At 52.2% G+C, this 57,671-nt stretch carries 45 protein-coding genes (1 of these 45 cut by a window edge); 13 read left to right on the top strand and 32 right to left on the bottom strand.

The window, feature by feature from the left end:
* The first annotated feature begins 257 nt into the window (after positions 1 to 257).
* On the top strand, positions 258 to 2,000 hold the full coding sequence (locus EGT51_RS03170) for a hypothetical protein (RefSeq protein ID WP_135367357.1): 1,743 nt from the start codon (positions 258 to 260) through the stop codon (positions 1,998 to 2,000).
* Positions 2,001 to 2,081: 81 nt separating this feature from the next.
* Here the strand turns inward: EGT51_RS03170 and EGT51_RS03165 are convergent, their stop codons facing one another.
* From EGT51_RS03165 to EGT51_RS03150, 4 genes are all read right to left on the bottom strand, one after another.
* Positions 2,082 to 2,486 (bottom strand): iron-sulfur cluster biosynthesis family protein, encoded by a 405-nt coding sequence (locus EGT51_RS03165; RefSeq protein ID WP_135367356.1) that lies wholly within the window; start codon positions 2,484 to 2,486, stop codon positions 2,082 to 2,084.
* A 332-nt stretch (positions 2,487 to 2,818) separates the two neighbouring features.
* The gene (locus EGT51_RS03160; protein WP_135367355.1) at positions 2,819 to 3,190 is read right to left on the bottom strand and encodes a GntR family transcriptional regulator; all 372 of its coding nucleotides are present in this window, start codon (positions 3,188 to 3,190) and stop codon (positions 2,819 to 2,821) included.
* A 36-nt stretch (positions 3,191 to 3,226) separates the two neighbouring features.
* On the bottom strand, positions 3,227 to 5,035 hold the full coding sequence (locus tag EGT51_RS03155) for an FtsX-like permease family protein (RefSeq protein WP_135367354.1): 1,809 nt from the start codon (positions 5,033 to 5,035) through the stop codon (positions 3,227 to 3,229).
* A gap of 11 nt (positions 5,036 to 5,046) precedes the next feature.
* Positions 5,047 to 5,805: an ABC transporter ATP-binding protein gene (locus tag EGT51_RS03150; protein ID WP_135367353.1), complete on the bottom strand. Its 759-nt coding sequence runs from the start codon at positions 5,803 to 5,805 to the stop codon at positions 5,047 to 5,049.
* Between the two features lie 288 nt (positions 5,806 to 6,093).
* On the opposite strand from EGT51_RS03150, the gene EGT51_RS03145 reads away from it, so the two are divergent.
* The 3 genes from EGT51_RS03145 to EGT51_RS03135 all read left to right on the top strand — a co-directional run bounded on the left by EGT51_RS03145 (position 6,094) and on the right by EGT51_RS03135 (position 8,789).
* A complete protein-coding gene (locus EGT51_RS03145; protein WP_135367352.1) occupies positions 6,094 to 7,044 on the top strand; it encodes an aldo/keto reductase in 951 nt (316 codons plus the stop codon).
* A gap of 553 nt (positions 7,045 to 7,597) precedes the next feature.
* The gene (locus EGT51_RS03140; RefSeq protein ID WP_135367351.1) at positions 7,598 to 7,867 is read left to right on the top strand and encodes a hypothetical protein; all 270 of its coding nucleotides are present in this window, start codon (positions 7,598 to 7,600) and stop codon (positions 7,865 to 7,867) included.
* A 271-nt stretch (positions 7,868 to 8,138) separates the two neighbouring features.
* Positions 8,139 to 8,789, top strand: a complete 651-nt coding sequence (locus EGT51_RS03135) for a TetR/AcrR family transcriptional regulator (protein WP_135367350.1) — start codon at positions 8,139 to 8,141, stop codon at positions 8,787 to 8,789.
* A 10-nt stretch (positions 8,790 to 8,799) separates the two neighbouring features.
* Here EGT51_RS03135 and EGT51_RS03130 read toward each other — a convergent pair whose 3' ends face one another.
* Entirely contained in the window at positions 8,800 to 10,956 is a 2,157-nt protein-coding gene (locus EGT51_RS03130; RefSeq protein ID WP_135367349.1) for a lectin-like domain-containing protein, read from the bottom strand.
* A gap of 338 nt (positions 10,957 to 11,294) precedes the next feature.
* Positions 11,295 to 12,650, bottom strand: a complete 1,356-nt coding sequence (locus EGT51_RS03125) for an MFS transporter (protein WP_225428674.1) — start codon at positions 12,648 to 12,650, stop codon at positions 11,295 to 11,297.
* Here EGT51_RS03125 and EGT51_RS03120 point away from each other — a divergent pair.
* Together EGT51_RS03120 and EGT51_RS03115 are read left to right on the top strand one after the other, a co-directional pair.
* On the top strand, positions 12,630 to 12,992 hold the full coding sequence (locus EGT51_RS03120) for a winged helix-turn-helix transcriptional regulator (RefSeq protein ID WP_135367348.1): 363 nt from the start codon (positions 12,630 to 12,632) through the stop codon (positions 12,990 to 12,992). The two genes, EGT51_RS03125 and EGT51_RS03120, sit on opposite strands and share 21 nt — an antisense overlap.
* Positions 12,993 to 13,650: 658 nt before the next feature.
* Positions 13,651 to 13,941, top strand: a complete 291-nt coding sequence (locus tag EGT51_RS03115; protein ID WP_135367347.1) for a hypothetical protein — start codon at positions 13,651 to 13,653, stop codon at positions 13,939 to 13,941.
* Between the two features lie 238 nt (positions 13,942 to 14,179).
* Here the strand turns inward: EGT51_RS03115 and EGT51_RS03110 are convergent, their stop codons facing one another.
* The 3 genes from EGT51_RS03110 to EGT51_RS03100 form a co-directional block, all read right to left on the bottom strand.
* Positions 14,180 to 14,995, bottom strand: coding sequence for a CAP domain-containing protein (locus EGT51_RS03110; RefSeq protein WP_135367346.1), 816 nt, complete (start codon positions 14,993 to 14,995; stop codon positions 14,180 to 14,182).
* Between the two features lie 168 nt (positions 14,996 to 15,163).
* Positions 15,164 to 15,610, bottom strand: a complete 447-nt coding sequence (locus EGT51_RS03105; protein WP_135367345.1) for an Rrf2 family transcriptional regulator — start codon at positions 15,608 to 15,610, stop codon at positions 15,164 to 15,166.
* A gap of 44 nt (positions 15,611 to 15,654) precedes the next feature.
* Entirely contained in the window at positions 15,655 to 16,518 is an 864-nt protein-coding gene (locus EGT51_RS03100) for an SDR family oxidoreductase (RefSeq protein ID WP_135367344.1), read from the bottom strand.
* A 171-nt stretch (positions 16,519 to 16,689) separates the two neighbouring features.
* On the opposite strand from EGT51_RS03100, the gene EGT51_RS03095 reads away from it, so the two are divergent.
* Positions 16,690 to 17,454, top strand: coding sequence for a glucose 1-dehydrogenase (locus EGT51_RS03095; RefSeq protein ID WP_135367343.1), 765 nt, complete (start codon positions 16,690 to 16,692; stop codon positions 17,452 to 17,454).
* A 256-nt stretch (positions 17,455 to 17,710) separates the two neighbouring features.
* Here EGT51_RS03095 and EGT51_RS03090 read toward each other — a convergent pair whose 3' ends face one another.
* Complete coding sequence (locus EGT51_RS03090; RefSeq protein ID WP_135367342.1) at positions 17,711 to 18,439, bottom strand: SDR family oxidoreductase; 729 nt, start codon at positions 18,437 to 18,439, stop codon at positions 17,711 to 17,713.
* A gap of 127 nt (positions 18,440 to 18,566) precedes the next feature.
* On the opposite strand from EGT51_RS03090, the gene EGT51_RS03085 reads away from it, so the two are divergent.
* Positions 18,567 to 19,307, top strand: coding sequence for a sulfite exporter TauE/SafE family protein (locus EGT51_RS03085; RefSeq protein WP_167850130.1), 741 nt, complete (start codon positions 18,567 to 18,569; stop codon positions 19,305 to 19,307).
* 159 nt (positions 19,308 to 19,466) lie between these two features.
* On the opposite strand, the gene EGT51_RS03080 is transcribed toward EGT51_RS03085, so the two are convergent.
* The 9 genes from EGT51_RS03080 to EGT51_RS03040 all read right to left on the bottom strand — a co-directional run bounded on the left by EGT51_RS03080 (position 19,467) and on the right by EGT51_RS03040 (position 41,803).
* Complete coding sequence (locus tag EGT51_RS03080; protein ID WP_135367340.1) at positions 19,467 to 21,569, bottom strand: collagen-binding domain-containing protein; 2,103 nt, start codon at positions 21,567 to 21,569, stop codon at positions 19,467 to 19,469.
* A gap of 215 nt (positions 21,570 to 21,784) precedes the next feature.
* Positions 21,785 to 23,998, bottom strand: coding sequence for a KxYKxGKxW signal peptide domain-containing protein (locus tag EGT51_RS03075; RefSeq protein WP_135367339.1), 2,214 nt, complete (start codon positions 23,996 to 23,998; stop codon positions 21,785 to 21,787).
* Positions 23,999 to 24,415: 417 nt separating this feature from the next.
* Entirely contained in the window at positions 24,416 to 26,473 is a 2,058-nt protein-coding gene (locus EGT51_RS03070) for a MucBP domain-containing protein (RefSeq protein ID WP_135367338.1), read from the bottom strand.
* 187 nt (positions 26,474 to 26,660) lie between these two features.
* Complete coding sequence (locus tag EGT51_RS03065; RefSeq protein ID WP_135367337.1) at positions 26,661 to 28,838, bottom strand: MucBP domain-containing protein; 2,178 nt, start codon at positions 28,836 to 28,838, stop codon at positions 26,661 to 26,663.
* A 186-nt stretch (positions 28,839 to 29,024) separates the two neighbouring features.
* The gene (locus EGT51_RS03060; RefSeq protein WP_167850129.1) at positions 29,025 to 31,214 is read right to left on the bottom strand and encodes a MucBP domain-containing protein; all 2,190 of its coding nucleotides are present in this window, start codon (positions 31,212 to 31,214) and stop codon (positions 29,025 to 29,027) included.
* A gap of 206 nt (positions 31,215 to 31,420) precedes the next feature.
* Positions 31,421 to 33,772: a MucBP domain-containing protein gene (locus EGT51_RS03055; RefSeq protein WP_167850128.1), complete on the bottom strand. Its 2,352-nt coding sequence runs from the start codon at positions 33,770 to 33,772 to the stop codon at positions 31,421 to 31,423.
* 305 nt (positions 33,773 to 34,077) lie between these two features.
* Positions 34,078 to 36,597, bottom strand: a complete 2,520-nt coding sequence (locus EGT51_RS03050) for a MucBP domain-containing protein (RefSeq protein WP_135367334.1) — start codon at positions 36,595 to 36,597, stop codon at positions 34,078 to 34,080.
* Positions 36,598 to 36,740: 143 nt separating this feature from the next.
* Positions 36,741 to 39,233 (bottom strand): MucBP domain-containing protein, encoded by a 2,493-nt coding sequence (locus EGT51_RS13115; protein ID WP_135367333.1) that lies wholly within the window; start codon positions 39,231 to 39,233, stop codon positions 36,741 to 36,743.
* A 362-nt stretch (positions 39,234 to 39,595) separates the two neighbouring features.
* Positions 39,596 to 41,803, bottom strand: coding sequence for a MucBP domain-containing protein (locus EGT51_RS03040; RefSeq protein ID WP_135367332.1), 2,208 nt, complete (start codon positions 41,801 to 41,803; stop codon positions 39,596 to 39,598).
* A 388-nt stretch (positions 41,804 to 42,191) separates the two neighbouring features.
* Between EGT51_RS03040 and EGT51_RS03035 the strand changes: the two genes are divergently transcribed.
* Positions 42,192 to 42,902, top strand: coding sequence for a TatD family hydrolase (locus EGT51_RS03035; RefSeq protein WP_135367331.1), 711 nt, complete (start codon positions 42,192 to 42,194; stop codon positions 42,900 to 42,902).
* Between the two features lie 795 nt (positions 42,903 to 43,697).
* On the opposite strand, the gene EGT51_RS03030 is transcribed toward EGT51_RS03035, so the two are convergent.
* Positions 43,698 to 44,408 (bottom strand): MIP/aquaporin family protein, encoded by a 711-nt coding sequence (locus EGT51_RS03030; protein WP_125576384.1) that lies wholly within the window; start codon positions 44,406 to 44,408, stop codon positions 43,698 to 43,700.
* Positions 44,409 to 44,934: 526 nt separating this feature from the next.
* On the opposite strand from EGT51_RS03030, the gene EGT51_RS03025 reads away from it, so the two are divergent.
* Positions 44,935 to 45,705 (top strand): C40 family peptidase, encoded by a 771-nt coding sequence (locus EGT51_RS03025; protein ID WP_135367330.1) that lies wholly within the window; start codon positions 44,935 to 44,937, stop codon positions 45,703 to 45,705.
* A 339-nt stretch (positions 45,706 to 46,044) separates the two neighbouring features.
* Here the strand turns inward: EGT51_RS03025 and EGT51_RS03020 are convergent, their stop codons facing one another.
* The 10 genes from EGT51_RS03020 to EGT51_RS02975 form a co-directional block, all read right to left on the bottom strand.
* Positions 46,045 to 46,464, bottom strand: coding sequence for a Spx/MgsR family RNA polymerase-binding regulatory protein (locus tag EGT51_RS03020; protein WP_135367329.1), 420 nt, complete (start codon positions 46,462 to 46,464; stop codon positions 46,045 to 46,047).
* 392 nt (positions 46,465 to 46,856) lie between these two features.
* Positions 46,857 to 48,017, bottom strand: coding sequence for a hypothetical protein (locus EGT51_RS03015; protein ID WP_135367328.1), 1,161 nt, complete (start codon positions 48,015 to 48,017; stop codon positions 46,857 to 46,859).
* An 82-nt stretch (positions 48,018 to 48,099) separates the two neighbouring features.
* Entirely contained in the window at positions 48,100 to 48,564 is a 465-nt protein-coding gene (locus EGT51_RS03010) for a hypothetical protein (protein WP_135367327.1), read from the bottom strand.
* A gap of 15 nt (positions 48,565 to 48,579) precedes the next feature.
* A complete protein-coding gene (locus tag EGT51_RS03005) occupies positions 48,580 to 49,014 on the bottom strand; it encodes a hypothetical protein (protein WP_135367326.1) in 435 nt (144 codons plus the stop codon).
* A gap of 66 nt (positions 49,015 to 49,080) precedes the next feature.
* The gene (locus EGT51_RS03000; RefSeq protein WP_135367325.1) at positions 49,081 to 49,557 is read right to left on the bottom strand and encodes a hypothetical protein; all 477 of its coding nucleotides are present in this window, start codon (positions 49,555 to 49,557) and stop codon (positions 49,081 to 49,083) included.
* Positions 49,558 to 49,616: 59 nt separating this feature from the next.
* Positions 49,617 to 50,120 (bottom strand): hypothetical protein, encoded by a 504-nt coding sequence (locus EGT51_RS02995; RefSeq protein WP_135367324.1) that lies wholly within the window; start codon positions 50,118 to 50,120, stop codon positions 49,617 to 49,619.
* A 14-nt stretch (positions 50,121 to 50,134) separates the two neighbouring features.
* Entirely contained in the window at positions 50,135 to 50,680 is a 546-nt protein-coding gene (locus EGT51_RS02990) for a hypothetical protein (RefSeq protein WP_135367323.1), read from the bottom strand.
* A gap of 27 nt (positions 50,681 to 50,707) precedes the next feature.
* Positions 50,708 to 51,223 carry a hypothetical protein gene (locus tag EGT51_RS02985; RefSeq protein WP_135367322.1) on the bottom strand — a complete coding sequence of 172 codons (516 nt, stop codon included), beginning with the start codon at positions 51,221 to 51,223 and terminating at the stop codon, positions 50,708 to 50,710.
* A 243-nt stretch (positions 51,224 to 51,466) separates the two neighbouring features.
* Positions 51,467 to 53,323 (bottom strand): glycoside hydrolase family protein, encoded by a 1,857-nt coding sequence (locus tag EGT51_RS02980; protein ID WP_135367321.1) that lies wholly within the window; start codon positions 53,321 to 53,323, stop codon positions 51,467 to 51,469.
* A gap of 150 nt (positions 53,324 to 53,473) precedes the next feature.
* Positions 53,474 to 53,857, bottom strand: a complete 384-nt coding sequence (locus EGT51_RS02975) for a MarR family winged helix-turn-helix transcriptional regulator (protein ID WP_135367320.1) — start codon at positions 53,855 to 53,857, stop codon at positions 53,474 to 53,476.
* Between the two features lie 248 nt (positions 53,858 to 54,105).
* On the opposite strand from EGT51_RS02975, the gene EGT51_RS02970 reads away from it, so the two are divergent.
* Positions 54,106 to 54,927, top strand: coding sequence for a Cof-type HAD-IIB family hydrolase (locus EGT51_RS02970; RefSeq protein ID WP_135367319.1), 822 nt, complete (start codon positions 54,106 to 54,108; stop codon positions 54,925 to 54,927).
* A gap of 27 nt (positions 54,928 to 54,954) precedes the next feature.
* On the opposite strand, the gene EGT51_RS13040 is transcribed toward EGT51_RS02970, so the two are convergent.
* Together EGT51_RS13040 and EGT51_RS02965 are read right to left on the bottom strand one after the other, a co-directional pair.
* The gene (locus tag EGT51_RS13040; protein WP_225428673.1) at positions 54,955 to 55,140 is read right to left on the bottom strand and encodes a hypothetical protein; all 186 of its coding nucleotides are present in this window, start codon (positions 55,138 to 55,140) and stop codon (positions 54,955 to 54,957) included.
* Complete coding sequence (locus EGT51_RS02965; protein WP_225428672.1) at positions 55,137 to 55,787, bottom strand: alpha/beta fold hydrolase; 651 nt, start codon at positions 55,785 to 55,787, stop codon at positions 55,137 to 55,139. The genes EGT51_RS13040 and EGT51_RS02965 overlap by 4 nt, the downstream gene beginning before the upstream one ends.
* A 270-nt stretch (positions 55,788 to 56,057) precedes the next feature.
* Between EGT51_RS02965 and EGT51_RS02960 the strand changes: the two genes are divergently transcribed.
* On the top strand, positions 56,058 to 57,089 hold the full coding sequence (locus tag EGT51_RS02960; protein WP_135367318.1) for an aldose epimerase family protein: 1,032 nt from the start codon (positions 56,058 to 56,060) through the stop codon (positions 57,087 to 57,089).
* Positions 57,090 to 57,589: 500 nt separating this feature from the next.
* Positions 57,590 to 57,671: the 5' end (the start) of a 30S ribosomal protein S14 gene (gene rpsN, locus EGT51_RS02955; protein ID WP_135367317.1), read on the top strand. The gene runs 188 nt beyond the window's last position; only the first 82 of its 270 coding nucleotides appear in the window; its start codon is at positions 57,590 to 57,592; its stop codon lies beyond the right edge, outside the window.

Genomic DNA, 57,671 nt, shown 5'->3' with positions numbered 1-57,671 from the left:
TTGATACCAACACTTGATTACTACAGTGTTGGTATTTTTAGCTTGGTATCAACAACAATCCTCAAATCAATTAGTCACTGACTTTAATTTCATCAGAGGTTAGACAAAACAAACCGATTCTTTTACGATCGATCGATTAAATTGTTTAGGGGTTCCCTTGTTTCTTCTAACCGTTGGGGTATCAAGCTGAACGTATCTGTCACTTACCTCAATTCTCTTTGAGGTTAAATCAATTATACATAATTAGGGGTGAGAAAATGTTCGATGACAAACGAGAACGTTCAAAATCATTTGACGTCACTCAAGATTCGACTGGACTTCCTAGAGGTTCAGAATCACAAGCACCACGACAAAATCATCAACTCAAGTCTAAGTTAAAGACCCTGAGTCGTTTAGGCCTGGGGGTATCAATTACAGCTCTAGCAGCTGTGTCTTTTCTAGGTATGGCACCATCAAAAACAGCCCATGCTGGTGATTTTGGTAGTAAGGGCTCTTATAAGGGCGTACCTTATACTGATTTCGTAACTTATTTTTCTGAATTAGGGCATAGTGGTTTTTCAACCCAAAGGCAAAAAGATGGCTGGGGTAAGGTTAAGTTCAGCAGTAAGGTAACAGCTCAATTTTATCCAAAGTTCAACAAGAAAACGACGGTTGCCTTTAGCAAGGGTGCTAAGACTGGCAAACCAGCTGGAGTTAGTAGCGGAACTCCTGTAACTGCTGTGCATAACAAAGCAGGTAGTACAATTTACTACCGTAATGTTGGAAAATTTGATGGTAAAGTCGTTGATATGTCTTTGAAAGTAACTAAGAAAGCCGTTGGTCAGAACGGGTTTAATTCAATTTACTTCATGACTAAGAAGCTTGGATTAGCCATTCCTAAACATCCGACCGTTGGCTGGTCCTATATCAACAGTAAGGGTATTCAAGGGACTGATACAACAGCAAAACCTAAAGCTAAGAATATTTATGTAGATAGCAATATTTCCCGTCAGCAAACCGGTGGTAACTTTGAACTTCACCTGTTCTTCCACAAGTCAAAAAAGTCTTTACCATTGAATAACGAAAATCAAGTCGGGTTAGACTTTATGGAAATGGAGCCACCTTGGTTTCACGTCAATGGCGACAAAAAATTACACTTTAGCTATGGTCAACGTGTGTTGGCTTACATGAAACCGACAATGATTGGTAATTATGGTGCTAGTGGGTCGACTTCAGCTGACCCAGCTCTTGGAAGATTAGGGATTATCGGAATCAAGAAGAGTACTTCTTTTAATAACAATTACATTAATGCCGGTAAGGACTTTGTTGGCGGCGAACGCAAGCAATCTGTAATGGGACGCTGGGCTACATCGACGATTGGTTTTAGTTTCCGTGGTCACGCTCCTAATTCAGATATTCTTGAATTAGATGGTGGGACGTATAAAGTTAAAAAACCTAAGACACCAAAGCAACCCGCCCCCAAGAAATACGTCGGTCCGCAATCGGGCAAGCCGTCAACCTACTCGGCAACGAAGTCAGCCTTAGCGGATTACACGAAGACGTTCACCTGGAAGATTCAGCAGAAGACGAAGAAGGCGTCCTACTCAGGTAAGGGGTATACCATTACGGATACCTTACCAGGCGGCACAACCATTGCGTCAATCACGGCACCTAAGGGGTGGACTTATACAAAATCAGGTAATAAGGTCACCTTTAAAGCCACGGCCAACGTTTACAAAGCGGCCAAGACTTACAATTTCTATGTTGCCTCCCAAACCACGAAGGCACAAGCCATGAAGCACACCAGCTTCAACAACCATGTGACCTCCAAGCGAAAGGTTTCCTCAAGTAAGTGGCAAACCAAGAATTCCAACACGGCGAAATGGACGTTGAAGAATGAACAGATTAAGGGGTATTGCATTGATTTCGATCACCACGACCATGCCGTGGCACAGGTGTTGACTGAACACGTTAAAAAAGTTTTTCGCCGCGGAGCATTAGGGGTATTGCCCCTCCCCTAGCCAGTAGAATCGTTTGTGGCACAACCCTCTAAAAACAAAAAGGACGCCCCCGGGTCATCCCCGGAAGCGCCCAGCAGCACACTAGCAGATCCGCGTGCCTAACGTTTGCATTTCCTTCTTTAAATCCAGCTTGGACTTTTCTTCGGCGGTGTATTCAATCATCCCCACCGCACTGTCCAAGATACCCGTGTCATCGCGCAAGGATAACTGGTTGAAGACACGGTCCAAAATCAGGCCGTTGTTCAAGTACAGCTCGGTGTCTGCGTTGGTCCACAGGTTCAAGCCGGCGTTGTTGGTGACGGGAATATTGTACTTCGGGTCTTGTTGCGTCAGGGCCACAAACTGGAATTTGTCGCCGATGGCACAGCTCCCACCCAACGTGGAGTACTGATTCGAGCCATCATCCAGCGTCAGCAAAAGCACCGTGTCTGGGCGAACGTTCTGGTCTAAATAAGCCTTCGCTGCATCTTTAATTGTGATTTCCATAATCAAGTCCCTCTTTCTACGCCGTTCGTAACTACTTAATTGTACACAACTATTTATAACGCATTCCGGCTGAAATGTAAACTGATTGGCTTACTAAAAGAAAGTGTGAAAGCCAAACGCGATGCAAAAAGAGCTTGAGGTGGTGTCCCCCAAGCTCTAGTGCACGAAATTCAAATGGCTAACATGCGGCGCAACAGGCGTTGCCAGGCTGCCCAGCGAACCGGAAGCCCGCTTCCCAGGCTGGAGGTGTCCCCCATAGCAGGCGGAATCCCTAGCTGACGTAGGCCTTTGGTCTCATCAGTTAGTGGCCAGAACTTGCCCGTTGCCCCCGCTTACTCGGCCTCGTAACTCTGCTTAACCAGCGCAATCAGCTCGTCTTCGGACAAGTTGAGCTTCTTGGCCTCACTGGTAAAGCCCGCAACGTAGCGCTGGGAAAATTCCGCGCGGCGTTTCTCGCGGATCATTTTCTCGGCGTCGGCGGTGACAAACATCCCCAGTCCGCGCCGCTTCTCCAGCATGCCAGCTGCGACTAGCCGGTTCATCCCTTTGAGCACCGTGGCTGGATTAATATGAAATTCTTTGGACATCTCTGTCGTCGACGGCACCTGCTCGCCCGCCCGGTAAATGCCGGTGAAGATGGCCTCTTCCACTTGCTCGGCCACCTGCAGGTAGATGGGTTCCGGACTATCAAAATTAAAATTCATATTTTTCCCACATTCTTTGTAAACTTGCCTTGTCGGTTATGCGTCCGTGGATTTGGGCAGCACGATTCGCCAGTACAGGCCCAAGGTGATCAGGTAGTAAATGGCGTACAGCCCGATAAAGATCAGGAAGGTCCAGCCAATTCCTTGGTAGGGACTCATCGGGGCTGCCATCAGCGGCTTAAACATTTGTAGACCGAACAAAACATCGATTATCCCCATGATACCAGGAATTAGGAATAAAATCCCGATTTCTTTTGCAATTCCGTGGCGCATCAGGCCGTGACGCACGCCGACCTTGTACAGCATCCGGTAACGTCGTTGGTCGCCGGGCGCGCCGGACAAGATCTTAAACATCAGGCAAGACGCCAACATAGCCAGAAAGGCGATTCCCAAGAAGTAGCCGATGAATTCCAGGCCACCGAAGATGCCCAGGACCAGGACAAAGTTTTGGTAGTTGCCGACCGTCATCTGGGCTGGTTGACTGAAGCGCGCCGTTTCCAAGCGGTTCAACCGCTTAAGCGTAGGCAGATCCGCGGCCAGGTGCTTGACGCGCACCGTGGTGACCGTGACCGTTTGACCGGCCTGGCGCTTGAACTGCGCGGCTGACAAGATTTTCGGCGTGTAAGGTCCAACCTTGCCCAAGGCCAGGCTGAGGAAGTCGAGGTCCTTGATGCCGGATTTCTTGAATTCGCTAAACGACTGGCGGGACACGTGCTTGGCCATCCCCGTCTTGGTGTAGGCGCGTTGTTCGACCGGTTGGCGTTTCAGCTCGGCGGCGTTGTAGTAGACCGTCTTGCCCTGCCGCTTTTGCGTGTAGGTCGCCGTATAGGCGCTGTCCAGCTGGTCGATCAGCTTTTGTTCGTGGGCGTTCGCATCGTGCACGGCAATCGTGTAGGTCCCCGTCTTCTCCGCCATCAGTGGCAATTGGCGGTGGTAGCCGGAGCCGACCGTGATGGCCCCCAGCGCCATGGCAAACAGCAAGGACACGATCGTCAGCATGCGCGTATAGTTGTGCACCCGGAAATTCAATTGGCCTAACAAGAAGCCGTTCAACCGTTTCTTGGCCCAACTGGTGCGTCGTAACGCCCGGATGATGGTCAAAATCGTCGCCCGGAACAACAAGTACGTCCCCAACGTAATCGTGACCAACGCCAACGGAATCGCCGTCAGCTCCAGGTCGGTGATGGCGGCCATCGCCCAGTAGCCAATGGCCAAGAAAACGATGCCCAGCACGCCTTGAATCAGCTGCCGAACCGGATTGACCTTGGGCTGGTTGGCCAGCTCATCGCTGTGTAGCAATTTCAAAACGGTCGTCCGCGTCAGCCGCACCAAGTTGAATAGCGACGCCAAGATGAATAAGCCGACGTACAGCAGCGCCGTAGCCACGATGGCCGGCAGGTAAACGGCCGTCAAATGGCTCAAGTGTAGCCCTAAGGCGTTTAACAAGAAGCCGACTAGAAACTTGCTCATCAGTAACCCCAGGGCAATCCCAATCGCCGTGGCGACGGTCCCCAAAATCAGCGTTTCCAGAAAGACCAATTCGCCGACGCGCTTGCGAGTGGCGCCCAGCATCATGAACAATCCGTAGTCGTGTTGCCGCATGCTGAGCAGAAAACTGTTGGCGTACATGATGTAGACCACCGTGATCAAGATCAACAACACGGCCCCGAAGCCAAAGACGGCGCTGGCCGACGAAATGGCCCCGTTGGCCTTAATGAAGGCCTGGTTGGTCGCCAGGTTGGCAAACATATAGAAGATGGCGGCCGACATGGTCAGTCCCGCCAGCAAGACCAAGTAGTCTCGCCGCCGGTTCTTGATCCCGGCCAAAGCTAATTTTCCTAACATCTCGGTTCCCCCTACTCGTTAAACGTGCCCAGTTCATTGAGGACTTGTTGGTAAAATTCGCGCCGATCCTGGTCGCCGCGCCGCAGTTCGGACCCAATCTGCCCGTCCTTGATGAATAGGATGCGTTGACAGAAGCTGGCCGAAAACGGATCGTGGGTGACCAGCAAGACGGACATCTGTTGGCGCTCATTGATGGTCGTCAGCAGGTCCAGCAATTCCCGCGCGCTGGTCGAATCCAACGCCCCGGTCGGTTCATCCCCCATCAGGATGGCCGGATGATGGACGATAGCCCGCGCCGCTGCGACCCGTTGCTTTTGCCCCCCGGACAATTCCGCCGGGTACTTCTGCAAGAGGTCGGCAATCGACAAGGTTTCCGCCACTTCGTGAATTGCCTGGTCCATTACCTTGGACGGCGTGCCCTTCAAGGCCAGCGGCAGGCCGATGTTTTCCTCGGCCGTCAGGCTTTCCAGCAGGTTGAAGTCTTGGAAAATGAAGCCGACTTCCTGTGCCCGAAAATCTGCCAGCTGGTTGCCGCGCATCTGCGTGACGTCGTGGCCATTGACCACCACGTTGCCCTTGGTCGGTGTATCCAGCGTTGATAACATATTTAATAACGTGGTTTTCCCCGAACCGGACGCCCCCATGATGCCGACGAATTCGCCCGCCGCGACCGTAAAGTTCAGGCCCTTCAAGGCCGTGTATTGCCGCTCATTGGGCTTGCCATACGTTTTTTCCAGGTCACTGACACTGACCACTGTATTGGTTGTCATATTAAAATCCCCCGCTCGTTAGTGTGTTGGTTAGTTACTTGTGTAATTAACTATAACGGTTCTTGGAAAATTGTCAATCTTTTTTTAATCGAACGTGTTTGAACATTTCTGTACCCAACTGGTGGAAAGCTTTCGGCCCCCCTGTTCAGCCCATTTTCTCCCAGCAAGTCCGCCCACCCCCGTGACGGTTTCGCCCCGGTGAAGGCTGAGACGTGAATTCTCAACCTGTTTTGTGTACACTTAAAGGGTACAGTTGTTTGACATTTTGTAAGCAAAGGAGTTTTTTCAATGAAACAGTTACGCTTAGGCGGCACTGACTGGGAAGCCTCTGCCGTTGCATTGGGCATCATGCGCATGGCCACGTTGTCGGTCGATGACGCCGCCAAGGCCTTACAAGCCGCCCATGAAGCTGGGATTACCTACATCGACTCCGCCGACATTTACGGCGACGGGCAATCCGAAAAAGTCTTCAAGGAAGCGCTGGCCAAGTCTGGCTTGTCGCGCAACGACTTTTACATTCAATCCAAGGGTGGCATCATCTTGGATCAAAGCCGCAGCCACGATGGTCTGGTCTTCGGGAAACGCTACGACTTCTCCAAGCAACACCTGTTGGACGCCGTCGATGGAATCTTGGAACGGACCGGGTTGGACTACCTGGACGCCTTCTTACTGCACCGGCCGGACCCACTGATGGAACCCGCAGAAGTCGCCGACGCCTTCAACACCCTGCAACGGTCAGGGAAGGTGCGCCACTTTGGGGTTTCCAACTTCAACGTGCAACAATACGAAATGGTGCAAGAAGCTGTGGATCAAAAGTTAATGTTCAACCAATTACAATTTAGCGTGGCCCACGCCCAAATGATTACTGAAGGCCTGCGCGTCAACATGGACGATTCCCCAGCCGTCACGGACGGTGGCATGCTAGAATTCGCCCGGCGCAAGCACGTGACCATCCAAGCCTGGTCGCCATTCCAATACGGGTTGTTCGCAGGCATGTTCATCAACGATCCGAAGTTCCCTGAATTAAACGACAAGCTGCAAGCCCTAGCCGACAAGTACGGCGTTTCCAAGAATGGGATTGCGACTGCCTGGATTCTGCGGCACCCAGCCAACGTTCAAGTCCTGCTGGGCACTATGAACCCTGAACACATCAAGGATAGCGCGGCCGGAGCCGACGTTAACCTGACGAAGCAGGAGTGGTACGACATCTACTTCGCTGCCGGCAACTACCTACCTTAACAGCCGATTTAAATCTTAATTTCAACGCACGGCGCTGACTCACTGGTTTCTCCAGTTGGTCGGCGCCGTTTTTTTAACTTTAAATGGCTTAAACCCGTGCCTGCGGCTGCCAGGGGTTCCGCCTGCTATGGGGGACACCTCCAGCCCAAGAGCGGGCTTCCGGTTCGCTTGAAAGCCTCGCAAAACCGCGAGTCTCCCAAGTCGCCCCACGCTGTAGGCTGAGAAAAGACCTCAGCCAACACCGTCGACACAGCTGGCTCCACCCCTGGCCTCCTCCGGCAGAGCGGCGCATTCCCGTTAAAACAGGCGTACCGCCGCTATGACAATCATATCAACGCTAATTTACTGATAAGATTTCCCGCTAACCTGCTCTGTCGGAAAATAAAAATCTGCGGTCTTGGATTGGTCATTAATCCCATCACACCAAGGCCGCAACACCTTGGAAAAAAATTTTACAAAAAGGGGTTGCCATTTTCTATTTTGGTGGTAAACTGAAGTTGTTCTTGAGGGCGAGTAAGTACTCGCTCGAAGATATGGAAAGGGGATTTTAATCATGTTTACCACTATTTTTTGGATTCTTGCCGCTTGGTTAGTTGTTAACGGTGTTTGGACTTGTTTCGCGACTGGCAACCAAGAGTTGATGAAATGGTTTGGTTGGATCAACGTGGTTGCGATCATCTTGGGCTTCTGGGTCTTCTACGGCGCGGCTAGCGTGGCCGTTTTGGCTGGCTGGTTCACCGCAGTCAACTGGATCAATGTCGTCCTAGCCATCATCCAGTTCTACCTGGCTTACCGCAAAGCCGGGACTACCCACACTGCCTAAAGTTTTCGCTTCACCCCCTAATCAACGCCAAAAGCCGGACTGTCCTGGACACAGGCAGACCGGCTTTTTGGGTATCGTGGGTTGGTGTTGGGCCTAGTAATCCCCTCTCACACTGGTAAGATAGTAGGTGTCAGCTGACATTGCACTTACTGGACGCCTACCGTTCCCCCACAGCATCAGCGCCCTTCGATTAACGTAACCCCTGATTTAACAATTTCAATCCAAACAAGTAAATTTCATATTCGTCACATTCAGAAAAGGTGGTAGTTTCATGCCCAATAAAAAAATCTTAGACGAGTTCCCCGAGGTCATTCAGGCCAACCCGGACCTCACGCAAAAACAAAAAGACGTCTTGATCACCAGCATTCGGCTCTTCGCGGAACAAGGCTACGCCAATACCAGCACCCGGCAGATTGCCGCGGCGGCACACCAATCCGAAGGCACGATGTTCAAGCATTTCAAATCCAAGGCCAACATCTTACGGGCGGCCTTGGAGCCGATCATTCACGAGATCATCCCCGATGTCGAAGCGGAGTTCAAGCGCGAAACGCTCAACCACCCCGCCGCCAACCTGCATGACTTTCTCGACTTCTTCGTCCGCAACCGCATGGCCTTTGCCGCCAACAACCAAGACGCCATCAAGGTCTTCTTTAGCGAACTGCTCTACAACGAAACGTTGCGGACCCAATTTATCGAAACGGCGCGCAACGAACTGATTGCCGCCTTCAAGGACACAATTTTGACGCTGCAGAAAAATCACATCATCATCGACTGGCCGTTCAACGAGATTTTTCGCTACATGATCGCCGTCGTCGTGGGCTACGTGCTCGACCGCTACGTGCTCTTTCCCGACCGCGATTGGGATGATGACGTTGAGGCTACCTATTTGGTCGCCGAACTGGAAAAAGTTTTACAGCCCTAGTCAATGAAACTTACGGGGTATCCTGTAACCGCCATTCTAGCGTGCCATGATACTGGCCGGCTAGCGTGTCGCTGTTGATGGTCAACAGTGGGCCCGTGTCGGCTTGCCAGTGGCCGCTCACGTCGACCAGGTCCGCATCACTTTGCGTGGTGTGCGTCGCAATCAACGTGTCACTGGCGCTAATGGGCTGGCTCTGGTCGTCCCACGCAAACCACAGTTGTCCGCTTAACGGTTGGCCGGTGGTCGTTTGAAACGCTTCTCGTTGGCGCACCAGCAATTTCCAATGTTGTTGGGGTCCCCGCTCATCCGCAACACTGAGCCGCCAGTCGGGTTGGCGGTGGATGCGTTGCGCGCTCCCGGTCAATTGGGTCGTCACAAAGTCCGCCTGATTAGAGACCTCGGCAAAGCCCAGGGTGCCGGGCCCCCGCTTCAAGGTGAGGGTCACGGGATTGGACGTGGTGGCTGCGTCGTGGCGATCGACGGCTTGGAGGACCAATTGGTTATCGCCAACCCGTAACTGCTCAGCCGGCAACGTGAGGGCCAGCGTCCCCACCGGTTGCCCCGCTGGCCACGTCGCCTGCAACGCATCGACCGGTAACGCCTGGCCGTTAAGTCGCCCGCGCACCTGGTAATTGGCCAGCTCATCGACGGCAAAGGGCTGGCCCTGATTGGTCAATTGAAGCCGCAGCCGGGCATCCTCATGATGGCCCAGCTGTTGGGTCGCGGGCCCCAGATTGGTCAACTTGAGTCCCACGGCGGCCTGAATCTGTACGCGGGGCAGTGGCAGTTGCGTTTGGTAGTTTGGCCCATAGAACCGCGCGTTGACAGCGGCGATGGGCACATTGTGGCTGACGGACGGCACGGTCCCCGTGACTGTCACCGTGGCCTGATGATGGGTGGCGTCTAGCTTTTGACGCCAGGTCTTGTGAAGCGTGACGGCTTGCATTTCTGCTGCGCTGAAGGGTTCACTGATGGGACCGCCGTTGTAGCTAACGCCCCCGCCAGTCACCTGTAGCGGTTGCGGCAACGGGATGTCCATGGTCAACGGTTGGATGTCTTGCTGACTGGTCGCGGCATCGTAGTCAAACGTGTAGCGATACGTCAAGCGGTCGCCCGGTGCCACGCGACTGTCGGCCGTGAGCTGTTGGTGGGTCGTGGTATTAATCAACGTGGCCGTGGCGTTCACCTGGCCCAGCGTGTCAGAGCTGTCGATTAGGACCAGGCCATTTTCGCTTCGTTGCGCGTCGGTCGATCCGGTGACACCCCAGTAGACATTCGGTTTAGCCGCCGTCGCCCCGAGCTTGCTGGGGTCAACGGCCACGGTGTCTTGGACGACATCCATGCCAAAGCGAGCCGCATTCGTTCGCGCATCGCGGTCATTGTAGCGGTAGGTCATCTGCTTTTCAGCAGCGTTCCACGAAAGCGAGAGGTGGTGCCACTGGCCGTCAGCGAAGTTGGCAACGGGCTTGGGTTGGGTGTGGTTGAGTCTCGAATAGTAGTTCCCATTCCCCAGCTGTTGATAAGTTGCCGCCAGACCGGGGTAACCACTCCCGATGTGCATGCCGTCACGAACGATTTCACCGCTATCAAACGCATCGGCCGCCCCAAACTGGGGATTGCGATTGACGTGGGTATCAAATTCCAGCGCCCAACTGTTTTCAATAGCGGTCATAGCCACAATGTCGCTCCCATGGCCCCCGCGGTCATTGCCCCACACGCCTAGGGCCTCACCGCCGCCAGCAATGGCCCAGGCTTTATCGGCAGAATTCTGTAAGACAAAGGCCATTCCCTCGGCCGCGGCCGCCCCCTTATTTCCAAAGTACAGCCACATCGAAATATTAGTATCCTGGCTGGTATCAAACTGATTATTCATCCGCGTTAGCCCCGTTTTCGACCAAATCGCCCCGGCCTGCACATCCTTAGTGGTCGGATTGTCCCGCGTAATCTGGGCAATGGACTGGTCGACCAACGGCGAGTCAATCAGCTTGGTGAAGTTATCCTCACCACTGATTGAAAATAAATTATCTAATGGAATCCCCTGGGGCGCCGTCGCCACAGCGTGTTGTAGGTCTGCGTCGCCAACGGCTTTAGTCGCCGCCTGACCAGTCACCGTCCCGGTCAGTAGGCCAGCACCAACGATTAGCCCCATTAACCATTGCTTTCGCATCGTGGTCCCTCCTCATCTTAAGTTGGCATTCATGATTCGGAGTATACCCAAGCCCAGTCATTATCACAATTTAAATTTATCGTTATAATTATTTAAATATTATATTCTTTATAAATGGCCGCATTCCCGCTACACCGCGGATAGTTGCACCCCGACAACTGCTGGGGACCTTTACCAACGTTATCCCGTGGTGGTATCAGGTTTCTGGTCACCGTCGTCCCGAACAGGCACCCCCAAGCGTCCCTAAAAAGTCCCCCCACACCCAAAACCACCGACAATCACTTTTCGAAGGATTGCCGGTGGTTTTTGACCAGTCGTTGCACTGGTAAGCATTTAGCTTAGTATTGGTTAAACTTGTGAATCAAGCGTTTGACCGGCCGCGCCAACCGAATCAGCCACAGCGTCAGGCCAATGCTCAAGGCGACCATGCCGGCCCCGAAGAGTGGCGTCCAGCCAAGGCCGAGGTGACTGGTCACCTGACCGCCGATACCGGAGCCCAGCGCAATGCCGACGTTGAAGGCCGCGATATTTAGCGCCGAGGCCATGGTGATGTCTTGCGGCGTGTATTTTTCTGCCAGCTGAACGATGTACAGTTGGAGACCAGGCACGTTCATGAAGGCAAAGAACCCCATGGCCAGGACCGTCAAGAGACCCAGCCACTGACTATTGGCGGTCACGGACAAGACCAGCAGCGTGACGAAGAGGCCGGTGAACATTTTCAACAAGGCTGCGAGTGGCTTGGCGTTGGCCCAGCGGCCGCCCATGGTGTTGCCCAAGGCGACCATCAGCCCGTAAACGACCAGAATCACCACGACGGCACTGGCGGACCAGCCCATCTTTTGTTCCAGCAGTGGAGATAGGTAGGTGTAGGCCACAAAGGTGCCGCCATAGCCCAACGCGGTCACTAACAAGGCGACCAACAGTTGAGGATTGCCCAAGACCCGCAGAATACCACGGGCCGTCGCCTTGCTAGGCAGCGGCAGGTTGCGGGGCACCAGCAGGAAGTCCGCCAATAACCCCAACACTCCGATGAGGCTGATGAAGATAAATGACCACCGCCAGCCCCCCAGCTGACCGATCATGGTCCCCAGCGGCACGCCGGTCACGGTGGCGACCGTCAGTCCCGTAAACATCACCGCGATGGCCGAGGCCCGCTTGGACGGCGCCACAACATCGGCCGCAATCACGGACGCCACGGTCATGAAGATGCCGTGGGCCAGCGCCGCAATCACCCGCCCCGCCAGTAAGATACTAAAGACTGGGGCGAAGGCGGCGACTAAATTGCCGAGAATAAACAGTAACATGATGATAACCATTAAGGTGTGCCGGTTGATCTGTCCAGTCAGGAGCGTCATGACCGGCGCGCCGACCATGATGCCCAAGGCGTAGACGGATACCGTTAACCCCGCCTGCGCTAAACTAACGTGAAAACTCTGAACTAATAAGGGCATGAGCCCCACACTGATGAACTCCGTGGAGCCGATGGCAAAGGCACTGATGGCCAACGCCAAGAGCGTCATCGCCGGTGAAATTTTTTTAGTCATAATGACCTCCCTGGTTTTTGGTTGCTTACGTGATAGATAATGATTATACTGGTTAGCAACCCAGGCACAAGAACCGACTTTAAAGTGCCCTACCCACCAAAAGGTAATAATTGAACAGGAGGCCGTTTCATGCCCACAAAAACTTATCACATTGGCGTCGAAGCCACGATGGAAATCATTGGCGGCAAGTGGAAATCCATTATTTTATGTCATCTGCGCCACCACACCATGCGCACCGGAGAATTGGCCCGAGCCATCCCGCAAATTTCGCAAAAAATGTTGACACAACAGCTCCGCGAACTGGAAGCGGCGAACATCGTCGCCCGGCGCGTGTATAAGCAAGTGCCGCCCAAGGTCGAATATTCGTTGACAGACTATGGCCAGTCGCTATCCGGCATTCTGCACGAGTTGTGCGTCTGGGGCGAGGACAACATCGACCGCCGCGAGGCCGCTGGCGAGTCCATCACCCTCCTCAACCGCGACGACGTTTAGCTGGCTACCGACCTGCCGCCTACCGTGGCGCTAAATATGAGCCGGAACGCGGTGGCGGACGGACGAGCCAAAGGGCGGTCTCGTCCCTCGCTTTGAGCCGCAGCCCCCGTCTCAAAGACGCCGTTCCCTAACCAGCCAAAAACGCTGCTAAGGGAAGCGCACGGCTGAGCTCATATTTAGCGCCACTCTCGGCTACGTTGGTGATTAGCCGCCACACCGTCGTTGGTGACCGGAGGAGAATTTCCGCAAACCTGTCATCAGTGACGCCCCCCAGCCGGAGGAGGCCAGGGGTGGAGCCAGCTGTGTCGACGGTGTTGGTCGAGGTTTGTCTCGGCCTACAGCGTGGGGCGACTTGAGAGACTGGCGCACTTTGCCAGGCTTTCAAGCGAGGTGGAAGCCCGCTTCTCAGGCTGGAGGCGTCCCCCATAGCAGGCGGAACCCCTGGCAGCCGCAGGCACTGGTTTCCGCAATTTTAGCGCCACGGTAGGCAGAACGCGGTGGCCATTATCGCCGTCCTAGCGGCATTCTCAACGTTTCCTAAGTCAAACATAAGAAATTCACAGGCAACCTTTAGCGTGCGTTCAAGCTCTTCGCGCTAGCAGATGGTATAACTAATATATCGAAAGCAAAACGCCAAACAATTTGAGGAGTGGTGACCATGACTAATTTAAAAACGATGATGACGAAAGTAATGCTGGGTGCGATGACGGTGACGACCTTACTGGCAACGTCCGCTGGGGCTTCGGCCGCGACGACCACGACGCCGGCACCAGCCGTAGCGCAACCAACCGTGACCTTAAAGAAACAAGCGCAACCGGAAATTCGGCCTACAACCATTAAACTCCACAAGCACGTCACGACGACGCAAATCTCCAGTCAGGTGCAAACGGCGGTCGATGCCAGTGCCCTGAATCTCGACCAGCAGCATCATGACGGCCAACTCAAATAAGTAACCGCTTAGTCCGCTGAGCGCCTAACCCCTGCGCTGCATGACTACCCCTTCATCCCTTGTCTATTTTTTAACGGCCACCCCTCCCCTCAAAATGACTGGCCGTTTGCGAAATTCCTCTCAACCTAAAGACGCCAAAGCCCCTGACCAGTAGATTGCGCCGGTCAGGGGCTTTGGTTTGTATTAAAATCCTAATAAGTACTTCCTGTGATCCCAATCAGTCGCGTCGATTGCCGACTTAGTTGGTCTGATCAATCGCATTGTAGACCGTCTTGGTGGCTGTTTTAACGTACCAGCCAATGCCAATTTGGGTGGCATCTGGATCAATCAAATTCTTCCGGTGTCCCCAATCAGAATCGGCATCATGATACAAGTACTGGTCCGCCGCGTCTTTGCCAAAGTCAAAGTCCAAGTCCGTATAGCCACTAAGATACAAGCACTCGGACCACATGGATTCTCCGGTCACACCAAAGCTGGGCGCTTCCTTTTCAAAAAATAATTGGCCCTGGGCATCCGTGTGTGACAGACCGTTGATTGCCCCATCATCCTTGGCGCGTTGGTTGGCCAAGTTGGTCAGCTGATCATTTAGCGTTAACGGGGCCGTGCCCAATTTAGCCCGTTCCTGATTAACGACCGCCAAGAAGCTTTGCGACTGCTTCTCTGCCACAAATTTAGCCGCCTTTTTACTGGTTGTTGTCGTTGACTTCTTCGCCGCTTTACCAGCAGTCAAATACCCGTGCCAGATCCAGCCTTTCGCCTTTCCGCGACCGATGTAGTAGTAAACGGCCTTTTTGTGATTGGCCTTGCGAATCGTTGCATGCTTGGTCACCATAAACGTCGTGTGCGGATAGTTTTTAGCATTATGTACAACCTTGGTCAATTTAGCGTTCCGGTAAATCTTTCCCTTCTTCGCATGATAAGCCTTGGCATGAACTTTGGTCGTTTTTAGAACCTTGACCGTCGTCTTCGCCGATGCTGGCACAGCACCTGTCGTCATCCCGCCTACCGCCAAAGCTACAACCAACAAGCCCATAAAGCGCTTCTTCAAACTCATCAACTGAATACCTCCTTCTTTACTTGCTTAATTATATACCGTCCGTACAAAAAAGCCACTCTCCATGAGTGGCTTTTGCAAAACAACCTCACCGGATACGTCAGCGTCCGGTAACTTTTAATTTAACTTGCTGCAAGCCATTTGGCGACCCTCACAAACACGACTCACTCAGTCTGCGGCTGGTCCCCGTTTCGCGCGTTCCCGCGTCAAAATGTCGCCGATCAACCGGGCCAGCGTGATGGTTTTCATTTGCGCTTCGGCCGCCGTTTGGACCTCGGCGTAGGCCGCCCGTAAGGTATCCTGAATGTTGCCACCCACGATGCAGTGCGGATTGGTCTTGTCGTCGACGTGCAACAGGTTGCCGGTGCCTTCGACCGCTTGGTAAATGTCAAAGAGGGAGATGGCTGCCGGCTGCCGCGCTAACTTGGGCGTTGCCGACCCTTGCTGCGTCGCCAACAGGCCCGCCCGCCGCAACGCGCCCATCAGGCGTCGCACCAGCGCGGGATTGGATTCCACGCTGGCCGCAATCGCCGTGCTCGACAGATCACCATCATGACAAATGGCAATGTACGCCAAAATATGAACCGCATCACTTAATTTATGCGAGTAACGCACAAACAGACCCCCTTCACCAGTATTCATCGAACCATTATACCCGCTTAACTTTTGGCTGCAAGGGCTGCCGTCAAAAAGTCCGGCAGCGATTGGGCGGGGTGGCCCATGATTTGCCGATAATCGTCCGTGACCGTGGCCAGTAGGCCCTTGGCCCCGCCGGCGTACATCGACGCCAGCATGTGGCCCTCGTGCCCCTGGTCATACATCGTGGCAAATTGGGCCAACGTGACCGGCGCGTAACCGATGGCTTCTCCGGAGACTTGGCTGAGCACCTGGGCCAGCGCTGGCATGGTGTAGGAACGTTCCTGCGTCAGCGTATAAACGGGACGGGTCCACAGCCGCGGCGTGACGGCGACCTGCGCAAAGGCGGCCGCGCTGTCGGCCAGGCTGATGAAGCTCAACGACGCGTCTCCCACCGGATAGATGACGTTGTGGCGGTCGACCAACTCGGGCAGATACGGCACCAGCGGATCGGCGTACAGAGCGTTGCGCAAAATGGTGTACGACAACCCCGATGCCGCCAAGCGCCGCGGCACATAGCCGTAGAACGCCGACAGGTCAAACGGATTATTGGCCTGGTCAGCGATGAAGCCCATGACGATCAAGTGGTGGACTTGCGCCGTTTGCGCGGCCGCAATCACATTTTCAAACTCCGTGACCCGGCTGAAGCTGTCATGACTCTTGCTGGGCACGTAAATGACCACGTCGGCATCTCGCAGGCTAGCCACCAGGCTATCGGCCTCGCGATAATCCAGCGGCAAAACGGCCATCCCCCGCTGGGCAAACGCCTGGGCCTTGGCTGGAGTGTGGACCCCGAGGGTGATTTCAGTTGCGGACACGCGCTGCGCCAGTTGGTCGACGATTTGGCTACCCAAATGACCGGTCGCACCGGTAATCACGTATTTCATTTGGCAAAACTCCTTTACTTTTTGATGTTACTTTTATCGTTACATGAATGACGACCACTTACAAACATTTTGACTCATTCCCCAGCATATTAAGCGCTTTCTGTTAAGTAAAAGAATATAATAAGGATTAGGTAATTAAGCCTAAAACATTTTCACTAAGGAGTGAGTGACGTGGGTCAACAATTAGCAGGAAAAGTGGCCATTATCACGGGTGCCGGCTCCGGCATGGGGAAATCCATGGCGGAATTATTTGCCAAGGAAGGCGCCAAAATCGTGGCCGCCGATATCAACGAAGACCGTCTCAACGAAGTGGTTAAGGCCATCACCGACGCTGGCAATGATGCCGTCGCCGCGGTCACCAACGTTACCAAGGAGGCCGATGTGGTCGCCATGGTTCAAAAGGCCGTCGATAGCTTTGGTCACCTGGATATCTTAGTCAACAACGCCGGTATCATGGATAACATGGCGCCGGTCGGCACGCTGACCAACGAGTTGTGGGACCGCGTGATGACGGTCAACACGACCAGCGTGATGCTGGCAACGCGGGAGGCCTTGAAGCTCTTTACCAAACAAAAATCTGGCGTCATCTTAAATATCGCCTCCGTGGGCGGTATCGGTGGTGGCCGCGCCGGTGCGGCTTACACGGCTTCCAAGCACGCGGTGGTCGGCTTGACCAAGAACACGGCGTACATGTATGAAAACATGGGCATCCGGACCAACGCCATCGCACCGGGTGGCATCAAGACCAACATTGCCGAATCTATGAAAGGGATCGACAAGGAAGGCATGGAACGTCAAAGCGTCGGCATGCCACTGTCCCCAGAACCAGGAACCGGCGACGAAATCGCCCAAACGGCCCTATTCCTCTGCTCGGACGCAGCCAGTTACGTAAACGGAACGGTTGTGCCGGTTGATGGCGGGTGGACTAGTTATTAAGATAAGAGTGCAAAAACGGGCGCTTAGGTCCTGAGCATTAGTGAGAATAAGACCTTCTGTTCGGCATCGCCGGGCAGGAGGTCTTATTTTTACTAAGCGCAGGGACCTGCCCGTTTTTGCACGTTTCGGAAGCCGCCAGGACCAGGATAAAATGGCGAAAATATCTCGAACGCACCGAACCAACAGAATCCCACAAAAAAGCTCCCCAACTGCGCCAAACAAAAAAGCCTGAGACCACATCTCAGACTCTTCCCCACTACCGCACGCCCAGGTCCACGCCGCCATCCACGTGGAGCACCTGCCCGGTGACGAAATCATTTTCCATCAGGTACAGATAGGCCGAAGCGACTTCCGCTTTAGTTGCCACGCGTTTCAACGGCACGCCCTGCGCAAAATCCTGTGCCTGCTGGGCCACTTGCTCGGCGCTTAACTGGCGCCACAAGCCTGTTGGCGTCCAGGTTGGTGCGACCGCGTTGACCCGGAAGTCTGGCGCCAATTCGACCGCTAAGCCCGCCACCATGGTATTGATGGCCTGATTGCCGATGATGGCCCCGGATGCGTCATCCGGATGGCCGCCCGCGCCGGAAGTGAAAATCAGCGAACCGTGTTCGTTTAAATGCCCGACCGCCGCCTTGGCCAGTTGGAGGTTGGCGAAGAATTTATCCTCGATGGCCTGGCGAATGGTAGCCACATCGTTGTCCAAAAAGCCACCGCCCATGGCCCCGCCTAAAAAGGACAAGACGTGGTCAAATTTGGGCTGGCACGCAAAGAAGACCGCCAGCTGGTGCGGGTCCTGCGCATCGAGCGCGGTGCCCGTTGCGTCCGTTCCTGACAACTGGAGTCGCGTCAACGCGGCATCCACGTGGGCCTGGCTGTGGCCAATCACGTGCACACTCGCCCCCGCCTGTAAGGCCTGGCCGGCGACCGTTTCGCCAAATCCCGATGTGCCTCCGACAATTAAAATTCGCTGTTGTGTCAACTTCATTTTACGCACCTACCATTCTTTGGTCTTTACCAGCCATCATACAACAATGGTCACAAATTGACGACCCATTCCGTTATCGTTACACTAGTTAACAGGATAAGTCGATAAGGAGACGATTGGGTAAATGATGTGGGCAGTTTTTCTGATAATTGGATTTCTAGTGGGACTGTTAGTCCTCTCAACTGGTGGCGGCGGTGCGGCCATTTACCTGGGCCTGTTGACCAGCGTCTTCGGGTTGGCGCCCGCGGTCGCCGCGTCCACGTCGCTGTTCACGGCGTTTCCGTCGTTGGTGGTGGGTGCCTACGGCCATTACCGCACCGGCCAGATTCACTTTAAGGTCGGCAACCAAATGCTGCTGACGGCTATCCCCGCCACGGTGGTGGGTGCGCTGTTGGCGCCGTACATCCCCAACGACATCTACACCTGGATCGTCGCCCTCATTTTGGCGGGACTCGGCGTGCAGGTGCTGATCAAACGCTTCATCATGACCAAAGCCAAGGCACCCCGCCATCAAAGTGCTCAGGCTGCCATCTACGGCATGTTGAGCGGAATCATGGTCGGCGTCGCGGGCCTGAGTGGCGGCGGTCCCATCATCGCGGGGCTGTTGGTCTTGGGGCTGGACATGTTGCCTGCCGCGGCGACCTCCTCTTACGTGCTGGTCGGAACGTCGCTGGTGGGCCTGCTCTTTCACCTGTCGGCCAACAATATCGATTGGCAAGTCGGCATCTGGCTGATGATCGGTGCTGTCCTGGGCGCGTTGTGTGCGCCAAGACTGTTGATGCACGTGGATCCGGCCAAACTCAACTATTACCTCAAGCCGTTCATGGGCGTCCTGCTGATTTTCATGGGCGTGCGCATGCTCTTTTAATCCCAAAATGACCTTGACCCACCGCGTGAACGTGATGAGTCAAGGTCATTTTTTATAGTTAAAACGTTGCTAAACCAACGTTTGACAGCAATCGTTCAGTTTTTCCACCAATTAGGGGGTTACAAATCGCGATTGGATTTCGTTAGTACTAGTAGAGGATTAATACCGCCGCTTCCGGTCAACCGCCACGCCGGTCGCCAGCAAGGTGCCGGCCAAGACGAAGCCGACCGCGCTCAGCCAGTTTTCATTGGCCTCACCGGTTTGTGGCAGGCCGTCGCTCAGACCTAAGGCGCGCAAGATGTTGTTGCGGACGGATTCGAGTTGGGCAACCAATTCGGTATCCCCCTTGGCCCGGGCCGCAGCGATGGCGGCGTCGACCTTGTTCAACAAGGCCTCTTCGCCAGCAACATCACCGTTTTCTTCAAAGTTGATCAAATCGTCTTCAAAGTCTTCGGCTTCTGCCTCGGAGTAGTCGGGGTGCTCGTGTTCGTAGGTCAAGTCCTCTTCGCCACCGTTATCCTCTTCGGTGTCGGGATCAACGACATTCGGTTCCTCGGTCCCTGGCGTTTCCGTGTCCGGATTTTCAGTGTCAGGTTCTTCTGGATACGTGGGGATGCCAGGAACTTCGATGCCGGGGTGGACGGGAATTTCAAAATCATTCTCTTCATCGTCGACGTCTTCTTCATTGTCCTTGTTGTCTTGCAGGTCCCAACGGTGAGTTTCCGCGTTGACCACCACTCTGTCGGCAATGATGTTGCCGTCGATGTTGGCATCGGCAATCACGTCAGCGGATGGCGCCAAGATACTGCCTTGGAAGGCCTTCTTAAAGTCCAGCGTCCCGGTGTATTGCTTGTCACTGGCCTGGCTGTTGTAGAAGTTCCACAGCAAATGGTTGTCCCCAAAGTCTTCCGTTTCGTGGTTGTTCCGTTCGGTCCCATCGCTGTAGAAGACCTTGATCTGGGAGTTCACGTTGTAGTCGTCGTTGCCACCGGTATCCACGTTGATGATGACCGTGGTCCCGTCAGCGTCTGGTGACAGGCCGTAGATGGTCAGCGGCGTATCGCTGTTCAATACGTCCGGCGTCAGGTTGATGACGATCTGGTTGTTTTCGTTAGGCGTCATGTTCGTGATGTCGATGACCCGGTTGTTCTGGTCGTCAAAATCACTGTTACTAAACGTCGCATTGCTGGACTGGTTGGCCAACGATTCATTTAGGGCCTTCAGTTTCGCAAATTCGGCGTCGAAATCAATGTAGGTTTGGCCATTTTGGTCTTGGTAAACTTCACTGGCCAGCAGGTGGTCAATGTATTCGCCGTTGATCATCGGCCGGTTGGGATTGCTGATGTCGATCGTAATGCCTTCCCCGAAGACGACCTTGTTGCTCCGCGTGTCCCCACCGGAAACGAAGGAACTGTTGGCAATATTGGTGACATTTTGGATGTACGAAATATCCTTGTCCAACAATTCTTCAATGATATTGGTCCCAAAGTTGACGTTCCCAATCAGGTTTTGCACGGCAATGTTCCCGTTGGTGTGGGCGTTCAATTCGGCCTCCCGCGCAAAAATGTGGAAGACGGAGGAGACACCTAAGATGTTGTCCAGGTCTGGGTAATCATCGTAAACGCTACCGCCGGCTTGAATCCCGGTGTCAGCATAAGGCGTCACCGCGGCAGCCGTCGCGTTGGTGCCGGCGAGCTTATGTAGTAAGTTGCTGATGGATTGGACTTTCGACGAATTGGCTGCGGCCTTAGCGATTTGGCTTAAGCTGGCGTGGTCATACCGTTTTGGTGCGGTCGCCTGTTTCACCGTTTGCTTGATGGACTGCTTCAAACTGTGGTCGACCTTCAAGGACTTCGGTGTCGTCAGTGACTTCTTATTGACCGATGCAGCCGCCTTGACGCTGGTCGTCTTCTTCGCGTTACTAGACTGGACATCTGAGTCAGCCGTGTTCGACTTATCGATTGACGATTCACTAGAGTCACTAGATTGGCTTGATGATTCACTGCTTTCACTAGAACTAGTGGCAGACGTGGCTGAAGGGTCGCTTGCAGACGAGCTGGTAGCGCTACTTTCACTACTGCTACTTGCACTACTGCCGCTTTCCCCGCTGACCACTGAACTGCTGCTAGAGCTAGTCCCAGCAACATCGGCGTTGGCGATCACCGTGGTCCCGGCACCCAGCGTGACTAAAAGCACAGCACAGGCGAAGACCCAGCGACGGCCACTCTTGTACATTTTAAAGTGCGTCCGTTTCGTTTCCATATTGATTTAATCCCTACCTTTCCCAATAAGACTCCACCCCTATTTTCGTCCTCCCGGCGGCAACAATCAACACAATTCGCTAATTATTTTAAACAAAAATTGCTTAGTTGTCCGGTAGTTCACCACATTGATGAAATTGGATAGAAATGGGCAAAAAAAGAGTGGCCGCAACGAAAATTTTCGTTGGACCACTCGCGATGAATCCATTTTTTCAATTAGTGACGACGGACCTTCACGCCCATCCCTAACGTTGCTAAGGCAACTGCTACGCCGGCAGCAATCAGCTCAGCGCTATTCTGCTCGTTGGTTTGTGGTAACGTCGTTGGGGTCGCAGTCCGCTTGGCAGCCAGGCGGTTCGCGGTGGCTGGTTGGTGAGCCACCGGTGCCTTAGTGCCCCGCACAACACGGGCACTGTTCTTGGCTACTAGACTGACCGGCTGACCGTTTCGCTTAGTCGTGTTCTTAACCACGCGGTCGGCTTGACCGGCTGATTGGTTCGTGGTTTGGGCAGTTGGCGTCGTAGTATCGATGGTGGCACCATCCCCGCCAGTTAACGGCGTGGCCGAATCATCCGTGGTTGGCGCAATGATTTCATCCGCGTCGCCACCAGTGACCGGCGTATCTGGCGTCGTAGTTTCCGGCGTGGTTGGCGTCGTGTCCGGGTTAGTGGTGTCTGGCGTGGTCGTGCCGCCAGGGTTGGTGGTGTCGGTGTCGGGATCCTTAGTATCCGGATCAGTCGTGTCTGGGTCAGCGGGGTCCTCACCATTCTTAACGGTGAAAGTCAGGTTGACGCCGTATTGATAGGTCTTCTTGTTGATGACCGTCAGCGTGTAATCGCCGTCCGGCACATCCCCGATGGCCTGCAACTTGAACCCGCCATTACTGGTGGTAACGATCTTAAAGTATTCGCCAGCAGTCCCCGGATTGTAAACGATCATCGGGTCGTCCGTGGCAATGGCCCCCGTTGCATCTTGAACCCCAGCGATGACACCAGCCACCGGATCAATTTCACGATTCTTGGACGTCAACGTGTAGGTTGGACCGGTGACCGTTTGGAAGTCCATGCTGGAGAGCCCTTGGGCATAGCCTTTTTGATTTTGTACCCCAGAAGTTAAGTGGTTGTCTGGCAAATATAACGTTCCCGTGTAATGACTCATGTCGGTCAAATCGCCGGACAGATTATTATCCGCCGCGTACAATGACGCCAAATTAGGAAAGTTGTCAATGCCGCTTAAATTACCGGTCAGCTGGTTGTAACCCAGCATCAACGTCTTCAGACTGGTGGAACTTCCGAGATCCGCTAAAGTCCCCGTCAAGTTGGCATTCGTCACGGTAAAGTTTTGCAGGTTGTGATAATTTGTGATGTCTGGCAGATTACCGGTCATGCCAGAATGCGTGATGCTTAAAATCATCAGTTCTGGGTTGTTACCAAAGGTTTGCTTAAAGAAAGTTGGAAAATCGACGCCATTCAGCGCGCTGTCAGTGATGTAGACAATGCTCAAATTCTTAGCAAACGAGAAGTCAATCCAACCAGCGGCCGGTAAGTCACCATTTACTTCAAGCGTTCCCAATCGGGTAAAGTACTGTAACCCTTCCAGACTCGTTGGCATGCCAGCTGCATTGCTAATGGTCAAGGAATTCAGACGAGCCAAATTTTCAGAAAGGTTAGCATCAGTAACCGTGACATCCCCCTCCTGATTCCACCGGTTGATATCATATTCAACTGCGGCTCGCAAATTGGCATCCGGCATCCAAACTGATGCATCCACACCGTCAATGCTGGAAGTGGCAGTCTTCATTAGATTAGTCCGAGCGAGCCGCGCTGGACCGTAAGTAGCTGATGTATTCAGGTCGCTAACCGCCATTTTGTCAGTGTCACCGGTTTCATCGATCTTATCAGTGGTGTTATCCGTATTGCCAGCCACATTGCTCTCAGGACTTTCATCCTTGACCGTGTCTGGTGTGTCGTCGACAACATCATCAGCTTGTCCTGACTGGTCATCGACGGGGGCTTGTGGTGCCGGTTCGTCGTTAACATTATCCTTGTCTGAACTAGCATTCACATCAGCATCCGATTGCGGTGCGCCAGTGTTGTCCTTTTCTTGATCACTGTTGGCGGCGTCGTTGCTCGTATCGTTGGCGAGATTGTCGGAATCGACGTCATTGTCAGCACTGTTTTGAACATCGCTTTCTTTGGTCGTTGAAGACGTTGTTGTCTTTAAGACCTGTTGCTTATCTTGCAAATTGCTTGCTGGTTGGACATTGCTGGACGAAGCGTCATTACCTGACGCATCATCGGCTTGAGCCGTGGTGCCCGCACCAACGAGTCCTAGACCTAAACTCATCACCGTGATGCATGCGAAAACCCAGCGTTTGCCTGCCTTGTAGCTCTTGTAGTGCTCTTTCATTGTCCCTAATTCATTCCGCATGATAACTTCCCCCTAATGAAGTTTATGTGCTGCACTCGCCCTAGTCATTCATTTTTACGTTACACATTTGTTAATGTGGGTAATCTTTTCTACACCCTTATTGTATCCCGTTTCGCAAGAAAATCAAGCTTAATTGTCAGGTGATAAAACTAATTACCCAAATTACTTGTTTTCTCGAAAAATATTTCTTTTGACGGCTACTAGTTGGTGTTTCATTAAAGGTTTTACCTAGTTAGTCACCGCTAAAATCAAGGCCAATTTCCCCAATAAATTCAGCGAATTACGTAAATTGTCTAATCCGTTTCGATAGCGCTTTCGTTAGACTAATCGTTAACCCTATATTTGTTATCTGAATTAACTTAGACATATTTCGACAAGCAAAAAAGCACACCAAGTCTCTGGCATGCTTCATTAGGTCTATTCACGTTTGCGGTGTCGCCAGACAAGGCCCACCACGCCCAGTAGAAGTCCCCAGCCGCCATACCAGACCAGTTGGTTCTTGTGCTGACCAGTTCGCGGTAAGAGCGGTCGTTGCGACGACGACTGGAAATCAAAGCTCGCCAGTCGGCGTGGTAACTGCGGTGCAGGCGTCGCGGCTATCGCGTCACTGACCCCGGCGTGATTAACGGGTGTCACGGGCGCTACCACACTGGCCGCCCCCGCCTGATACGCAGTTGACGTTGATGATGCTGGCTCAACCGTAGCCGTTGGCGTGGCTGATTGATCCGGTTCGGTCGGTTTAGTCACCGTTGATGGCGTCACAGGCATCGGTACAGTTGGCTTCGGATCCGGTGTCGCTGGAGGGACAACCCCCGGTGCCACTGGTGGCGTCACCCCAGCAACTGGCGGCTTGGAGGGCGTCGGCTTAGACTGGTCTTGCTGGTAAACGAACTTAATCGTAATCGGATCAGCGGTGTATTTACCTTTGGCATTTTCAGGCAATGGCGTTTGCAACGTGTATCCCTTAATTTTTATCGCTAGCTCTTCAGCATTGTAGTCATCGTCCACAAAGCCCTGGGCAAGTTTTTGGTCAGGTGCTATGGTCTTTCCGGATTGGTCTTGATAGTGAACGGTGATGGGACCGGCTGTCTGGCCGATGGTGTAGGGTTGGATGACGTACCACTCAACCCAATCGTCATTATCGTTATCTGTACCTTTTTCGACTTCTCTTCTCAATGCGTTTACTTCAGCCACCAAATAATAATAATCCGATAGTGGTAACTGAGTTTCTTCAAGATTTCCTATTTCTCCTGACTGTTGGTCTGGAATATTTTTGAATATCAAGTCTTTTCCTGCATTATTTTCAGTGATATCTTTTTGCGTCAATGTATGATAGGTTACATAGCTCCGCGTATCGGAATTAATATCCTGATAAAGTTTTTCAAAAATCGGCGATAATCTCGCTTTTTCACCGGTGGGCAGCCAAAACGACGACTGCATATGATAGCTTCTGATTTTAGAATTCACTTTAACTGGAGGCAACACAGCATATTGACTTGCCAGATAAGTTTCACTATAACCGCTATTTATCGGCCTGAAATCTAAAATGTGGTTGTAGGCCAAATGCAATTTCGTCAATTGACTTAAATGCTGCAGCGGCGAGACATCTTCGATACGATTATACGATAGCAGTGCAGATTTCAGATTAGGCATATAGGCCAGTGGAGAAATATCAGTTATATCGCCATGTAGATGATAGGGGTGATTCCATCCCCCTCCGCCTAATGCAATTCTATCCATGTTTTTGGCGTATTCTAACCCTTTCAGCGAAAATTCGGTTTTCCCATCAATATAGGTACTTATTCCATCCGAATGATAACTCCCGATTATACTCACATCACGTAGCAGGCTCATGTCCTGTTGCGTAATATCAGTGACTTTTTTCCAGGTTCTATCTGGATGAGAATCTACTTGATCTCTATCTCCTATCTGTAGCGTCCGTAAAATTGCCTTTTGCAATCTCGGATTCGGCATCCACTCATCAATCGTTCGATCATCATAAGCCATAACTGGAACTGACTGGTCAGGAGCAGGTTCAGTTGATACTGGAATACCCGTCGGCACAACGGCCACAGCCGACTCATCCGTCAAAGCACCCACTTGATCCGGCTGTTCTCCGGCCGCCACGGGTGGTGTCGTCACCTGTTCCGCCGCCCGGGCAATCGCAGGCTGGTCTGCCTTGGTATCGGGTGTAAGCGCCGTTGTCAGCTGTGCCTGCGCGCCGCCAGTCTCATCTTTCTCGTCATCAGTTGTCGTCGTATCTCGATCAGAAGTTGGACCAATTTTCGGCTTGCTCGCTTCATCATCTAGTACCTGCGTCTGACCAGCTGCCGGTTCGTCTTGCTGGTCCGCTGAGGCCGGCGTGGTCATTCCCAACTGCCAACCAACGCTCATCAGTACCATTGTTGAAATTATCACACTTTTATCAGCGTTATCTGTCAATAACTGTCTACTTTTTCGTTGTCCCTTACTCACTTAAAGATCCCCCACTTTCTGCTCATCCCCAGCTGAATCCCCCGTTCAGTCGCCTAGACCACTAACGAGTTAAGCACTAGTATACGACAAAATAAGTCAGAAAGCTACTATAATATTAATTATTTATCGTGGTAATTAAATAATTATAAAATACAAAAAGGACAGAACCTCAGCCCTGTCCAACTTACTATTTTTGTTTTTTCAACAATCTCATCCACCACCGCTTACCTAGCCAACCGTTAACCACCGTTATCAGCAATAAAGCCATCCCCCACCAAGCCCAGGCCCGTCGTTCATCGGTCTGTGGTAAGGTTGGTTGCCGTGGCGTCAATTTCCGATGTCCCCCTACTTTAGGATGCGCAACCGCTTGTTGTAAGGCTGTTCCGTGACCCGGAATTGCTTTTCTTCTTGGCCTTTGTGGCGTCTTCGTCAGCAGGTCCCCAATCTCGGCATGCGTGACTGGCATCGTTGGCGTCACCGCACTCTCCGTACCGGCCGACGGCATCTCAGACGTGGGCGCCACCGTGACTGGCGGCTGGTTCACATCAGTTGGCCCAGTCACCGTTGGCGGCGTCACTGGTACTGGCGATCCTGGAAAGATCGGTTCCGTCGTCGGTGGTACCACTGACGTTGGTGGTATCACTTCTACGGGCGGTGTCACCCCAGGAACTGGTGGCCGCGTCGTATCTGGTTTCACTGGATTTTTCCGGTAAACATAGGTCACCGAGATGGGGTTGGCAGTGTACTTCCCTGCCGCATTATCCGGTGGCGTCGTCAGCGTGTATCCCTTAATGGCCGCAACCAACTGACTGGTATCATAAGCGTCCCCGACATTTCCCTGCGGCAACGTTCGGTCTGGCGCCAGCGTTTGTCCCGTCTGATCCTGATAATGGACCGTGACTGCCCCAGCTTTCTGGATAATGGTGTAGGGCTGAACCACGTACCATTCGATATCCCCGTCGGTCGTCTTAAACTCATCCGTATCCGGATAAGCCTCCCCCATCAGGTAATAATAATCAGGTAAGGCAATCTGATGATGGGCCTGATTATCCTCTAGACCGCCATGATCACCTGGCAACTGATCCGGAATATTTTTAAAATACAGGGTGCCCCAATCATCATCAGTCTCGCCCAAATCGATATCAGTATCCGGCATGGTGTGGTACTCAACGAAATTCCAAAGATGCCCCGTCTCGGTCAGTTGAAATGAAATATTTTGTCGCAGATAATTTGCAAGCGTCGTTCCCAATCCCGCCACTGCCCAGGGACCATTCGGCTGTATGTAAGGTGACGCCATTTGCGCCCTTCGCGTCTGGGCATCTACCGCAATCGCAGGCAACGTCACCAGTTGCCTAGTCACTGTCAGTTGGCGGAATTCATGGCCCATCAACGGACTAAAGTCAGCGATACGATTAAACGTTAAATATAACCGGTCCAACTGCTGCAGATGCCGCAGTGGTGAAATGTCGGCAATTCGGTTGTTATCTAAGGCTGCATATTCTAGCTTAGGTAGATAGGCCAGCGGCGAAATGTCGACCACGTCACCGTACACTTGGAACGGTTCATTTTGAATGTGTCCACCACCCAACGATAATGTTTCAAGATTCACGGCGTAAGCCAACCCTTTGAGCGAAAATTCCGTTTTGCCATCGATGTAACTACTAATACCATGCGACTCGGCATTTCCCGTGACGTACAAACGCTGCAACCGCCGCATATCCTGCTGGGTAATTTCCCGCTGCGTGGCCCAGGTCTTCCCATCTGTTTGGGACGTATCCCGTAGCGCTAACCAAACGGCGCGCTGCAAGATTCGGTTCGGCATCCACTGATCAATTGTTTCATTCGTATAGCTCGCCACTGGAAATTGGTAGGGGCCTGGCGTTGCGGACGCTGGTTCACTCGTGGTATCCGCCGCGGTGTCGGCACTGACTGGCTCCGCGGCCGTCGGCACAGCAGTCATGCGCGTAGTTCGTCGGCTAGTTGGCACTGGTCCCTGGCTCTTGGGCAAAGTCGCCTGAGCCACCGTTCGCGCAATCGCCACTGCATCGACTGTGTTATCCGGGGTCACAGCGCTTGTTGCTTTCTTGGTGGTCACAGTAGCCTCATCAAGCGCCTCAGTTGCATTGATTGCGCCCCCATCTGCCGCATCATCCCCGTCGTCATCCCCGGCCGGTTCGTCACTTGCCTTCTCCACTGCCGCTGCTGGTTGTTGCTGACTGGCAGGCATCGGTGTCTGGTCCGCCGCGGCCGGGATCGCCGTTTTCAGTTGCCACCCCAGGCTCACCAGCGATATTAGTACGATAACCCCGTATTTATCCGTATTAGCTTCAAAATATTTTCGATAACGTTGTCGTTGGACGTGCAAAATCCAATCCCCCCTGATATGAAATAGCCTAGTGTCGACGAATTTCTAATCACTTCATCACTTTTTAGTATACAACAAGCTTCTTTATAAAACTACTATAACATTAATTATTTATAATTATAATTATATTTATGCTAACCACACAAAAAAGGACAGGACCCTTGCCCTGCCCCATATCGTTCACAATTACTTCGTCCGCCGGCGCTTACCAAGCCAGCCGCCGACCGCGGTCACTGCCAGCAGGGCCACGCCCCACCAAGCTGATGTCTGGCGTTCGTCAGTCTGCGGCAAGGTCGTCGCTGGTGCGTTGGTCTTCGCTGGCGTCGCGGCGGGACTAGTGGTTGTGCCCTGACCCGTCTGGATGGGCCGGCCACTCACGGTATCACCGGCGCCACCATCGGCCGTTGTCACCGAGCCGGTAGGGCCATCCATTGTCACGTCATCCCCACCATCAGTGATTTCATCCCCATCGCCACCGTCGATCACTTGGTCGCCGTCGCCTCCAGTCGTCTCGTCGTCCGTCTTTTCGTAAACGTACACGATGCGGCCATCACTGTCGCCAAAGACGCCCGTGGCATTGGCCGGCGTCGTGACCAGCGTGTAACCGTCAATCGCCAGCGGGCTCGTGGTGTACGCCGTTCCGGGCTGACCACTAACCGTTTGGCTTGGCGCCAGGTCGGTTCCATCGGCCAGCTGGTAGTAAATCGTCATCGTCACATCTTCGGTCGGTGTGACCACAGGTGGCGTCACGGTCCCCCCACCATCTTTTTCATACACGTAAATCACCGTGATGGGATCCGTGCCATATTTCCCAGTGGCGTTATCCGGCGTGGCTTTCAGCTTGTACCCGCTGATGGTCACTGGCGACGTCTGGTAGTCCTCGCCAATCATACCCGTTGGCAGAACCACGTCGGCGGCCAGCGTTTTGCCACTTTCATCCTGATGCTTGACCGTGACCGCCGCGGCCTCTTCAGTAATGTCATACCCCTGCATGGCCACGAACATATAGCTGCCGTACGAGTCGTTGCCCTCGGCCTTCCCGGTCATAAAATAATTGTTTTCCTGCACATCGACCGTCACCCCGGGATATTCGGTGATGCCCGGGATCTGGTCCTTGAGTGCCGTATAGTTCAATCCGCCCTGACCGTCACTCACGCCAGTGCCCCCAGTGAAGTAGAAACGGTAAGTGAAGCCACTACTGTTGAAAAAGACGGGATCGGCAACCCGCACCGCCACCGGTTCCAGCTGAATGACGTTACCGTCGATCGTGATAAATTGGACCTTCAGGTGCGCGGAACGTTTGGTAGCACTGACCTTGACTGGGTCTAAGACGACCGCTTGGGAGCCCGCATGAAATTTTTGATAACTGTTTCCCTTCAGCACGGAGAAATCCTGGATCCGGTTAAATGCCAAATATAGCGTCTGGAGATTCTTCAAGCCAGCTAGCGGCGCCACATTCGTAATACGGTTATGTTGCAAATCCAAGGTCGTCAGCTTTTCCAAACCGGCCAGCGGTGTTACGTCGGCAATATCTCCGTAGTAAGCCCCCGGTTCACCGCCCAAGTTGCCGCCAGCATAAAAGCTGGTCAAGTTCGTGGCAAATTCCAGTCCATCCAGCTTAAAGTCCGTCTTGCCATCAATATAGGTGCCCGCGCCGGTTCGTATCGAGAGCGTCTTCAGCAGAGCCATGTCTGCTTGCGTAATGTCGGCGGCGCTCGCCCAGCTTTGCCCTGGATTCTGTGCACGTAAGGCCTGCAAGACGGCCTGTTGGAGCGTGGTGTTGGGCATCCACTCATCAATCGTGGCCGCCTTCTGCTGATGAGCCAACTTCACGGTCGCCGGTTTGGCCACCTGGGCCTTCACCAGTTTCACCGCCTTGAGTTGCGGTGCGGCCCCGGTCTGAGTGACTGGTTTAGCGCTTGGCTGGTCGGTTGGCGCGCTGATGGGCACCGGGGTCTCTACCTCAGGCGTGGCCAAATCAGCGTCTTCAACTGCGGTGACGTCCGTTACTGTAGTGTCGGTCGTCACCGCCGCTTGTGCCGGCTCAGCTGGTTCAGCCGCCGCAGTCGTTTCTGCATCCGTTACAACATCATTTATGTTATCGCTTTCATCTTCATGCAAATTAGTCGTCTCATCCGTATCCGCCACTGCCGTCGTCGTTTTCTGAGTCCCTGCAGACAACGTAACTGCCGAATCTGTCTGACTAGCGGTTCCCGTCGCCGCGGTCGGGGCGTTTTCCGGGGTGGTTTCGTCGGCCTGCGCCGTCACGTGCCCCGCTCCCATCGCCAACGTCGCGGTGAACAGACTGGCGAACGCCCAGGTCCGTCCCCGCTTCATCATTTCCATCTGTCGTTTTGACGCAACTGTCCGTCGCACAATAATCCTCCTCATTCTGCTGATCGCTCAGCCAGCACCTTAGTGTTACGAAATTGGCTATTAGTGTGTTATTGGCAATCCCTAACTAAGTCCTATTATAACCGATTATCGGGCGAAAAGCTAGCATAGTTTAAACCATTAACATTAAGTAATTAATTGCACAAAAATAGACTAGTCCACTTGATGACTAGCCCATTTTAATGCTGTTAGTGTTGTTTTCTGCGGAGACCGACTAGGCCTAACAATCCGCCGAGTAGCGCCAGGCCCCACAGTGGTGAAACGGTGCGTTCATCCGTCTGTGGCAAGGTCGTCTGAGTTGTCGTTGTGGGCGTCGCTTGCGCGGCTGTTGCTAAGTTAACCGTCGGCGTCGCTCCCGATTGTGCTGTACCTACTGGCGCACGACCGGTTGTAACCCGATTTGCTTGTCCGCCCTTGCCCGGTTGTTGCTGGGCGGGTGTCGCTGATTTGGCCGGCGTCACCTGATCTGGTTCGGTCGTAGGCGTTGTGGGTTTCGTCGGCTTGGTTGGCTTGTCTGGTTCAGGCGTAATCAAGTTGCCATCCCCATCAGTCTTGGCGTAGATGTAAGTCACTGAAATATCGCTGTCACCCATAGTCCCGGTAGCGTTGGCCGGGGTAGTGACCAGCTCGTAGCCTGCCGGAATGTTGACGGCCGGACTGGTCGTGTACGTATCGCCAGCCTTTCCTGTGATGATCACGTCTGGGACCACCTGCGTGCCGTCTGCCGTTTGGTGGTGGACCGTCACGGTAATCGTTTGCGTCGGCGTGACTGGCGGCGTCACGGCGTCTTTGGTGTAAACATAAATGATGTCAATCGGCGTATCGCCGTAAACACCACTCGCGTTATCCGGGGGCGTGGTCAACGTGTACCCTGTGATAGCTAGCGGTGTGGTCGTGTATTGCTCTCCCACTAGACCGGCAGCCAATACCAGATCATCCGCAATGGCCTTTCCTGCAGTATCTTGATAGTGAACCGTCACCGGCTGAGCCTCTTCGCCGATAGTATAAGGGGTGTAATCCGAGAAATATTGCACGCCTTCTTCACCATTGCTGTCCTTGTCGAAATAAACTTGTGATAGATAATATTTATACGGCAACTGCGTGGTCTTATAACCACTAAAAACCGTTGCTGTAGAGCCTGGCATGACCTGATCAGGAATGCCGGTGTAAACCACATGACCATTACCATCCGGTGTCCCCACCCCGGCCGATTCGAAACTATAAATAGCGGTTTGTGTATCGTACATCCAGCCATAACCTTTATTGGCCATCGTCTCTGAGTTGAAGTTTTGCGGCCATTTAATCGTAATCGGCGTCGTCGCTGTCCGAGTCTTGCCATCGACGATAATTGGATCATGAATGATTAATTGGTGGTCAAATGTCATCCTATCGGTATACTGTGCATAATTCAACGAAGAAAAATCAGAGACACAGTTATATGGCATCTGCAGTGTGACTAAATTTTTCAAGTCAGCAATCGGCGTCACATCGGTAATCCGGTTCAACGCTAGTTGTAAGAATTCCAGCTTTGTCAGCGACCGCAACGGTGAAATATCTGTAATATCGCCAAAGTAATGACCACCATCAGGCGATGGCCCTGAATAATTGCCCAAAGTCGTGCCCCAAACAAAAAACGTATTGCCTTTCAAGTCCAAGTAAGTCAGATTAACGGCATACTGTAGCCCTTCGAGGGAAAAGGAATTCTTGCCATCGATGTACGTGGACATGATGTTTTCTTGGATACTGAAATGGGATAATAAGGCCATATCGTCTTGCGTAATGTCATTGACACTGGACCAAGTCTTACCTGAAGCAATCACCATCGGATTGGCCAGGCTAGTAGACTGTAAGGTGTTCAAAATTGCTTGTTGTAGCCGCTTGTTCGGCATCCACTCATCAATCGACTGGTCCGCTGTCACTGCCACGGATTCGTCCTCTGGCACCGCTACGACGGGCTGAGGTGTAGGTGATGCCGCCAGCCGCAGTTTCTTCATCCGTTGCGGTGGTGTCATTTGGCCATTGCCTTGAAGCCCATTGATTTGATTATTGCCAGTTTTCTGCTCATCCGCCTGATCAAAAGTCTCCTGATCATCCGCATTATCGGCAGGGTCAGCAGGCTGTTTAGCATCGGGTGCCGCCGGTTCATCTGAATCCGGTGTTTTGTTAGCTGGCGTTTCAGCATTGGCTGTGTCCGGCGTGGCCGAATTGGGAGTTTCTGATTTCTGATTCTCTGCTGGTTGCGTATCCGACTCTGGCGCTGCCGGTTCTGATGATTCCGTATCCTGATCTGAATCCTTGATTTCAGATATCGTTGTGGCTGGCGTCTCGCTGGATTTTAGCACCACTTGCTGAGTAGTTTTCGCTTCATTAGCTGCTGGCTGGCTACTACTTGGCGCCGCATCCCCAAGCGTATCCGCATGAACGACCTCAGTCCCGCCAACCGTAACCAGGCAAAAGGTCGTGAGAATCCCCGTAAAGACCCACGCCTTCCCCTTCTTGTACATCTTATAATGTTCCGACGCATCGCACTGCTTAAACATCATCTTCACTCCCTAAGTATTGAACCCGCATGATTCGCTGATGATAGTCGCCATAGATATTTGTGAGATTGATTACTTGAGTTCATTATATTAGCAAACTAACATTAAATCCACACCCCATGACTGTTTAGGACATACATCATTTTTTGAATTATCATGCAAATCAAATGTAAGCGGTGATATGATACGATTCATAAATAAAACAATGCCGTGAAACAGTTCGAGAAACAATTTGTTTTTCATAGTTACTATCACTAAAATCCGTAACAAAAAGGAGCCGATCAGCGTCGGCTCCTTTGAGTGGTCTAATGGTTCTTTCGTCTTGCCTTGATGCCAACCAGTCCCAGCAAGGACCCCAGAACTGCTAGCCCCCACAGTGGTGAAGTTGAGTGTTCATCCGTCTGTGGCAGCGTGGTCTTAGCCTCGGTATCCGGCTGGGTGGCTGTCGCACCCGGCTTAGCCGCTAAATCAACCGTCGTAGCCGCACCGTTCTTGCCTGGTGTCCGCCGACCGACCGTCACTTGGTCAGCCTGGCCGCCCGTGGCAGGCGTCACCGGTTTGGCCGGGGTCACCTGATCTGGCTCGGTCGCGGGTTTCGTCGGCTTCGTTGGCGTCGTTGGTTTATCCGGTTCGGGAGCGACTTGGTCACCATCCCCATCCGTTTCAGTCTTGGCGTAGAGGTAGGTCACAACAATATCGCTGTCGCCCATGGTCCCGGTAGCGTTGGCCGGGGTGGTGACCAGCTCATAGCCTACTGGAATGTTGGCGGCCGGACTGGTCGTGTACGTGTCGCCAGCCTGTCCCGTGATGATCACGTCTGGAGCCACCTGCGTGCCGTCTGCCGTTTGGTGATGGACCGTCACGGTAATCGTTTGCGTCGGCGTGACTGGCGGCGTCACGGCGTCCTTGGTGTAAATGAAGGTCACCTCAGCTGGCGTCTCCTCGTAAGTCCCCGTAGCGTTCCCGACCGTTTCCTTGTAGGTGTATCCGGCAATGGCGGGGTGGTCAATCGTGTACGCCTCGCCAATTTGGCCCGTCACCGTGTCATCGGGCTTGATTGTCTTGCCCTGGTCGTCTTGATAGTGAACCGTCACTGTAGCCGTGGCTTCCTTGTAAACGAAGGTGACCGTCTGAGCGGTATCGGAGAAGGTCCCCGTGGCATTGGCTGGCGTAGTCGTCAGGACATAGCCCGGCAGCTCCTTAGGCGTAGCGGTATATGCCTCACCCACAAAGCCCGTCAATGTGTCCGGATCCGTCAAGGCCTTACCCGCCTCGTCGACGTAATTGACAGTCACATCTTTGGCCGCGTCCGCTTTAAGGTACGGCATGACCATCATCACCTGCGTATCCGCGACACCCTTAACAGTCGCGTCAAACAGCGTGACTAAGAAATAGGAGTAGTCCTCTTGAACCAAGTTTGGGTAGAGATAATCAAACGGATTTTCAGTCCCCCCAGGCATGATTTGGTCCTTAATACCGCTAAAACTCAGCTGATTGCCAGCCAGTGTCACCGCATCAGCACCGTTCCAAAAAATACGGACAGTGGGCGTTGGATTGCCAGTGGACGCCACGGCAGACAAAGGGACGCCCAGTCTGAGAACCGTACTGGTTGTGAAGGTCACTCCTTGTGGTGCCTTCACTGGGTTGTCCATGACGTAGCTCCCGGTCTTCGGGATGTAAACCAGCTTTTTTTCTACGAATTGTTGGATAAATCGGCAATCCGTATATTGCGCTAAATTCAACGACGAAAAGTCAGACACGATATTCTGCGCAAAATAGAGCTCCTTTAAGTTCTTCAACCCCGTCACTGGTGTGATATCCGAAACACGATTAGCGGTGAGTTCTAACCACTTCAAATTCTGTAAGTCCTTCAACGGTGTTAAGTCAGTGACATCACCACGAAATGAGTACGGCGCCCAATTCATATTGTTCGAAACGTTTAGGGTCTGCAAGTTAACGGCATATTGCAAGCCTTCAAGTGAAAACGAGCTCTTCCCGTCAATGTACGTGGACAATCCCATACTTGGAATACTAAAATACGTCAACAGGCCCATATCCGCCTGGGTAATGTCGGCCACGCTATTCCAGGTCTTCCCGGAATCTACGACCGCCTGATTGCCAGTAGTAATCGGGCTTTGGAAAGTGCCCAACACCGCCTGTTGCAGCGTTTTATTCGGCATCCACTGGTCGATCGACTCGTCAGCAGTTGTCACCGGTGAAGTTGCCGTTACGGCCGTCGTCACCGCGGCCGTGGCCACCTTAGGCGCAGCCGGTGCCAGCATCCGGGCCGTGTGTCGCATCTTCTTCTGGGTCGGCGCCTTGATCTGCATGTCTGGCGTCACGGCCGTGGTCACCCTGGTTACGGCTTTCTTGGTAACGGGTGCCGCGGGCGTAGTTGCCGCTTCCACTTTGGTTGGGGTCGTGGTGGTTGAGGTTTCCGTAGCCGTAGTTTCCGCGGGCGTAGTCTCAGCTGTCTTGGTTGCCGGCGTGCTGGGTTGCGTCGTCGGCTTAGTTGTCGTGGCATCTGATTGCGGCTTATTCTCAGTCGCTGACGTCTCCACGTCTGCACCAGTACCGGCTGGCGGCGTCGTGGTCCCCGTGTCGTTTTTCGTAGCTGACGTCAGCGTGACCGCCTTGGCTGGCGTTGCGCTTTGGCTGCCAGTGTCGGCCGTTTGATTATCAGTCGCTGGCGCTGTGTCCGCCTTGGCCGTCTGCCCCCCGGCGACGCCCAAGGCCAACGTGGTCGTGACGATTGCGGCAAAGACCCAGGTCTTGCCCTTCTTGTACATCTTGTAATGTTCTTGACTTTCGCACTGCTTAAACACTGATCTCACTCCTTAAACTTTTCCGCATGATTGATCAACTATCTTCGCCCATGAAACTTATTTCCGAATAACCTTCAACACTATTAACATCGGGCGATAAACAATGCGCCAACCATTTCTAGCTGGTGCATTGTTTGCTGTTCTTAATTCCGCTTCCGCCGTTTGAAACCGACGAGTCCTAACAAACCGCCTAACAACGCTAGCCCCCACAGTGGTGAAGTTGATTGTTCATCCGTCTGTGGTAACGTCGTCTTGGTAGCCGTAGCCGGCGTGGCTGGTTGCTTCGTAGCTGTAGCGGCTAATGCAACCGTTGCGGCCGCACCCTGTTGTCCGCTTTGAGTGGCCGGCGTCCGTTTACCGGCTGGTGAAACCGTGTCCGCTTGGCCGCCCGTAACGGGTTGTGGCTTAGCCGATGGCGTTGGCTTAGTTGGCGTGACCATATCCGGTTCAGTCGTTGGCTTGGTTGGTTTCGTCGGCGTGGTTGGGGTCCCTGGTTCAGGGTTAACCTGGTCGCCGTCACCGGTGTTGGTGTATAGGTAGGTCACCGTGATGTCGCTGTCGCCCATGGTCCCAGTGGCATTGGCCGGCGTGGAAACCAGTTCGTAACCATCCAAAACGTTCGTCGCCGGACTAGTCGTATAGGCATCCCCGGTCTTCCCAGTGATGACCACGTCCGGTGCGACCTGCGTGCCATCGGCCGTTTGATAGTGAACCGTGACTGTGATCGTTTGTTCTGGATTGGTTGGCGGTGTGACGGTGCTGTCCTTGGTGTAAATGAAGGTCACTTCAGTTGGGGTATCCGCATAGTTACCCGCCGCATCGCCGACCGTTTCCTTGTAGGTGTAGCCGGAAATAGCTGGGTGGTCAATCGTGTAGGCGTCACCCACCTTACCCGTGTTAACGTCATCGGGCTTAATCGTTGCCCCCTGGTCGTCTTGATAGTGAACCGTCACCGTAGACGTGGCTTCCTTATAAACGAAGGTGACCGTTTGTGGGGTATCGGAAAAAATCCCCGTAGCGTTGGCTGGGGTGGCGGTTAGTGTATAGCCAGAAATCGTCGGCGCATCAATCTTATAGCCATTCCCGACGACACCATTGAGAATGGTATCCGCTTGTAGCTTTGTCCCTTGTTCGTCAACGTATTCGGCAGTAACTGGTGCTGCATCGTCGTTAATCTGGTAGGGCTGTACGACAACGAATAAAGGAAAGCTATCATCATACATATAGGTACCGGTCATATAATACGCCAATTGATTTGGAATGATTTGTTTGCCATCATATTCAGTCATGTTAAGATAACCGTTATCTCTCAAGTTGGTGTAAACTAAACCGCCATCTTTTTCCGTTGCATCTCCACCCCGGAAAAAGGCCCAGAACTTCTCAGTATCTGGTGTAATATATACGGCCGGAACATAAATTGAGCCCCCGTCTGGATTAAGCTGTGCCAATTTCCCTCCAGGCAAATAAGCTTTAAATGGCATTTCAGCAGTTCGCGTCGTATTAGAGACATAAACACCTGGTAACAAAATAAACTGTGAATGATAATCAAACATGGTATATTGACTCGGATTCAAAGATGAAAAGTCCGAAATTTTATTGTATTCCAGCTGAAGACTAGTCAAATTTTTCAAATTAGCCAGCGGTGTCACATCTGAAATTGAATTACATTCAAGCCAAACCGTCTGAAGTTTGGTTAAGTTTGCCAAAGGAGAGATATCAGTAATTCCTGCATATATCGGTGATAACGCATCCTGCGCTTGCGCAAGTCCATTAAAGACAATCGTCGTAAGGTTAGTTGCATACTGTAGTCCTTCTAGCGAATATGGTGTATTGGCGTCAATCCAAGTCGTGCCCTTGCCATATAAACCAGTCAAATATAGCATATCCTGCTTCGTAATATCTTCAGCACTGGCCCAAGTCTTTCCATTCGGAGCTACTTGGTTTAAAGTACGCAAAACCTCCGCTTGTAGTTTCTTATTCGGCATCCACTGATCAATCGACTCATCCGCTTCAGTCACCGGCGTTGCGGCGGTCACTGCTGCCGTTGCCGTTGGTGCTGGGGTGGTCGGCGCAGCTGGCGCCATGGCCCGAGCGGTGTGCATCATCTTTGTGCGCGTTGGCGCCTTGATCCGCATATTTGGTGTCACAGCCGTGGTGACCTTCGTGACCGGTTTTGTGATGGTGGCGGTTACATCTTTGGTAGGCGTTGGCGTCTCAGGCGTTGGCGTTGGTGTCGCTGATTTCACTGGCGTTTCTGGCTTAGCCGGCGTCTCAGTCGTGGTTTTGGCAGTCGGTGCTTCGACAGTATCTGTCTTGGCAGCCGCTGGCGTTTGATCCTGTTCGCCCGTGGTCGTAGTTTCACTAGTAGTGGCGTCATCTGTTGACGGATCTTCCGTCTCATTTCCCGTAGATACTTGTTTGGTCGTCGACGACAAGGTCGCCGTCTTGGCTGGCGTAGCGCTCTGGCCGGATTCACTCTCCTGATCAGATTCCGCGGCCCCCGTGGTATCCGCATGGGCCGTGGGTCCCCCAGCGACGCCCAAAGCCAAGGTGGCGGTCACGATACCCGCGAAGACCCAGGCCTTCCCTTTCTTGTACATCTTATAATGCTCTTTCGTATTCATCCCATTAAACATAAATAACACCCCTCTAAAACATGTTATTGACGTCTTAATTCCGCATAATTACGAGTTTATTCGGGCATTTCTCATCCCCAACGATGTATGCCCTTTACAAGTTTCATTATAGTGTCTTTTGTCAGAAAAATCCAGTCAACATATAAAACGGATTGGCCATCTTTGTGTTAATTCAATTAACTGATACCCCTAATTAGTTCGTGATTTCATTCCCGTTATACCAGTATTCATCGCTAGTAAGACGTTTTAACCATTTCACATGTTCCGCTGAAATATTCCCAAAATATTTTATGTTACAGTTTTAAAAGTGTGTAGAAAAAAGACCCGCTTAGTTTTTCAACCAAACGAGTCTTATTGAAATTTTAATGCCATTTTCGCGGCCAACCGACACCCAGACTGGCCACCAGCGTTGTCAGCGCTAGCCAGCCCACTTTAGCCGAGAGTTGAGCTTCGTCGGTCTGCGGGAGTGTTGCTTGAACCGATTGATTCTGTTTCTGCGCCAGTTGTTTAGCAGCCGGTTGGACCTGAGTCCGGGCCGGTTGGGCAACCGGCGTGACTTGTGGTTCAGATTCTTCCTGTGGGCGGTCGATGGCAATGTCGGCCCCCATACCCGCCTCGTTGACCGTGTCATCGCCGGTCATATCCACAGCATCATCGGCCAGTTCATCGCCTGACGCCCCGTCTTCATCCGGAGTAGCCTTGGCTTGATAAACGTAGACCACCGCAATGTCCACCTTGCCCAGCGTACCACTCGCGTTCGCTGGGGTGCCAATCAATTCTAAGCCCTGGTCACTCAAGTCCAGCGGCGTCGTCGTATACGCTTCGCCGGCCTTCCCCGTGAAGCTGGTGTCGCCCGCAACCGGCGTGCCATCCGCCAATTGGTAATGGACCGTCACCTTAATCTCCGCGACGGGGGTCACGACTGGTGGCTGAACTGGCGCCGTTTTTTCGTAAACGTAGACCACATCGATAGGGTCCACCCCGTAAAGGCCCGTGGCGTTTTCCGGCACCGTCTTCAGCTGGTAACCCGCGATTTCTCTAGCCTGCGTTTCGTAGCTATCGCCCACCAGTCCCATCGGCAGCACCTCGTCATCGCGCAAGGCCTTCCCCGCCTCATCTTGATAATGGACGGTCACGGTTGCGGCTTCGTCGGCGATTTCATAAGGCTGGAAGATTGCGGCCAAAACGTGCTTGCCACTATTTTCACTAATTTGACCAATCAAGAAATACTTGTTTTTCTGGGGTTCAACCGTATAGCTCGAGCTGGTCGTTGTCGGCCCGGGCTCCTGATCGTAAATACCGGTAAACGTCAGACTGCCATCAGCATTTTTCTTGGGCGCTCCATTCATTCCCCGGTAAAACAGTTTCTTAACGCTCTGCCCATTACCAACGACCCGGTACGGCATCGTAAAGCTATTTCCCGAACTCCAGGTAACCACCTGGCCGTCCCGGTCCACGTACAATTGCGAAATATCGGCCGTTCGGGTCCGGCTATTCACCCGAATCGGGGGTAAGATGATGTACTGCCAATCCGTGGTTAGGCGGTCGAATTGCCGCCCCGCCAGCACGGAGAAGTCGGTAATTTGGTTATAAGCCAGGTAGAGTTCCTTGATGTTCGTTAGGCCAGCCAACGGCGTGAGGTCGCTGATGCGGTTTCCCGACAGATCCACGTACTCTAGCTGCTTCAGTCCTGCCAACGGGCTAATGTCCGTGATGTCACCGAAGACCATTGTCGACGTATTTTGTGACGCCGAGAAATGAATGGACTTCAGGTTAACGGCGTGCTCCAGCCCCTTCAGTGAAAACGACGTCGTGCCATCAATGTAGGTGTCGGGGAAGCTGCCCCCACCGGAGATTGACAGCGAGGTGATCAACGCCAGGTCGTCTTGGGTAATGTCCGCTACGCTGTCCCAATGACGACCGTTGGCGGCCTGTGCGCTCAGCCCCTGTAGCTGCCGCAACACTTCATTTTGTAACGTTTGGTTCGGCAGCCACTGATCGATAAAATTGTCGACGACCGGCGCGGCAGAAACCGCTGCCAAATTGGCCGTCATTGCAGCTGGGGCAGCGATTTTAGGTGCTGGTGCCACCCGTTTTTCAACTGGGTCGACCGCTTCTTTTTGGTCTGGCGTTGGTACTTTCGGGGACGTCGGCTTTGGGTGGCTAGTTGCCGGCGCTTCCACTTTCTCCGCTTCATCCGGTTTATCCAATTCGTCTGGGGCAACTGCTGGTTCTGGCTGGTCCTCATCAGCCGACGCAATTACGGGCACCACCGGCTTTTCAACGGACTCAGCCGACTCCTCCGTCACTTCGTCCGCGGCGTCGTCAGTCGGCGTAATCGCCGCTTCGTTCGTCGTCGGGGCTGCGTTGTGCAGCGTAACGGTCTCTTCTGGCTCACTACCATCCACGTTCTCGGCCGACGTCGGCGTACCGTCCGGCGTTTCCGTCGCCGCAGATGCCGTCACCACACCCCCGCACGCCAGCGTCGCCGTCACGATTCCCGCGAACAGCCACTGTTTCCCTTTTTTATACATCTTATAATGCCGTTTCTCATCAGTTAAATTGAACACGATATTTCCTCCTTCGTCGGGATTACGCTTAGGGTGTCACAACTATGGTCATCTGATGACTATTGACTCATTATAGTAAGTATACAGCATAACTAGTTTAACTACCAATTATGATTGTACGCAACTAATAAGATAGTGTACTAAATTGGCACTTCTATTAATTAAGTTATATTTAATTAGACAAAAAATCATATTTAGCCTCGGAAATATTTTAACCAGACTCCCCAGACTGGACAGTCTTTACTTAAATAAGTGACCTTACAAACCGCCAAAATTGTTACCTTTGACGCCGGGACTACTTAGTAAGTTCTCCCCGCCAACTCAGCGGTTCACTAGGCCTGCCGAGCCAACCATGCTACACTAGCGGTGATCCCAAGGAGGCGAGTAAATGTTATGTGATGCCCATTGTCATTTGGATGGTAGCGCTGAACTGGCGGCCCTACAGCGCGACGAGCACATTTTGGCCGTCATCAATTGTCAATCTCCGACCGAATGGGAGACCAACCGCAGCCTAGTGGGCGATCACCAGCCCCTGAGCTTTGGCATTCACCCCTGGGCGGCCACTACGCTGCACTGGGCCGAGGTCACGCCCTATTTGGAGGCGACCCAGCTGATTGGCGAGATTGGCATGGACAGCGTTTGGACCGACGTCAACCTGTTGGAACAGGCACGCTTGTTTGAAGCCCAGCTGCACTTTGCCCACGACCACCGCAAGCCGGTGATCCTGCACACCAAGGGCTGCGAGCGCGCGGTATTGACGGCCATTCGCAAATACCCCAACCGTTATCTGGTCCACTGGTACGCCTCGCCGGAATATCAAGCCGATTATATTCGCTTGGACTGTTACTTCACGATTGGCCCGGACGTCTTGACCGATCCCGCAGTCACCCAACTGGCGAAAACGATTCCGTTGAACCGCCTACTGATTGAAACGGACGGCCTGTCTGCCGTGGCGTGGGCCCAACACCGCCCCGTGCAGGTGACCGACTACCCAGCGATCCTGAAACAAAGCCTCCGCATCGTCGCCAACCTCCGCGGCCTGGCCCCAGTCGATTTGGAGGCGCAGGTTTACCAGAACTTACAACGCTTTTTAAGCTAACTGAAGGTTGAAAGTGAAATTAACGCGCTGATTGCTGCAACGACAGTGTTCTGACACCTAAAATTGGTGAAACCAGGCGCCTGCGTCAGCCAGGGTTCCGCCTGCTCTGGGGAACGGCTCCAGCCTGAGGAGCGGTCTTCCGCCTCGCTTGAAAGCCTGGCAAAAACGGCCAGTCTCTCAAGTCGTCCCGCGCTGTAGGCTGAGAAAAAACCTCAGCCAACACCGCCGACACAGCTGGCTCCACCCTAGCTGCCTCCGGCAAGATTGACAGCTATCAGCAACACTGTGTTAAGGAAAGACTAGTCGTCAATGCAGCTACTGCCTGGGGCTAAGACGACTGGTATTAACACGCACTACCTTAGCCGAGAGTTCGCCAAATATGGGTCCAGCCGCTTTAAAAGAGTGTGACGACAGGCGGTTAACTGGCGAGCATTAACGGCGCTAGGCGGATAATCCTGGTTCTGGATTATTTGCCTAGCAGTGTTAAGCGGAACCAGTTGCCTGTTGGCGCACGTTTCGACTATGAGGCCATTTTGAGACGTGAGCTACAGCTCAAAGCGAGGCGTCGGACAGATTACCCCGTCCCCAGCGTTCCAACCCATATTTGGCGAACGGTAGGCGGCCAGTTTGCATTGTGAGGCTGAAAACGACTATTTTTGTCGCCATGAATCGCATGCTAACAGTAGTTCCAGCTGATTTCCGTCTTTCAACCTTTAGAAGCTAAAGAAAACCGCGGGTGCTCAGTTTCAGCACCCGCGGTTTTTAGCTCTTCATCCATCCATTAAGCTTTTAAAATTAGTAGGTAATCCAGAATTGCAGGCCGGCAGCTAAGATGCCCCCAACCAGTGGCCCGACCATTGGTACCCAAGCATAGTTCCATTCCGCGCCGCCCTTGTGGGGAATCGGCAAGATGGTGTACGCCAACCGCGGACCCCAGTCACGCGCCGGGTTCAAGGCGAATCCCGTGGTCGACCCCAGGCCCATACCGACGACCATGATGACCATGCCGACGATAAATGGCTTCAACCCGGCCGTAAAGTTGCCCAGGTTCAGGAGAATGAAGACGAAGGCCCAAGTGGCAATCGTTTCAGAGAGGAAATTAAAGACCGGATTCTTAACGGCTGGCTTCGTGGCGAAGATGCCCACGTGATTGCCGTTGGCTTCGTCAGGTGACGCTTGAAAATGGGGATAATAATGGATAACAACCAGCGCTGCCCCGACGAAGGCGCCTAAGAATTGGCCCAGCAAATAGGGAACGACGTCAGCCCATGGGAAGTAGCCAAATACCGCGAACCCAATCGTCACGGCCGGGTTCAAATGGCCTTGCGAGCCCAATAGGCCGGCCACGTAAACGCCCATCGTGACCGCCATCCCCCAGGCCACGCAGACGTAGGTCCAGTTGGCCCCTTTGGCATACGCTTTGTTCAAGTTAACACTCGCCATGGTCCCGACCCCTAGTAGAATCAGAATCAGAGTTCCAAAAAATTCACCGATAAAACCACTCATGTAAAACACCGTCCTCTTAAATATGTAATGGATTAAATAAGAGCTAGTCATAGTCTATCACATTCTGTAATGATTGTAGATACAGAAATGATAACGGTTACAGATTATGATTTTAATATGAGAATTTGGGGGTGATTCTGTCAAAGTTTGTTATGGAAACTAACCTCTGGCCGACGAGAACTCAGCGGGACCCGTGGCCGTGTGGTCAACCAACAGCGCTTTGACGGTGGCGCCACCATGACAACTAGTCCCCGTCTGTGGCGACACGGTGCGGGGTTGGCCGCCTGACCATTTACTGGACCAGGGCGCTGAGGCACAGTCTCGGTGTCGCGTAACGCACCCCATTTCCACCCAACAAAGGTCTTTCCCCGGTCCAATCCATCCAACCCTTGTAATATTACGGCCGCCCACAGAACGGTAATCGCAATGATTTTCTGTCGTAATGGTTCTGTAACCCCCAACGGTTATCTTAGTAATTGTGGAAAGCAGCAATTAAACAATTTACATATGAGGGATGGAGACCAACATGAAGACATTACAAAAGATTAGTTTCGCCGTGGCCTTTGCCGCCGCGCTAGTACCCGTACTGAGCCAAGGCACCACCGCTCAGGCCAACGCCACCAACACCATTGTCAGCACCAGCAACATGACCGACACCGCCTACACGCGCAAGAGTGCGACCGGTTGGACCTACAACTTGGGCGGCACGGCCAGCAACATGACGTTTGGCAAGAAGACCCACTACCTGAAAAACTACCCCAACACCACCTGGCACGCCACCAAGAAGCGCTACATCATCAAGAAAAACGGCGTGAAGTATTTATACTACTACGTGACTAACGGCCGGAAGACGGCTTCTGGTTGGATCTGGCACGGGTATTTGCAAAAGAAAAACTACGCCCACACCAGCACCGCAACGACTGGCACCGGGTCGTACAGCGATCTCTACAGCGTGGCCAAGGCGCAACTAGGCAAGCCTTACGTGTACGGCGCCAACGGTCCCAGCTCATTTGACTGCTCCGGCTTTACCAAGTACGTCTTCAACAAGGCCTTGGGGCAAACGCTGCCGCGGACAGCACAGGCCCAGTACGATTCCTACACCCACGTCAGCGCGGCTAACGCCAAAGCCGGCGACCTGATCTTCTTCGGGACCAGCAAGAACAATATCACCCACGTGGGGATCTACAAGGGCAACCACAAGATGATCGACGCCCAACTCCGCGGGGTCATCAACGAAGCTACCAATGTCTCCTGGTGGCACACGGTCGGTTACTCTCGGCCGGCGACATTAAGCTAAATCAAACGACTAAGGTTAGGGCTGCGGCTCTAGCCTTTTTTCTGTACCTAAAGACGGTGTTCTGACATCTAAAATTGGCGAAAACAGGCGCCTGCGTCAGCCAGGTGGACATTGTCAGTAACACTGTGATAATCAAAGGCTAGTCGTCAATGTAGCTACCACCTGGGTTTAAAGCGACTGTTATTGAGACGCACCACCGTAGCCGGGAGTTCGCCTTATGAGGCTGAAGACAACTATTTTTACCGTCATGAATCGCATGCCACAATAGGCCCAGCTGAGCAACATAAAAAGCGCACCACCACAATTAGGCAGTACGCTTTAAGCTTCTATAATGCTGATTTAGGCCAAGGCCGTCTTGTTGCCGCCGTTTAAAATCTTGAAGAAGTTAGCCAGTTCCTTCTTCCGGTATGAGGCCGGTACGAATTCCCGGATGGTTTCCAGGTCAAAACCGGTAGCCAACTTGTTGCGGTCAACGACGATCGGGTTCTTTAAGATTCCCGGATTCTTTTGTAAGAGATCGACCAGTTCGTTCATCCCCATGTCTTGTACGGACGCAGGCAAGGCCTTGTAAGCCTTAGAACGCGTTGAAATCAGGTCGTCGGTGCCTTCTTCGGTCAAAGAAAGCATGTAAAGAATTTCATCCTTGGTTAAAGGTTGTTTTTTAATGTCCCGTGCGGTGAAGATGGCGTCGTGGTTAGCCAGCCATTTCATAGCTTTGGTTACCGCAGTGGTTTTTGCATGAAAGTACATTTTGATCATAAAATCGCCCTCCAATTGTCTATCTTCGATGAGGTACTCGTTTTAGCACTCTATTTCTTGAGTGCTAATTATGTTTCTCATTGTACACCACAATTCGCAATGATGGAACCCATTTTACTCGGTCTAGGCCACCTTTTAACAATTTCTTCAGATTCTGCTAAAATCCGGTGGTCTGCCACCCATTTTCAAGGGCTTACAATACACTCTACCAAGGGAATGCAACCGTTTTACGTCAGAACCGTGAAGATTGTTTGAAGATGGCCATCGAGCTTGGAAACAGTGTACCATTTCCCAGGGAAAACTGTCTTTGATGCGAATCAAGTTTGAAGGAAAACTTAACAACCCAGCGAAAAATTTGTATTTTCGCTGGGTTGTATTTGAGTATTTAGATTTTAATTGTCGGGGTCGTCGGAGACGGGGTACCATTCATCGCCTCCGTCGCTCTGTGCTTCTAAGACACCCATCGCACTAACTCGGAAAAACCCAATTGTCGGTGCGAAGTCCTTTCGGCCATTGTCAATAACTCTGACAACAGCTCGCCCCTGGTCATCCTTGGTACTTGGAAAACACGCCGCTTTTTTATAAGTATGCTTCATTTGGTTGTAATCTGGCAAATGCCGAAAAATCCAATCGTAAAGCTGATCAGATGTCAGATTCTTAGCTGGACTATTATCAGACCCAAAGGCCTGTCCAGGCTTAGCAGATGCTTTATACATGTTAGACATATGATAGGCACCATCGTCAACTGTCAACTGATTGTTCTTCAAAACTACTCGATAAGCATCGACAAACCGTCCTTGTAAGTGAGTTTTCAACAGGTAACTGTTGTCAGCCAGCTTTTGGTACTGTGCTTCATCATTAGCTCCCCAACCGGATCCAAGCTTGTCGACCGTGTACCGCGACGTAAAGGTATCCCTTTCACCACCTACACCGTCCGAACTAATAAAGAAACGGGTACGCTCATACGGATCATCGCCGTCAGAAACAGAGTAAATATGCGTTGACCAAGTCCCCGTCAACTCAGAGGGCGCTCCGGCAGTCCAATGACCATCGGTATCGCCAATCAGGTAGGTCGCAGTATGATCAAGCGCTTTGGATTTAACAGAGTAGTACGCACCTTGATCTGGCCGACTGAGGTCGACGGTGAAGTTGTCGCCATGACCTTTTTGAACCTTCAACTGAGACTCACCATATTCCGATTTTCCTAAGCTCAGCACCTTCGCGTCAATCACGGTACCGGACTTCGCAGTGACCCGCCAATGCCAGTTGCCTTGGCGATAGTAGAACTGTGAGTAGGTCATCCCCTTGTCGCCCTGAGTGCCTTGGTCCTCGGCATTCTTGCCCATCAATGGCTTCAGTAGCGTCGTCATTGCGGATGGCTTTGGCGTTTCAACCTTCGCCACCGTCTTCTTGGTGCTGGGCTTGTCCGCGACCTTGGTGGACTGGCTAGTCTTGCTGTGGCTGGCGGTCGATTTGCTGTGATTGCCACACCCCGCAACGCCGAGGGCGAACACTGCAATCAGGCTGGCCCAGACGATTTTTCTCTTCATCATGATTCTTAAACCTCTTTCTATGTATGACAAGGTGAACGCAGGCTAACGCGTGGTTAGTCGGCGCTCATCTTGTGGTGATCGTTTATTTGCCGAAGAAGGCTCTCCGGCTAGCTAACGTTGGTAACTTCGTGTAACCGTCAGCAAACTGCTTACCATTGGCAGAGTCGCTGATCGTCAGTGCTTTTCCTTTAAGCTTGTAGTACTCCGTCGAAACGTACTTGCCATCTTTCGTCTGTAGTTTACGGTACCCATACTTGTTCTTCGTGGTGAGTGTAAACGTCTTTTGACTCAATTTTTTGGCCAATTTCAGTGGGCGATTACGTTTCGGAATCACCCAGTTACCCTTCTTGCTCTTCACGATTGCGCCCATATTATAGGTCGTCTTGGTAAACTTTTTAAGGTAGGCCAACTCCCCCATGTTCCCAAAGGCACTCCGCATGTCCTTGGGGACCGTGGTCAACTTAGCGGCTTGCGCAGACGTTGGGGCCGCCAAGCCGATACCAAGAAATGCCGCTGACAGTGCGACTGCTGGAATAATCTTTTTCATTTTCGAAAATCCTTTCTAGTTCCAGATTTGGCCATTAACTCGTGGGAAGTGCTTAAACTTAGTCATTGTCATCAATTTTCCACGCTTACCAAAACCGGCCTTAATCTTCTTGTTACTGATTTTCCGAACGCGATAGTACGAAGTGTGCCGTTTAGCGTCAGGATCCACATAAATACCTTTGATAAGGTAAGTCTTGCCCTTCTTTTGGTATTTCACGTTCTTAGCAACGTCGATACCAGCCTGAGTATGCTTAATTGAAAAAGTACGCTTGGTCCCTCTAGCCCACGTGTATTCTTTATACTTATTCTCAAACTTGGTCCGGAATTTTTTATTCCGCACAAATTTTGGCAATCCCTTATGCCAAGTGGCTGCGTCCGCCGTCGTTGCCGTTAACCCACCAAAACTGATGGCGACTAAGGCTGTTACACCTAACTTAAATGCTTTATTCATTTTTCAATTTCCCCTAATTTCATTAAGAATTCAATCCTGACACTTCTAATAAGTACAAGAGATTCGTTACTTCCAAGCGTGACCATTTACCTTAGGATAGTGATAGAAGCGTTGCACAGTAACATACTTGGAGCCTTGAGCCTTTTTCCCCTCAGCAATCTTGATTTTCTTTTGACTTACTTTTCTGATTCGGTAATAACCATACGCCTTACTAGGGTGGCCGGAGTACTTATTCCGCGCCGTTGCCAGCTTATCAACGCCCTTGACAACGTAAGTCTTACCCACCTTCTTATACTTGGTATTTGAGATGGTCAGCGCTGCGCCACTTTGCGGACGATGCGTGGTCAACACGGACTTCGTTCCCTTGTACCAATCGTAATCAAGATAGCCATACTTGTGATTAAACTTAGTCCGGTACATCTTGTGCCGAATGATTTTTGGCAGGCCCTTATGCCAAGTGGCTGCGTCCGCCGTCGTTGTCGTTACCCCACCAAAACTAACAGCGACCAGCGCGGTAACACCTAATTTGAACATTTTATTCATTTTTAAAATCTCCTCTTTAAAGAATTGGTAATAGCCTCATTGCTAAAATTTCTCCCAGCTTAATTACTCTGATAAATAGCCTTGTAGTCTTTCGCTGGATGAGCTACCTTCTTAAATTCAAATACACCGCTTCGATACATGTTTCCAGCTCTCTTATCGTCTTTTACCCACTGTTGAAAGAGATTACCTTTCTTCATGTAATAAGTATTCGTGACAACTCCCCAATCTGCCATCTTCGTTTTGAGAATGAGCTTCTTACCCTTTCTCTCAGTCGTGAACGTCTTGTTCACAACCAATGAATTCGCCAGCTTTACTGGCTTCTTGTCGTTCCAGACTTTGACAAACTTCCCTTTCTTAAAGGTTCCGATCGCAATGTCATAAGTTTTCGCCGTCATTTTTAAACGAGTGTATCCTAACATTTCATCACCATTAATAAGGTACCAAGTTCCCCGCATATTGCTAGGAATTGTCGTTGCGGCTTGAGCCGGTTCTGACGTACTCAAACTGATCCCGAATGATGCCAAAGCCAATAAGCTAGCACCTAAAAGCATGCCGTTTTTCATCTTACTATCCCTCCCTAGTCCACGCTACCGATACCAAATTCATCATAGAAGTATTTTGCCGGATTTGAATGTTGGACCAGTTCCGATGGATAAGAATCAGTTGTTTCGAACTGGCCCTTGTTTGAGTATACCCTGGCTTTATGATCCAGCACCTGCGTCTGATGCCAACGGGATTTCGTCAACTTATATTGCGATTTTACATAAGAATAGTTGTAGTGCCGCACCGTAATTGTTCGGTATCCTCGCTTATTATTCTTCGCGGAAATTGTGAACGTCTTATGTAACTTAACTTTCTTCCCCAACTTGTAAGTCCGACCGCCATTCCAGTTAGGCGTCCACTTACCTTTAATAAAAAAGCCAGTCGAAATGCTATATGTCTTAGCAGTCATCTTGACCCGCATGATGCCCATCTGACTGTTCAAGTCATACCAAGTTCCTCGCAAAGACTTCGGCACCGACGTTCCTAGTTTCGTAGCCGCTGACGCCGTTTGCGTTTGACCCAATCCGCCGAGAACGCCAAAACTCATGAGCGTTGCGGCAACAATCCATGTTTTTTTCATTTGTGATTTTCCTGCCCTTCACCTAACTTAATTCATCGTGGTCGTCAGAATTTTCTTCGTTATCGGCATGTAAGTATCCATGCGGGTGTCAGTCTTTGAAAAGCGCAACTGTATCTTCAACCGGTTTTTGCCCTTTACCTTGACGCGTTTAATCTTTCTAGTCACATTCCCGTCTTGAAGGCTACCGTCTTGATAAGTGAACTTGACCCTTAAGGTGTAGAACCCCTTCTTATCTGGTTTCTTACTCAGCGTAAAGGTCTTGTTTTTCTTAACCTTTTTCCCCAGCCGAAGTGTATGTTGCGTGCCATTAAGGACCCACTTCCCGTGTTGATACAAGCCGAAACTATCCGTATACGTTTTGGCCGTAATCTTGACACGATGGAGACCACTCTCACCACCCCAGTCAAACCAGGTTTTACGCAATGCTTGCGGGACAGTTTTAGCCGCTGCGTCCGCCGTCGTCACCGGTGCCGCCGCTCCCAAGCTAACCAATGCAACCAACACCACGCCGACCTGACGGAGACGCTTGTTCACATTTTTCATATGTAATCCTCCTCGAACTGGCCACACGCCAGCCCCGTTCTTGTCTACTTGAAGCGATAGCTGACGGTCAAGCTAATTAACCGATTTCACAATCGCTCTCCCAAAGAATAGCAAAACCGGTCGGCCGATAACAGTTCTTCGGACTGGCAGAGTTGCAAGTCACTCTGCACAAAAAGTTGCGGACACCAAAAAGACGCAGCCAACGTCCTTAAAACGTTAGTTGCGTCTGGGGTGATGCTTAAATTAGGAATCCAAATCGAACGCCAATGCACGCGTCCACAACCCATTACTCATTTGGTAATAAGTCGTGACCTTGCCGTTGGAATCCGTCCGCTTGACCCGGTGCGTAATCGTAACGCGCCGTTCAGCGATGTCGGCCGTGGTGCCTTTTTGCTTGGCCAACAGTGGATCATCGAATGGCCGGGTGTAAACCGGGTAGATCTTCATCAAGGTCAGATCACGACTGTATTCTTCATTGGTGAAGGTATCAAAGACCAAGGCCTTGGCCCGGATCCAGTACTTGGTCGTGGACTTCTTGCTGAAGCGAATCCGGTACCACTTGCCCGTATCGGCCGTGGCCCGCATGTCGATGTAGACCCGCATCTTCTTTTGCTTCTTCCAATTGTACTTCATGATATTCCAGTTCTTGTGACCGCGAATATGATTGTACAAGGAATACTTGTCAAAGTTGTCTGCGAGTTGGGCATGTTGCGTGTCCAAGCCTGCCACGTATTTTTCGCTCTTGTTGGTTTGCTTACGCTTCTTCAACTTCTGCGGCTTCGGCTTACTGCTGGAGCTTGAGTTCGAATTGGACGATGGCTTGTGGACCGTCGTGTTGGTGATGGTCTGTTGCGACGTGACGTTGGTGTCCACGACGCTGCCCTTGGTAATCTTGTTATCACTGATGTTGATGGTGTCGCCCGTTAACGGGAAGTTCCCCTTAACAAAGGTGGCGCCAGTCTTTTGCGTGATGGCCTTGTTACCGGTGATGGTGACGTCGGTCATTGGGTTATCCGCGGACGTACTATCCAAGAAGACGTACTGCTTGGTAGGGTTAACGTTGGTAAACGTGTTGTCCGTGATGTTTAAGTTGGTCATCGTGTAATTGGGTTCGGAGTTCAACAGGTAAATGTAGTTCCCAGACCCCAACACGTGTTGGTTGATGAACTGGTTGCCGGTGATCCACAGGTTGGAAATACCCTTGAAGTGAATCGTGGCGACCCCGTCATCCATCAGTGGCTTGGGATCGACGACCGTGTTGTTGGTGAAGTGGACATCATGGATGATGCCGGCTTTCCCGTGACCGTAGATAGCGTGCTCACCGATCGGGTTCGGCGCATACGATGAGACCTGCCCGGACTTCTTGGACACTGGCAAGAACTGGTTGTTGTCAACCGTCACGTCATAGCTTGGTAAGTTATCATACTTGTCGCCCTTGTTCTTGTAAGACATGGCCTTCTTGTTGGAGTAATCCACTTGAATGGCTTCCTTGAAGTCTTGCGAGCCGTTGAACCCGGTGAATACGGAGTTCGTGATGTTCACGTTGTGGCTCCCATCGATATCGATGTAGTGGCCAGTTGGTGATTCGGCGTTATCAAAGACACATTTATCAAAATTGACGTTGGTGGCATGGTGAATGCTTTGGGTGAAGACACTTTGGCCCTTGGCTGTGTTATCGCCTTGGAACGTTGCGCCCTTCCAGGTCACATTACTGATCCCACCATCGTAACCGGCTTCCGGACTCGGGTAAGCAAAGTTTACCCGATTTCCATCCGTAATCCGGAAAACGGCACCCTTGTCAAATTTAAACGTGATGTTCGAATGCAACTTAATGGCACCCTTGTCAAAGAGGTAGGTTCCCTTTGGCACGTGAATCGTGACACTCCCGCTCCACTTGTCGATCATTGCTTGCAAAGCGTCGTTGTTCGCCGTCTTGGCGTCACCGACCATCCCCTGGTGCTTTGCGTTGATCGTGGAAGCCGCTTGTGCGACCGTGGTTCCACTAGTCCGTCCCGGCAGCACGTTCGCCGGACTTAGGCCTAACAGCGTTGCCCCCGTCGCAACGACTACCAGTAGACCTAGCTTTTTCCTCAGATTCAAAAAATCCCCTCCAGTTCCAAAGTTCTTTCCACATGTTCCATTATAGCTAAGACATGAAAGCGTTGGGTCATCTTAACCAAATTGTCACACGATTGAAAGATTCCAGTCGTAAAGGGGACTTATTTTCAATATGAATTTAATCTTGCGAACTTACATTAATTTTGCAATATCGTCGTGTAAGCCGTTCAATCGTTCAACGACTTGACCGCGAACTTGCGTGTAAACCTTGACACCATCCGGCGTTAACTTCAGGTTGTGTTGGCGCCGGTCGACTTGTGAGGCGATACTTTCGATTAAACCAGCCCGCAGTAACCGGGAAATCTGCCCGGAGATCATGGACTTGGACACACCGATTTGACCAGCGAACTTCGTTGGCGTGAACTCATCTTTTTGGTCCGTGATGGCATGTAACAGATTGAATTGTTCCAACGAAATCGTAATTTCCTCCGTCTTGATCGTGGTGACTGGCCGCATGATCTTTTGAAGTTGCGAGAACCATTCCAAGGATTGGTTTAAATCGTTCGTTTGCGTCATTTAATCTTTCTTCCTTTCTGCATTGCGTCATCGGGTCATTGGGTTTATCAGACCCGCTAACCATTTATTATAGCCCTTATTTTCAGTCTTTATGTTACTGATTCATTAGTAGTTTATAGCATATTGGTTAAAAACACTAGTAATTCGAACCCTTTTTTGACTCTTCAGCTAACGTACACCATTGAATTCCCTACTTGAAGCCTTTATCATTAAAATTAGAAATTCTTAAAAACATCAAGGAGAAGACGATGACACACAACATTAAACTGATTGCCACCGATGTCGATGGCACCTTTCTCAATCAACAGCGACAATACAACCATGACCGCTTTGACGACCAGCTGACCCGCATGACGGCAGCTGGCATTCATTTCGTCGTGGCCAGTGGGAACCATTTGGGCCACTTACAACGGGTCTTTGCCCCCACACCACGCGTCCAAACCTTCGTGGCGGAAAACGGGGCTCAGATCGTCGACCAGGGCCAAACGCGTCTGGAAACCGCCTTACCGCTACCACTGGTCCGCCAAGTGATCACCGAAATCTTAGCAGACCCGCAGTTGCGGCCCAAAATCTTACGGTTGTCCGGGGCGCATGGCACCTACATCCCCCAAGACGACCAGCCCAGCGACCTGGCGTCGCAAGACTACTTCTTTAACAACATTGTCCGGGTTGCGGATCTCACGCAGGTCGAAGACACTATCTACAAGATCAACGGTGAATGGCCCAACGAGACGATCCAGGCCTTGGCCGCCCGCTTGAATGCGCGTTTTCCGGGGCAAATCAATGCGATGGCCAGTGGTTTTGGGAGCATCGACATCGTGGCTGCCCACATGAACAAGGCAATCGGCCTGACCGAACTGGCACAGGCCTGGCACATTACACCGGCCGAAATCGCCGCCTTTGGAGATAACGACAATGACCGCGACATGTTGGCGCACGCTGGTTTAGGGGTCGCCATGCAAAACGGGACCGCCAGCGTTAAGGCCGTCGCCGACCTCATCACGCCCACCGATAATAATCACGACGGCGTATTAAACGTCATTGACGCCATTTTAGCCGGTGAAGTTTAAAAGTAGCTAAACCATTCGTCACTTGATTCACTTAGGGTCTAGGCCATCGTCAGTCCACAGCAAACGCGCAATCAACCGCCACATTTGTGGCGAAGCGTGTAGCCGGCCGTGACCAATACCGGCAACGTGGTGTTCGTGATACGTCAGTGAACTGGGGGCCACCAGTGACCGCAGCGCCGTAATCTGATAGACCGGTACGGAGCCGTCTGTCAACCGTCCTGAGAGCGTCCCATAGACGTTGTGGATGGTGCCGGGACCGAGGGGTTACCCAGGTCGGCCCGCACGGCTTGAAGCCGCTGAAAAGCTGCATCAACGGGGTGCGTTCGGTCATGTTCATCGACGGGCGCCCCCAACAAGACCATCCGGTTGAGTTGGGGCATGTCCGCCGCACCACCATGCAAAAATAAACTACTAACCGCAGCACTGCCACCCCAAGAATGGGCGACCAAATTGTAGGTCGTCACTTGGTCGTGGCTTTTTAAGTACCGCAAAATACTGGTGATCCAGGTGATCTGCTGCTGATAATCCGCCGTAAAGGGATGATCAAACAGGACTTGAATCAAGGGGTTGCTGGCGGTATTGGGCCAATGTCCCTTCACGCGCAGCCCGCCGTGGCGGTCGACACAGATTGTGAGCACTTGATGGCCCATCCCCTGTCGCGCCAACCACCGCAAGAGCCGGTTGTAGGTCCAGGCATTACCACCCCAGCCTGGCACAAATAGCGTCGGCGTCACGGTATACGGCCAATCAGGTCGGCGCCGTTTCAGCGGTTCGCTGCCCAGCGTTTGTCGACTGGCCCAGTACAAGCCTAACCAGCTAGCCCCCAAAACCATTGGGAGCGCAGTTAATTTACTAGCCATACCGCAACCCTCCTTGAACTTATCTATTATGCCAGTTCTTTTCATTGCGTACAAGTGAAAATTTGTGCAGAAAAACAATCACTTCTGTTAACCAATCGTGTTTAAAATTCATCCGCATAAGTTAAAATTCGGTTCATCTCGCCTCCTCAGTGACATTTTTCCCCCATTTTCGTCATTTTAGCGGAAAATGCATTTGACAATTGTCCGGATAAAAATATATGATAGGGTTAAAATGAAAACGCTTCAGAAAAATAGAATCGAGGACTTGCTATGCAAACTGCAACGAAACACTGGGACACTTACCAAAACGAAGCCGTCACAGAGTATACAATTGAAAATGATCATGGTGTGACTCTTTCCATCTTGAGTTGGGGCGCCACTTTACACAAGTTAACGGTACCGACTGACAAGGGTGATAAGAATCTGGTGCTATCTTACCACAAAATGGCGGATTATTTAGCTAATCCGTTCTACGTTTGCATGGGTATCGGCCGAACTGCCGGCCGGATCACTCGCGGGACCTTTGATCTCGACGGCCAAACGGTCCACGTCGACGCCAATGAAGGTCAAAATACCCTGCACGGTGGCCCGCACGGCTTCAACACGGTCAACTGGGCCGGCAATCTCGACACGACCGACCCCAACAAGGCCCGGATCATTTTGACCCACACCTTCAAGGGCGCCGACGACTCGTACCCCGGTGATCTGACCGCCAAGATGATCTACACGCTGGATAACCACGACCGCGTCACGTTGACCTTTGAAGGCAACACCACGGCCTTGACTCTGTTCAACCCCACGCTGCACGTCTACTTCAACGTCGGCGACGATCAATTGATCTCCGGCCAAACGCTGCAGATCAACAGCCAAGAACATTTAGACCTCGACGGCGAAAAGCTGCCTACAGGTAAAATGGTTGCCAACGCCGGCACGCCTTACGACTTCGCCGACGGACAAAACCTGGGTCGCGCCATCCGTGGCTTACAAGACATCCCCGAAAAGGGCTTCGATGACGTTTACCACGTCACTCCGGGCGCCGACGACACGATTGCCAAGCTGTCCGATCCGCAATCCGGCCGCGCCGTGACCATCAAGTCCCAACGTAACGCCCTGGTCGTCTTCACGGCCAACTCCTTTACCTCCGACATGAAATTAGCCACTGGCGCCGGACAGCCTTACATGGGCGTGGCGTTAGAGGCACAGACCTTACCGGATTCGCAGAACTTCCCCGAGTTCGGCGACGTCAAGCTGGCACCCGGCGAGACCAAGCAGTACGAAATCACTTACGATCTGACTTACTAAGCCAGTGTGGAGCTGGCCGCGTTGGGTGTTGTACTGGCCGCCTGCCGTGGCGGTAAATATGGGCTGGAACGCGGTGGGCGGACCGGTCGAGCCAAAGGACGGTCTCGCCCTCGCTTTGAGCCGAAAGTCGCGTCTCAAAGACGCCAGTTGTCTAAGCGGCATGAACCGCGCCGCTAAGACAACTCCCACGGCTGAGCCCATATTTACCACCACTCTCGGCTACGATTCGTGATCGATTGACCGACTGGTTTAGGTCGTCTGTTTGTATTTTCGATTTCAACTGGTCCGGTATCCGCGTCTGAACGCCGGCCTACTGACCGAACTTAACTTCCATCAATCATCTAATAGCCACCACCAATCCCCTAAAGTTCACTTGGGATGGGCGGTGGCTATTTTCTACGGATTCTCAGGTCGCTTTCGTTGACAGGTTCCTGGGCGCTATGATAGATTGTTAAAACGTAATTATTACTATTCTAACTATAAAGGAGCATCACTGATTCATGGCAAAGAAGTCAAAGATTGCAAAAGCTAAGCGCATCGAAGCGACCGTCGAACGTTATGCCGAGCGACGGGCCGCACTGA

The sequence above is a fragment of the Levilactobacillus suantsaiihabitans genome, assembly GCF_004745505.1.
GTDB classification, from domain to species: Bacteria; Bacillota; Bacilli; order Lactobacillales; family Lactobacillaceae; genus Levilactobacillus; species Levilactobacillus suantsaiihabitans.
This window is presented reverse-complemented; position numbering and strand designations above follow the sequence as displayed.

What these genes read in the sequence shown, in the direction of transcription:
- EGT51_RS03170 (WP_135367357.1), top strand. Translation starts at nt 258, where the DNA reads ATGTTCGATGACAAACGAGAACGTTCAAAATCATTTGACGTCACTCAA.
- EGT51_RS03165 (WP_135367356.1), bottom strand. Translation starts at nt 2,486, where the DNA reads ATGGAAATCACAATTAAAGATGCAGCGAAGGCTTATTTAGACCAGAAC.
- EGT51_RS03160 (WP_135367355.1), bottom strand. Translation starts at nt 3,190, where the DNA reads ATGAATTTTAATTTTGATAGTCCGGAACCCATCTACCTGCAGGTGGCC.
- EGT51_RS03155 (WP_135367354.1), bottom strand. Translation starts at nt 5,035, where the DNA reads ATGTTAGGAAAATTAGCTTTGGCCGGGATCAAGAACCGGCGGCGAGAC.
- EGT51_RS03150 (WP_135367353.1), bottom strand. Translation starts at nt 5,805, where the DNA reads ATGACAACCAATACAGTGGTCAGTGTCAGTGACCTGGAAAAAACGTAT.
- EGT51_RS03145 (WP_135367352.1), top strand. Translation starts at nt 6,094, where the DNA reads ATGAAACAGTTACGCTTAGGCGGCACTGACTGGGAAGCCTCTGCCGTT.
- EGT51_RS03140 (WP_135367351.1), top strand. Translation starts at nt 7,598, where the DNA reads ATGTTTACCACTATTTTTTGGATTCTTGCCGCTTGGTTAGTTGTTAAC.
- EGT51_RS03135 (WP_135367350.1), top strand. Translation starts at nt 8,139, where the DNA reads ATGCCCAATAAAAAAATCTTAGACGAGTTCCCCGAGGTCATTCAGGCC.
- EGT51_RS03130 (WP_135367349.1), bottom strand. Translation starts at nt 10,956, where the DNA reads ATGCGAAAGCAATGGTTAATGGGGCTAATCGTTGGTGCTGGCCTACTG.
- EGT51_RS03120 (WP_135367348.1), top strand. Translation starts at nt 12,630, where the DNA reads ATGCCCACAAAAACTTATCACATTGGCGTCGAAGCCACGATGGAAATC.
- EGT51_RS03115 (WP_135367347.1), top strand. Translation starts at nt 13,651, where the DNA reads ATGACTAATTTAAAAACGATGATGACGAAAGTAATGCTGGGTGCGATG.
- EGT51_RS03110 (WP_135367346.1), bottom strand. Translation starts at nt 14,995, where the DNA reads ATGAGTTTGAAGAAGCGCTTTATGGGCTTGTTGGTTGTAGCTTTGGCG.
- EGT51_RS03100 (WP_135367344.1), bottom strand. Translation starts at nt 16,518, where the DNA reads ATGAAATACGTGATTACCGGTGCGACCGGTCATTTGGGTAGCCAAATC.
- EGT51_RS03090 (WP_135367342.1), bottom strand. Translation starts at nt 18,439, where the DNA reads ATGAAGTTGACACAACAGCGAATTTTAATTGTCGGAGGCACATCGGGA.
- EGT51_RS03085 (WP_167850130.1), top strand. Translation starts at nt 18,567, where the DNA reads ATGTGGGCAGTTTTTCTGATAATTGGATTTCTAGTGGGACTGTTAGTC.
- EGT51_RS03080 (WP_135367340.1), bottom strand. Translation starts at nt 21,569, where the DNA reads ATGGAAACGAAACGGACGCACTTTAAAATGTACAAGAGTGGCCGTCGC.
- EGT51_RS03075 (WP_135367339.1), bottom strand. Translation starts at nt 23,998, where the DNA reads ATGCGGAATGAATTAGGGACAATGAAAGAGCACTACAAGAGCTACAAG.
- EGT51_RS03055 (WP_167850128.1), bottom strand. Translation starts at nt 33,772, where the DNA reads ATGTTTAAGCAGTGCGATGCGTCGGAACATTATAAGATGTACAAGAAG.
- EGT51_RS13115 (WP_135367333.1), bottom strand. Translation starts at nt 39,233, where the DNA reads ATGTTTAATGGGATGAATACGAAAGAGCATTATAAGATGTACAAGAAA.
- EGT51_RS03035 (WP_135367331.1), top strand. Translation starts at nt 42,192, where the DNA reads ATGTTATGTGATGCCCATTGTCATTTGGATGGTAGCGCTGAACTGGCG.
- EGT51_RS03030 (WP_125576384.1), bottom strand. Translation starts at nt 44,408, where the DNA reads ATGAGTGGTTTTATCGGTGAATTTTTTGGAACTCTGATTCTGATTCTA.
- EGT51_RS03025 (WP_135367330.1), top strand. Translation starts at nt 44,935, where the DNA reads ATGAAGACATTACAAAAGATTAGTTTCGCCGTGGCCTTTGCCGCCGCG.
- EGT51_RS03020 (WP_135367329.1), bottom strand. Translation starts at nt 46,464, where the DNA reads ATGATCAAAATGTACTTTCATGCAAAAACCACTGCGGTAACCAAAGCT.
- EGT51_RS03015 (WP_135367328.1), bottom strand. Translation starts at nt 48,017, where the DNA reads ATGATGAAGAGAAAAATCGTCTGGGCCAGCCTGATTGCAGTGTTCGCC.
- EGT51_RS03010 (WP_135367327.1), bottom strand. Translation starts at nt 48,564, where the DNA reads ATGAAAAAGATTATTCCAGCAGTCGCACTGTCAGCGGCATTTCTTGGT.
- EGT51_RS03005 (WP_135367326.1), bottom strand. Translation starts at nt 49,014, where the DNA reads ATGAATAAAGCATTTAAGTTAGGTGTAACAGCCTTAGTCGCCATCAGT.
- EGT51_RS03000 (WP_135367325.1), bottom strand. Translation starts at nt 49,557, where the DNA reads ATGAATAAAATGTTCAAATTAGGTGTTACCGCGCTGGTCGCTGTTAGT.
- EGT51_RS02995 (WP_135367324.1), bottom strand. Translation starts at nt 50,120, where the DNA reads ATGAAAAACGGCATGCTTTTAGGTGCTAGCTTATTGGCTTTGGCATCA.
- EGT51_RS02990 (WP_135367323.1), bottom strand. Translation starts at nt 50,680, where the DNA reads ATGAAAAAAACATGGATTGTTGCCGCAACGCTCATGAGTTTTGGCGTT.
- EGT51_RS02985 (WP_135367322.1), bottom strand. Translation starts at nt 51,223, where the DNA reads ATGAAAAATGTGAACAAGCGTCTCCGTCAGGTCGGCGTGGTGTTGGTT.
- EGT51_RS02975 (WP_135367320.1), bottom strand. Translation starts at nt 53,857, where the DNA reads ATGACGCAAACGAACGATTTAAACCAATCCTTGGAATGGTTCTCGCAA.
- EGT51_RS02970 (WP_135367319.1), top strand. Translation starts at nt 54,106, where the DNA reads ATGACACACAACATTAAACTGATTGCCACCGATGTCGATGGCACCTTT.
- EGT51_RS02965 (WP_225428672.1), bottom strand. Translation starts at nt 55,787, where the DNA reads ATGGCTAGTAAATTAACTGCGCTCCCAATGGTTTTGGGGGCTAGCTGG.
- EGT51_RS02960 (WP_135367318.1), top strand. Translation starts at nt 56,058, where the DNA reads ATGCAAACTGCAACGAAACACTGGGACACTTACCAAAACGAAGCCGTC.